Origin of the sequence: Streptomyces klenkii (genome assembly GCF_003626645.1) — a bacterium.
Taxonomy (GTDB): domain Bacteria; phylum Actinomycetota; class Actinomycetes; order Streptomycetales; family Streptomycetaceae; genus Streptomyces; species Streptomyces klenkii.
In genome coordinates this window covers 56,390-111,874 of sequence record NZ_RBAM01000014.1, presented here as the reverse complement: position 1 = coordinate 111,874, position 55,485 = coordinate 56,390, and the positions used below count along the sequence as shown (strand labels likewise).

At 73.4% G+C, this 55,485-nt stretch carries 52 protein-coding genes and 3 pseudogenes (2 of these 55 only partly in view); 28 read left to right on the top strand and 27 right to left on the bottom strand.

Annotation, left to right across the window (positions count from 1 at the left end):
• A protein-coding gene (locus tag D7231_RS28400; RefSeq protein WP_120758419.1) for a hypothetical protein crosses the window boundary here: on the bottom strand, positions 1-364 show its 5' portion. It extends 224 nt beyond the left edge of the window; the window shows 364 of its 588 coding nt (coding positions 1-364); its start codon is at positions 362-364; its stop codon lies off the left edge, out of view.
• A gap of 505 nt (positions 365-869) precedes the next feature.
• Between D7231_RS28400 and D7231_RS28395 the strand changes: the two genes are divergently transcribed.
• Both D7231_RS28395 and D7231_RS28390 read left to right on the top strand, forming a co-directional pair.
• The gene (locus D7231_RS28395) at positions 870-2,375 is read left to right on the top strand and encodes a glutamate-cysteine ligase family protein (RefSeq protein ID WP_120758418.1); all 1,506 of its coding nucleotides are present in this window, start codon (positions 870-872) and stop codon (positions 2,373-2,375) included.
• 196 nt (positions 2,376-2,571) lie between these two features.
• The gene (locus D7231_RS28390) at positions 2,572-3,381 is read left to right on the top strand and encodes a CPBP family intramembrane glutamic endopeptidase (RefSeq protein ID WP_120758435.1); all 810 of its coding nucleotides are present in this window, start codon (positions 2,572-2,574) and stop codon (positions 3,379-3,381) included.
• Between the two features lie 35 nt (positions 3,382-3,416).
• On the opposite strand, the gene D7231_RS28385 is transcribed toward D7231_RS28390, so the two are convergent.
• The 4 genes from D7231_RS28385 to D7231_RS28370 all read right to left on the bottom strand — a co-directional run bounded on the left by D7231_RS28385 (position 3,417) and on the right by D7231_RS28370 (position 5,594).
• Entirely contained in the window at positions 3,417-4,232 is an 816-nt protein-coding gene (locus tag D7231_RS28385; RefSeq protein ID WP_120758417.1) for a PhzF family phenazine biosynthesis protein, read from the bottom strand.
• A gap of 225 nt (positions 4,233-4,457) precedes the next feature.
• Complete coding sequence (locus D7231_RS28380; protein WP_120758416.1) at positions 4,458-4,859, bottom strand: hypothetical protein; 402 nt, start codon at positions 4,857-4,859, stop codon at positions 4,458-4,460.
• The gene (locus tag D7231_RS28375; protein ID WP_120758415.1) at positions 4,834-5,046 is read right to left on the bottom strand and encodes a helix-turn-helix transcriptional regulator; all 213 of its coding nucleotides are present in this window, start codon (positions 5,044-5,046) and stop codon (positions 4,834-4,836) included. The genes D7231_RS28380 and D7231_RS28375 overlap by 26 nt, the downstream gene beginning before the upstream one ends.
• A 113-nt stretch (positions 5,047-5,159) precedes the next feature.
• Positions 5,160-5,594: a DUF6790 family protein gene (locus D7231_RS28370; RefSeq protein WP_241999960.1), complete on the bottom strand. Its 435-nt coding sequence runs from the start codon at positions 5,592-5,594 to the stop codon at positions 5,160-5,162.
• On the opposite strand from D7231_RS28370, the gene D7231_RS28365 reads away from it, so the two are divergent.
• Entirely contained in the window at positions 5,556-5,711 is a 156-nt protein-coding gene (locus D7231_RS28365) for a hypothetical protein (protein WP_199739478.1), read from the top strand. The genes D7231_RS28370 and D7231_RS28365 overlap by 39 nt on opposite strands.
• A 55-nt stretch (positions 5,712-5,766) precedes the next feature.
• Here D7231_RS28365 and D7231_RS28360 read toward each other — a convergent pair.
• Positions 5,767-6,371: pseudogene (locus D7231_RS28360) on the bottom strand (NADP-dependent oxidoreductase); the annotation flags it as partial.
• Between D7231_RS28360 and D7231_RS37845 the strand changes: the two are divergent.
• The 5 genes and pseudogenes from D7231_RS37845 to D7231_RS28335 form a co-directional block, all read left to right on the top strand.
• Positions 6,372-6,521, top strand: a pseudogene (locus D7231_RS37845) (winged helix-turn-helix transcriptional regulator); the annotation flags it as partial.
• A 313-nt stretch (positions 6,522-6,834) separates the two neighbouring features.
• Positions 6,835-7,596 carry a hemopexin repeat-containing protein gene (locus D7231_RS28350; RefSeq protein ID WP_120758414.1) on the top strand — a complete coding sequence of 254 codons (762 nt, stop codon included), beginning with the start codon at positions 6,835-6,837 and terminating at the stop codon, positions 7,594-7,596.
• Positions 7,597-8,045: 449 nt separating this feature from the next.
• Entirely contained in the window at positions 8,046-8,648 is a 603-nt protein-coding gene (locus D7231_RS28345) for a PadR family transcriptional regulator (protein ID WP_120758413.1), read from the top strand.
• Positions 8,649-8,828: 180 nt separating this feature from the next.
• The gene (locus D7231_RS28340; RefSeq protein WP_120758412.1) at positions 8,829-9,356 is read left to right on the top strand and encodes a Clp protease N-terminal domain-containing protein; all 528 of its coding nucleotides are present in this window, start codon (positions 8,829-8,831) and stop codon (positions 9,354-9,356) included.
• A 98-nt stretch (positions 9,357-9,454) separates the two neighbouring features.
• Positions 9,455-10,453, top strand: coding sequence for an EamA family transporter (locus tag D7231_RS28335; RefSeq protein WP_120758411.1), 999 nt, complete (start codon positions 9,455-9,457; stop codon positions 10,451-10,453).
• 77 nt (positions 10,454-10,530) lie between these two features.
• On the opposite strand, the gene D7231_RS28330 is transcribed toward D7231_RS28335, so the two are convergent.
• Entirely contained in the window at positions 10,531-11,241 is a 711-nt protein-coding gene (locus D7231_RS28330; protein ID WP_120758410.1) for a pyridoxamine 5'-phosphate oxidase family protein, read from the bottom strand.
• 35 nt (positions 11,242-11,276) lie between these two features.
• Between D7231_RS28330 and D7231_RS28325 the strand changes: the two genes are divergently transcribed.
• Positions 11,277-12,608, top strand: coding sequence for an aminotransferase class I/II-fold pyridoxal phosphate-dependent enzyme (locus D7231_RS28325; protein ID WP_120758409.1), 1,332 nt, complete (start codon positions 11,277-11,279; stop codon positions 12,606-12,608).
• A gap of 40 nt (positions 12,609-12,648) precedes the next feature.
• Here D7231_RS28325 and D7231_RS28320 read toward each other — a convergent pair whose 3' ends face one another.
• Positions 12,649-13,665 carry a DMT family transporter gene (locus D7231_RS28320; protein WP_120758408.1) on the bottom strand — a complete coding sequence of 339 codons (1,017 nt, stop codon included), beginning with the start codon at positions 13,663-13,665 and terminating at the stop codon, positions 12,649-12,651.
• A gap of 75 nt (positions 13,666-13,740) precedes the next feature.
• On the opposite strand from D7231_RS28320, the gene D7231_RS28315 reads away from it, so the two are divergent.
• On the top strand, positions 13,741-14,646 hold the full coding sequence (locus D7231_RS28315; RefSeq protein ID WP_120758407.1) for a LysR family transcriptional regulator: 906 nt from the start codon (positions 13,741-13,743) through the stop codon (positions 14,644-14,646).
• 38 nt (positions 14,647-14,684) lie between these two features.
• Here the strand turns inward: D7231_RS28315 and D7231_RS28310 are convergent, their stop codons facing one another.
• The gene (locus D7231_RS28310; protein ID WP_120758406.1) at positions 14,685-15,167 is read right to left on the bottom strand and encodes a pyridoxamine 5'-phosphate oxidase family protein; all 483 of its coding nucleotides are present in this window, start codon (positions 15,165-15,167) and stop codon (positions 14,685-14,687) included.
• A 124-nt stretch (positions 15,168-15,291) separates the two neighbouring features.
• On the opposite strand from D7231_RS28310, the gene D7231_RS28305 reads away from it, so the two are divergent.
• Positions 15,292-15,957, top strand: coding sequence for a cysteine hydrolase family protein (locus D7231_RS28305; protein ID WP_120758405.1), 666 nt, complete (start codon positions 15,292-15,294; stop codon positions 15,955-15,957).
• A 9-nt stretch (positions 15,958-15,966) separates the two neighbouring features.
• Here the strand turns inward: D7231_RS28305 and D7231_RS28300 are convergent, their stop codons facing one another.
• A complete protein-coding gene (locus D7231_RS28300) occupies positions 15,967-16,524 on the bottom strand; it encodes a Rieske (2Fe-2S) protein (RefSeq protein WP_120758404.1) in 558 nt (185 codons plus the stop codon).
• Between the two features lie 136 nt (positions 16,525-16,660).
• Here D7231_RS28300 and D7231_RS28295 point away from each other — a divergent pair, with 136 nt between their 5' ends.
• From D7231_RS28295 to D7231_RS28275, 5 genes are all read left to right on the top strand, one after another.
• A complete protein-coding gene (locus D7231_RS28295; RefSeq protein ID WP_120758403.1) occupies positions 16,661-17,485 on the top strand; it encodes a HipA family kinase in 825 nt (274 codons plus the stop codon).
• Positions 17,482-17,877: a DUF3037 domain-containing protein gene (locus tag D7231_RS28290; protein ID WP_120758402.1), complete on the top strand. Its 396-nt coding sequence runs from the start codon at positions 17,482-17,484 to the stop codon at positions 17,875-17,877. Before D7231_RS28295 ends, D7231_RS28290 begins: the two co-directional genes overlap by 4 nt.
• A gap of 140 nt (positions 17,878-18,017) precedes the next feature.
• The gene (gene fabG, locus D7231_RS28285; RefSeq protein WP_120758401.1) at positions 18,018-18,779 is read left to right on the top strand and encodes a 3-oxoacyl-ACP reductase FabG; all 762 of its coding nucleotides are present in this window, start codon (positions 18,018-18,020) and stop codon (positions 18,777-18,779) included.
• Between the two features lie 14 nt (positions 18,780-18,793).
• Positions 18,794-19,570, top strand: a complete 777-nt coding sequence (locus D7231_RS28280) for an SDR family oxidoreductase (RefSeq protein WP_120758400.1) — start codon at positions 18,794-18,796, stop codon at positions 19,568-19,570.
• A 132-nt stretch (positions 19,571-19,702) separates the two neighbouring features.
• Entirely contained in the window at positions 19,703-20,401 is a 699-nt protein-coding gene (locus D7231_RS28275) for a uracil-DNA glycosylase (RefSeq protein WP_120758399.1), read from the top strand.
• A 67-nt stretch (positions 20,402-20,468) separates the two neighbouring features.
• Here the strand turns inward: D7231_RS28275 and D7231_RS28270 are convergent, their stop codons facing one another.
• Complete coding sequence (locus D7231_RS28270) at positions 20,469-21,170, bottom strand: hypothetical protein (protein WP_120758398.1); 702 nt, start codon at positions 21,168-21,170, stop codon at positions 20,469-20,471.
• Positions 21,171-21,323: 153 nt separating this feature from the next.
• Complete coding sequence (locus D7231_RS28265) at positions 21,324-21,830, bottom strand: DinB family protein (RefSeq protein WP_120758434.1); 507 nt, start codon at positions 21,828-21,830, stop codon at positions 21,324-21,326.
• Positions 21,831-21,994: 164 nt separating this feature from the next.
• Here D7231_RS28265 and D7231_RS28260 point away from each other — a divergent pair, with 164 nt between their 5' ends.
• Positions 21,995-22,900: a Gfo/Idh/MocA family protein gene (locus D7231_RS28260; RefSeq protein WP_120758397.1), complete on the top strand. Its 906-nt coding sequence runs from the start codon at positions 21,995-21,997 to the stop codon at positions 22,898-22,900.
• Here the strand turns inward: D7231_RS28260 and lnt are convergent.
• The gene (gene lnt, locus D7231_RS28255; protein WP_120758433.1) at positions 22,872-24,434 is read right to left on the bottom strand and encodes an apolipoprotein N-acyltransferase; all 1,563 of its coding nucleotides are present in this window, start codon (positions 24,432-24,434) and stop codon (positions 22,872-22,874) included. The genes D7231_RS28260 and lnt overlap by 29 nt on opposite strands.
• A gap of 254 nt (positions 24,435-24,688) precedes the next feature.
• On the opposite strand from lnt, the pseudogene D7231_RS37840 reads away from it, so the two are divergent.
• A pseudogene (locus D7231_RS37840) lies at positions 24,689-25,588 on the top strand (terpene synthase family protein); the annotation flags it as partial.
• Positions 25,589-25,851: 263 nt separating this feature from the next.
• Here the strand turns inward: D7231_RS37840 and D7231_RS28250 are convergent.
• Genes D7231_RS28250 through D7231_RS28230 form a run of 5 tightly spaced genes read right to left on the bottom strand, consistent with a single transcriptional unit; the run spans position 25,852 to position 30,207 of the window.
• A complete protein-coding gene (locus tag D7231_RS28250) occupies positions 25,852-27,303 on the bottom strand; it encodes a cytochrome P450 (RefSeq protein WP_120758396.1) in 1,452 nt (483 codons plus the stop codon).
• Positions 27,300-27,938 (bottom strand): GTP-binding protein, encoded by a 639-nt coding sequence (locus D7231_RS28245; protein WP_120758395.1) that lies wholly within the window; start codon positions 27,936-27,938, stop codon positions 27,300-27,302. Before D7231_RS28245 ends, D7231_RS28250 begins: the two co-directional genes overlap by 4 nt.
• On the bottom strand, positions 27,919-28,284 hold the full coding sequence (locus D7231_RS28240) for a DUF742 domain-containing protein (RefSeq protein ID WP_120758394.1): 366 nt from the start codon (positions 28,282-28,284) through the stop codon (positions 27,919-27,921). The genes D7231_RS28245 and D7231_RS28240 overlap by 20 nt, the downstream gene beginning before the upstream one ends.
• Entirely contained in the window at positions 28,281-28,667 is a 387-nt protein-coding gene (locus D7231_RS28235) for a roadblock/LC7 domain-containing protein (RefSeq protein ID WP_206329087.1), read from the bottom strand. Before D7231_RS28235 ends, D7231_RS28240 begins: the two co-directional genes overlap by 4 nt.
• A gap of 25 nt (positions 28,668-28,692) precedes the next feature.
• Entirely contained in the window at positions 28,693-30,207 is a 1,515-nt protein-coding gene (locus D7231_RS28230; protein WP_120758393.1) for an ATP-binding protein, read from the bottom strand.
• A 448-nt stretch (positions 30,208-30,655) separates the two neighbouring features.
• Between D7231_RS28230 and D7231_RS28225 the strand changes: the two genes are divergently transcribed.
• The gene (locus D7231_RS28225) at positions 30,656-33,370 is read left to right on the top strand and encodes an ATP-binding protein (RefSeq protein ID WP_120758392.1); all 2,715 of its coding nucleotides are present in this window, start codon (positions 30,656-30,658) and stop codon (positions 33,368-33,370) included.
• 51 nt (positions 33,371-33,421) lie between these two features.
• Here the strand turns inward: D7231_RS28225 and ku are convergent, their stop codons facing one another.
• Positions 33,422-34,423 (bottom strand): non-homologous end joining protein Ku, encoded by a 1,002-nt coding sequence (ku, locus tag D7231_RS28220; protein ID WP_228775488.1) that lies wholly within the window; start codon positions 34,421-34,423, stop codon positions 33,422-33,424.
• A 41-nt stretch (positions 34,424-34,464) separates the two neighbouring features.
• On the opposite strand from ku, the gene ligD (D7231_RS28215) reads away from it, so the two are divergent.
• Positions 34,465-35,370 (top strand): non-homologous end-joining DNA ligase, encoded by a 906-nt coding sequence (gene ligD / locus D7231_RS28215; protein WP_120758390.1) that lies wholly within the window; start codon positions 34,465-34,467, stop codon positions 35,368-35,370.
• A gap of 29 nt (positions 35,371-35,399) precedes the next feature.
• On the opposite strand, the gene ligD (D7231_RS28210) is transcribed toward ligD (D7231_RS28215), so the two are convergent.
• Complete coding sequence (ligD, locus tag D7231_RS28210) at positions 35,400-36,374, bottom strand: non-homologous end-joining DNA ligase (protein ID WP_120758389.1); 975 nt, start codon at positions 36,372-36,374, stop codon at positions 35,400-35,402.
• A gap of 10 nt (positions 36,375-36,384) precedes the next feature.
• Positions 36,385-37,404 carry a PHP domain-containing protein gene (locus D7231_RS28205; RefSeq protein WP_120758388.1) on the bottom strand — a complete coding sequence of 340 codons (1,020 nt, stop codon included), beginning with the start codon at positions 37,402-37,404 and terminating at the stop codon, positions 36,385-36,387.
• 145 nt (positions 37,405-37,549) lie between these two features.
• Between D7231_RS28205 and D7231_RS28200 the strand changes: the two genes are divergently transcribed.
• A complete protein-coding gene (locus tag D7231_RS28200) occupies positions 37,550-39,022 on the top strand; it encodes an FAD-dependent monooxygenase (RefSeq protein ID WP_120758387.1) in 1,473 nt (490 codons plus the stop codon).
• A gap of 39 nt (positions 39,023-39,061) precedes the next feature.
• On the opposite strand, the gene D7231_RS28195 is transcribed toward D7231_RS28200, so the two are convergent.
• Positions 39,062-40,498: a lipase maturation factor family protein gene (locus D7231_RS28195; RefSeq protein ID WP_120758432.1), complete on the bottom strand. Its 1,437-nt coding sequence runs from the start codon at positions 40,496-40,498 to the stop codon at positions 39,062-39,064.
• Positions 40,499-40,568: 70 nt separating this feature from the next.
• On the opposite strand from D7231_RS28195, the gene D7231_RS28190 reads away from it, so the two are divergent.
• The 5 genes from D7231_RS28190 (at position 40,569) to D7231_RS28170 (ending at position 49,414) form a co-directional block, all read left to right on the top strand.
• The gene (locus D7231_RS28190; protein ID WP_120758386.1) at positions 40,569-42,671 is read left to right on the top strand and encodes a SpoIIE family protein phosphatase; all 2,103 of its coding nucleotides are present in this window, start codon (positions 40,569-40,571) and stop codon (positions 42,669-42,671) included.
• 158 nt (positions 42,672-42,829) lie between these two features.
• Positions 42,830-44,728 carry a methylmalonyl-CoA mutase small subunit gene (mutA, locus tag D7231_RS28185; RefSeq protein ID WP_120758385.1) on the top strand — a complete coding sequence of 633 codons (1,899 nt, stop codon included), beginning with the start codon at positions 42,830-42,832 and terminating at the stop codon, positions 44,726-44,728.
• Positions 44,728-46,929: a methylmalonyl-CoA mutase gene (gene scpA, locus D7231_RS28180; RefSeq protein WP_120758384.1), complete on the top strand. Its 2,202-nt coding sequence runs from the start codon at positions 44,728-44,730 to the stop codon at positions 46,927-46,929. The genes mutA and scpA overlap by 1 nt, the downstream gene beginning before the upstream one ends.
• Before the next feature lie 15 nt (positions 46,930-46,944).
• Complete coding sequence (meaB, locus tag D7231_RS28175) at positions 46,945-47,934, top strand: methylmalonyl Co-A mutase-associated GTPase MeaB (protein ID WP_120758383.1); 990 nt, start codon at positions 46,945-46,947, stop codon at positions 47,932-47,934.
• Positions 47,935-48,058: 124 nt separating this feature from the next.
• Positions 48,059-49,414, top strand: coding sequence for a CAP domain-containing protein (locus tag D7231_RS28170; protein WP_120758382.1), 1,356 nt, complete (start codon positions 48,059-48,061; stop codon positions 49,412-49,414).
• A gap of 85 nt (positions 49,415-49,499) precedes the next feature.
• On the opposite strand, the gene D7231_RS28165 is transcribed toward D7231_RS28170, so the two are convergent.
• From D7231_RS28165 to D7231_RS28145, 5 genes are all read right to left on the bottom strand, one after another.
• The gene (locus D7231_RS28165; protein WP_241999963.1) at positions 49,500-49,919 is read right to left on the bottom strand and encodes a type II toxin-antitoxin system VapC family toxin; all 420 of its coding nucleotides are present in this window, start codon (positions 49,917-49,919) and stop codon (positions 49,500-49,502) included.
• A 134-nt stretch (positions 49,920-50,053) separates the two neighbouring features.
• The gene (locus D7231_RS28160; RefSeq protein ID WP_120758380.1) at positions 50,054-50,608 is read right to left on the bottom strand and encodes a hypothetical protein; all 555 of its coding nucleotides are present in this window, start codon (positions 50,606-50,608) and stop codon (positions 50,054-50,056) included.
• A 49-nt stretch (positions 50,609-50,657) separates the two neighbouring features.
• Positions 50,658-51,254 carry a hypothetical protein gene (locus D7231_RS28155; RefSeq protein WP_120758379.1) on the bottom strand — a complete coding sequence of 199 codons (597 nt, stop codon included), beginning with the start codon at positions 51,252-51,254 and terminating at the stop codon, positions 50,658-50,660.
• A gap of 195 nt (positions 51,255-51,449) precedes the next feature.
• Positions 51,450-52,340, bottom strand: a complete 891-nt coding sequence (locus tag D7231_RS28150; protein ID WP_120758378.1) for an undecaprenyl-diphosphate phosphatase — start codon at positions 52,338-52,340, stop codon at positions 51,450-51,452.
• 186 nt (positions 52,341-52,526) lie between these two features.
• Positions 52,527-53,273, bottom strand: coding sequence for a TVP38/TMEM64 family protein (locus D7231_RS28145; protein WP_120758377.1), 747 nt, complete (start codon positions 53,271-53,273; stop codon positions 52,527-52,529).
• Positions 53,274-53,453: 180 nt separating this feature from the next.
• Here D7231_RS28145 and D7231_RS28140 point away from each other — a divergent pair, with 180 nt between their 5' ends.
• Both D7231_RS28140 and D7231_RS28135 read left to right on the top strand, forming a co-directional pair.
• A complete protein-coding gene (locus D7231_RS28140) occupies positions 53,454-54,647 on the top strand; it encodes a GTP-binding protein (protein WP_120758376.1) in 1,194 nt (397 codons plus the stop codon).
• Positions 54,648-54,723: 76 nt separating this feature from the next.
• On the top strand, positions 54,724-55,485 hold the 5' portion of the coding sequence (locus D7231_RS28135) for a spermidine synthase (protein WP_120758431.1). It continues 63 nt past the right edge of the window; only the first 762 of its 825 coding nucleotides appear in the window; it begins with the start codon at positions 54,724-54,726; its stop codon lies beyond the right edge, outside the window.

The following is a 55,485-nucleotide window of genomic DNA, read 5'->3' as shown; positions in this document are numbered from 1 at the left end:
GCTGGTACGGGGTCGCCATCGCCTCCGCCTGCCGCAGTGCGCGCTCCGTCGAGGCGAGATAGGGGCCTTCGCAGAAGTGCGCGAACTTCCAGCCGTCCGCGGTCCGCACCGTCTCGCCCGCGGCCACCACCCGCTCCGCGCCGCGGATCAGGAACCGCCAGCCGGTGAGCCGGCTGCGCGGCGCGCCCCCGCGGCCCGTGACCTGCTCCAGCACGTGTACGGGCAGGGGGAGTTCGGGGGTCAGCGGCCCTTGCGCGGCCTTCAGCGACGGGGTGCGGGCCTCGCGCACGGCGGAGGGGGAGCCGAGGGCGCTCAGAACACTGCGCAGGGCGGGCGCAGGGGCCGGGGGGACATGCAGCGGCATGGTGGGTCGCCTCTCACTTCGGAGACACGTGGTGCTGGGCAGGGTGCGGACGACGCTGTCGGCGTGCGGGGTCAGAGGGGGGCCGGGACCTTACCGGCAGCCGGGGCCGGGCGCCTACTCTCCGCCTCGTCCCCGAAGTTTATACGACACGTGTTCACATGGTGTTTCGGCTAGCTGTCGCCAGTATTTCCGGCAAGGGGATATCAGGGCCCCGTCAGGGGGTGATTTCGGTGATTCTGTGCCATGGCCGGGCACGCCACCTCGTATTCTTCCCCGGGCAGGGTAGGCCGAATCTCGTCGGTGTTTATCACCAGCGTCGTCACCGGTGCTATAGGGATTGCCCGGGCGACCCTTCATGCCCACGGAATGTGCCACCGGATGCGTTGCCGAGAGCCTAGCGGGTATGCGGTCCCGGCGGGGCGTTATCGATCACATTGGCTGGGCATCATCGACCGTGACGCGAGCCGCCGGCGCCGCGGCGACCCATGTGAGGAGGGACCCTGCAATGGGGGACAAGGTCGTGGCCGGGGGCATCGGCCTCGCCGACCGGCAGCGCCACCGGGCAAAGCTCCGGCAGTGCCTGGAAGCACTGGCGAGACTGCTGGAAGAGAAGCGTTTCGACCGTCCCAGGAATCTCATGGGCCTGGAGATCGAGCTGAATCTCGCGGGGGCCGACGGGATGCCGAGCATGGTGAACGCCGAAGTGCTGGAGCGTATCGCCAGCGGTGATTTCCAGACTGAACTCGGCCGGTTCAACCTGGAAGTGAATATTGTTCCGCACCGGCTCTCCGGAAGCGTCCTCGACCAGCTTGCCGAGGAGTTGCGCACCACCCTCCACTATGCCGACCGCAAAGCCATGGAAGTCGATTCCGGGGTCGTGATGATCGGTATTCTGCCGACCCTGGAGGACCGTCATCTGGTCTCGGCGAACCTCTCCGCCGACGAGCGCTACGCGATGCTGAACGCGCAGGTCGTGGCCGCCCGGGGCGAGCACTTCACGATCGACATCGAGGGCGTCGAACGGCTGACCTGCACCGCCGAGTCGATCGCCCCCGAAGCCGCCTGCACGTCGGTGCAGTTGCATTTGCAGGTGACGCCGGGGCGGTTCGCCGCCGTGTGGAACGCCGCGCAGGCCGTCGCGGCCGCGCAGATCGCCGTGGGCGCCAATTCGCCCTTCCTCTTCGGCCGGGAGCTGTGGCGCGAGTCCCGCCCGCCGCTGTTCGTGCAGTCCACCGACACCCGCCAGCCCGAGCTCACGGCCCAGGGGGTGCGGCCGCGCACGTGGTTCGGCGAGCGCTGGATCGATTCCGCGTACGAGCTGTTCGAGGAGAACCTGCGCTTCTTCCCGCCGGTGCTGCCCATCTCCGACGACGAGGACCCGGTGCGCGTGCTCGACGAGGGCGGCGTGCCGATGCTGCACGAGCTGACCCTGCACAACGGGACGATCTACCGCTGGAACCGGCCCGTCTACGGGGTCGCCGACGGCGTGCCCCACTTACGGGTGGAGAACCGCGTGCTGCCCGCGGGCCCCACCGTCACCGATGTCATCGCCAACACCGCCTTCTACTACGGGCTGGTCAGGGCGCTCGCCGAGGAGCCGCGGCCGGTGTGGAGCAGGATGCCGTTCGCCGTCGCCGCCGAGAACTTCGACGCGGCCTGCCGGCACGGCATCGACGCCTGGCTGCGCTGGCCCAAGCCGGGCGGGCGCGCCGGCGCCCTGGAGCGGATGCCCGCCGTCCGGCTCGTCCAGGAGGAGCTGCTGCCGCTCGCCGCGGCCGGGCTGGACGCCTGGGGCGTGGAGCCCGCCGACCGGGACCGCTACCTCGGCGTCGTCGAGGGCCGCTGCCGCAGCCGTACCAACGGCGCCACGTGGCAGGCCGCCGCGTACCACCGGGCCCTGGAGCGCGGCCTGGACCGGCACAAGGCGCTGGCCGCCACCACCAGGCGCTACTGCGAGCTGATGCGGACGGGGGCGCCGGTGCACACGTGGCCGGCGGGTCTTGGGGACTGAGCCCATCGCCCGGTGACGGTCCGCCGGCGGACACGTCCCCCTCACCCGTACCCCCTGCCCCACGCACACCGGCGCGTCGGGCAAGCTGTGACGGCGGCCGCCGCCTCGGGCGGCCCGGCACGGCGCCTCTCCGCTGGTGGGGCGGGAGGAAGGGGAGGCACGGGTGGGGCAGAACGCACAGGGTGAGGACGGCATCGTGCCGGGCACCAGGCCCGGCCCGCCGCCCGGCCCGCCGCCCGGCGCGGCCGTCGTCGGGCGGCGCACGCTGCGCAGCGAGACGCTGCTCGTCCTGGCGCTGTCCCTGGGGGCCAGCGCGGTCTCGTCGCTGATCAGCTTCACCGGCGCGCTCACCAGGCCGGGCGGGCTCAAGGACCAGGCCGCCAACCTCAACGCCTCGCACGCCCCCGGCCGCCCCTGGCTCGACCTGTCCTGGCAGGTCTTCGGCATCGCAACCGCGCTCGTGCCGGTCCTCCTGGTGGCGCACCTGCTGCTGCGCGAGGGCGCGCCGGGCCTGCGCGCGGTCGGGCTCGACCGGGACCGCCCGGGCTTCGACCTGACGCGCGGCACCGGTCTGGCGGCGGCCATCGGCGGCACGGGCCTGCTGTTCTACCTCGGCGTACGGGCAGCGGGCTTCAACCTGACCGTGGTGCCGGAGTCGCTGCCCGACGTGTGGTGGAAGATCCCCGTCCTCGTGGCGTCCGCGGTGCAGAACGCGGTGCTGGAGGAGGTCGTGGTCGTCGGGTACCTGCTGCGCCGGCTGGGGCAGCTGGGGTGGACCCCGGCGGCGGCACTCGCGGCGAGTGCGGTGCTGCGCGGTTCGTACCACCTGTACCAAGGCGTCGGCGGGTTCCTCGGGAACATGGTGATGGGCGCGGTCTTCGTCCTGCTCTACCGGCGCTGGGGGCGGGTCGGGCCGCTGGTGGCCGCGCACGCGCTGATCGACACCGTGGCGTTCGTGGGGTACGCGCTGCTCGCGGGCAAGGTGGGCTGGCTGCCGACGGCCTGACGGCACGTCCGCGCCGTCGGGCCGCCGGCCACGGCCTACGCCAGGAGCTCGCCGTCGATGACCGTCACGGCGGAGCCGGTCAGCAGCGTGCGGTCGGCGCGCAGCCCGGTCCGCACCAGCCCCGTACGGGCGGACGCCTGGAGCCCGGTCAGGTCGTCGCGGCCGAGCCGCCCGGACCAGAACGGGGCGAGCGCGGTGTGCGCGCTGCCCGTGACGGGGTCCTCGTCGATGCCGACGTTCGGGAAGAAGCAGCGCGAGACGTAGTCGTAGCCGCGGGACGGGTCCTCGGCCGGGGCGGTGGCGATGACGCCGCGGCGGGAGAGCCGGCCGAGGGCCCGGACGTCGGGGGTCAGGGCCCGTACGGTCTTCTCGTCGGCCAGCTCGACCAGCAGGTCGCCGATGTGCGGGCCGGTGTCCTGGACGCTGCGCACTTCGGTGCCCAGCGCTTCGGCCGCGCCGTCGGGGAGAGCGGCGGGGGTGAGCGGTGCGGTGGGGAAGTCCAGGGTGATCGACCCGTCCTCGTGCGCCGTCGCGGAGAGGATGCCGCAGCGCGCGGCGAAGCGGACCGTGCCGGTCGCGGTGCCCGTGGAGTGCAGGACGTGCGCCGTGGCGAGCGTGGCGTGGCCGCACATGTCGACCTCGGTCAGGGGCGTGAACCAGCGCAGCGCCCAGTCGGCGCCCTGCGGGGAGCCGGTGAGGGGGCGGGCGAAGGCCGTCTCGGAGAGGTTCACCTCGGCGGCGATCTTCTGGAGCCGGTCGTCCTCGGGGAAGGCCCCGTCGAAGAGGACGACCCCGGCCGGGTTGCCGGCGAAGGGGCGGTCGGTGAAGGCGTCGACGATTCGAATACGCATGGCCGGACGCTACGGTCCCGAAGAACCGGCAGGCCAGGGCCAATTAACAAAATGTGGCCCGCGCCAACTCCTCTTTGGCAGCCCGCCGCTTCGGGCGCCTGAAGCGCCCGGGTCACCCTTCCTGCTCGATGAGTCCCAGGACGCGGCCCCCTCCGCTCATCGATCGGCGCCGGCACCGCCCGGCACCGGCCTCCGGTGACCAGGTTCGAGGCGATGGCCGGCGTCTTAGGTACGCCGAGACCAGAAGGCGACGAACGCGATGTAAGTGATGGCGGCGGTGGCCACGAACCAGAAGTACGGATCGCCGCTTCGTCCGGATGCCAGGTCACCGATGAAGGCGTAGAGATTCCCCACCGTAAGCACCACGCCCGTGCCGGCCCAGGCTCGCCCTGATATCCGGGCGAAGCGCTCGTCGGGTTCCCTCTCGGTGAGGCCCTGATAGGTCTCGCTCCGGCGTCCCAGCAGCACTAAGGCAAGACTGCAGACCGCCAGGATCCCGAACGTCACCAGGCCGAGAGCGAGACGCCCGCCGAAAGCCGAGGCCACGAGGCAGGCGCCTCCGAGGGCGAGGAAGAAGCCGGGGACGGACCGCCTGGCTGTGTTACTGGTCATCTGCTGGGCTCTCATCGGCGTGGAACATCTCCTCAACGCTGACCTCGAAGAACTTGGCCATGGACAGGGCGAGCGGCAGGGAAGGCGTGTACCGCTCGGTCTCGATGGCATTGATCGTTTGTCTTGAGACCCCGAGGGCTGTGCCCAGCTGGCCCTGGGAGAGCCCTCGCGACGACCGCAGTTTCCTGACGCTGTTTCGCACGTGTAAAGCCTACTTGTCACCTCTCGACGGCTGTCAAGCTCGCTTTACAGCCGGAGCTGGATGGTGAACCCTCATCGCGGGGTGCTCCAGCACGGCGAGTGCCCGGCAGGGCGTCAGGCGAGGGCTGCGGCGGCAGGCTGCTCGGCGGTGGGCAGGCGACGCGAGCGACGGGCGAGGATGATCATGACTGCGGGGAAGAGCAGGTCGCAGACCAGGACTCCACCGGTGTTGCCCGGAGCGTGGTCGCCGTTGGCGAACCACTGGTAGACGTGGCCGATCGCCGCGCCCCAGAGGAACATGCCGGCGCCCAGGCCGACGGTGATGCGCTCGCGGGCCGTGGCCGAGGGCGAGGCGGCGCGGAAGCCCATGACGGCGAGCCCGAGGTTGGCGAAAGCGATCTCGAACTCGAACGGGGTCCGGTTGAAGCCGATCGCGGTGGCCATCACGTCCGGGACGGTGACGAACGCGACCGTCAGCCACAGGCTCCCGCAGCCGAGCGCGGCGACGGCTTGGTCGGCGTCACCGACGCCGGCCGCAAGGCCTTCCACGGCAACGGGAAACCGCTCTACGGCGAGCTGCGCAACACCCTGCTCGAAGCCGGCTTCCCGTACGAGCGGTATCTGCGCGACACCGCCCTGCCGGCGCAGCTCCTTGAGCGGTCCTGAATCCGCATTCCGGATCCGGCCGATCGTCGCGAAGGCCGCTAAGCCTTCGACGGAATCAGACGAGGGCGAGCTTGCCCTGGAGGTGACCGCCGTCGAGTAACCGGTGCGCTTCGGCGGCGCGTTCGAACGGGAACGTCTCCTGGACATGGACTCGGAGCCTGCCCTGTTCGACGAGTGCGACGAGGCCTCGTAGGGCGACCGGATCGGGGCCGACCGCGATGCCGCTGAAGCGCATGCCGGCCGCTTCGAACGGGGCAACCAGCTCCGCATCCTCCTCGGCGGCCGCTGTCACCAGGTGGCCGCCTGGGCGGAGCACGTCGAGGGACCGTTCGGCGGTGTTGCCGCCGATCGTGTCGAGCGCGACGTCGATGTCGCGGACCGCCTCGGTGAAGTCGACGGCCGAGTAGTCGATTACCTCGTCGGCGCCGAACCCCTCGACGAACCCCCGCTTGCTCCCGCCGGCGGTCGCGATCACGTGCGCGCCGAGCGCCTTCGCGATCTGGATGGCGACCTGGCCGACCCCGCCACCACCGCCGTGGAGCAGACGCGGTCGCCCTCGCTCACGCGGCCGAGGCCGACGAGGCCCTGCCACGCCGTCAGACCGGCGACCGGCACGGACACCTCGTCGCCGGGCCTGAACCGCCATGTCTGCGGCGCCTGCCCCGCGTCGAGTGCGAGCGCGCCCCGCTCGGGGCGACGCTGATCGGACCGATCCGCACGCTGACCGAGTGGGCGAGGGCGAACGGCGACGCGGTGCTGGACGTGCTCGACGCGTTCGACGCCGACCCCGAGCCGGTCGCCTATGAGTGAGGCGGAACACCGTTGTCCTGCGCCGGCGAACCTTGACCGCTTGCCACTGAAGGTTGACCGCCGTTCACGTCCCCGGCTTCACCAGCAATGCCTGACCGGCGCCGCGCCGCAGGGGCTAGGGCGTTTCATTCGGATCACCGGTTTCTCGATCCCGGTGCCCGTCCGACTGGCATGCGGGACGGGTGGACGGTCGCCCTCGTGCGCCCCGCAGCGGGCTGCCAGCCCTGACCGGTACGGGTGATTCGGATGGCGCGGCGTGCCGGATACACCGGAGGCATGCGCTAGCTGTGGGCTGCGTACGGTCGGCCCGTCCGTGGTCGACGCCGACAGTAAGCCCATGGAGGGGCTGATGGCCGAATATGACCTGAAGCACTGCTGCTATGTCGTTGAGCAGCTCAACGGGGAGAAGGCCCTGTTCGTCGTGGGCTCCAAGAATGACGACAAGCCGGTGGGCAGCCGCCCCTTCGCGAAGGCGTGGAAGGGATCCGCGGAAGCACTGGACTGGCTCTCACGAGCGGCGTCGTCCGGCAAGAGCATCCCTTCCATCTTCCTGGAGTCGACCGACAAGATCTACTTCATGTCCGGCAGCAGCTACGTGCGCTGCACGCTGTCGACCCTGACTGTCGACGAGGGCTACCCCAAACAGACCGCCGATGGCTGGCCCGGCACGAAGGCTCCGGGCTTCGACCGCGACATTGATGCCGCCCTGCTGTGGAACTCGGACTACGTCTACTTCTTCAAAGGCGACCAGTGCCTCCGGTACAACCTGAAGCTCAACAAAGTCGACGACGGCTTCCCTCTGAAGATCGGCCGGCACTGGGAAGGGTTCGAACCGGCCGGCTTCGGCAGCGGCATCGACGCGATCATTCGCTGGGACAAGAACCGGGTGTACGCGTTCAAGGGCGACCTCTACATCCGCTTCGACATCCCCACCGACAAGGTCGACCAGCAACCCAAGCCCGTCAAGCCCCCCAATTGGGAAACCCTCACCAGCATTCGCACACTCCGCCTCTGGGGCGGGTGCTCGGTCACGATCATCGACAAGGTCCTGCTGGAATTCGCGAAAAAAGCCTGAGCGCGTGGCAACAGCACCCCAATGGGCCCGCGATCAAGAGGCGACGGTAGTCGTGGGCAGGGACGGTGCTGCCCTGGTCACCACTTCCGGCTGCACTCGCGTTCGCCGCACGTGACACCGACGATCCCGCCTCGCCCCTCGATGAGCGTCGGGCATCGGGGGCGGAGAGGTTGGGGTGGCCCGCGGGGTTGAGGAGCGGTTGGCCCTCGTGGTGCGCCGTTGCGCGGGGGGCCGGCCGGGCCTTCGGGCTGCTGTACCGAAGGGGTCCTTAACGCGTTGACCTGCGCGGTCGATCTTCAGTGGCAAGCGGCCAAGGTTCGCTGACACAGGGCGAGCGTCGGCTGCGGGAGGGCATTGTCAGGCGATCGGTTCCGATATATCGTTGAAGTGTCGCGACAGATCAGCGACAGTGTTGATCGGCGACAGTGATCAACGATTGGAGGAACGTCATGCGACGTTCACGTGGATACGAGCACCATGGACCCGGCCCGCGCGGTGCGGGTGACTTCGACGGGCGGCGGGCCGCCTTCGGGGGTTTCGGGCCCGGTTTCGGGGGGCCGCCGTTCGGTGGCGGGCCCTGGGGGCGTGGCCGGGGAGGGCACGGCGGTGGCCGGGCCAGGAGGGGCGACGTGCGCGCCTCGATCCTGTCCCTGCTGAAGGACCGGCCCATGCACGGCTACGAGATGATCCGGGAGATCGCCGAGCGCAGTGGCGGTGCCTGGAAGCCCAGCCCGGGGTCGGTCTACCCGACCTTGCAGATGCTGGAGGACGAGGGTCTGATCGAGAGCGCGAGCGAGGGCGGCAAGAAGCTGTTCAGCCTCACCGCGGAGGGCCGCACCGAGGCCGAGGCCGGCCCCGACGCCCCCTGGGAGGACGTCGGCCGCGGCGTCGACTGGGAGGCGGCGCAGGAGATACGGCAGGCCGGCTTCGGGCTGCTGGAGGCCTTCGGGCAGGTGTGGAAGACCGGCACCCCCGAGCAGCGCCAGAAGGCCCTCGACGTCATCAACGAATCGCGCAAGAAGCTCTACCTCATCCTCGCCGACGAGGGATGAGCCGATTGTGCGGCCGCGAAGGGGTGTTCCCGCGTTCTGTCCGGGAACACCCCTGAGAACGACGGCGCGCCCGTCCTCCTCAAGGAGGAGGAATCCGCGGCGCGCACCCAACCGCCGTGGGATGCGTGAATGCTTCCCTACGGGGATGACCCGGCGGTTCGTGACTGATGGGGTGGGAGGGTGCAGAGCCGCATAGGAGACAAGGGGGCGACGGGCGTCGTCCGGGAAGGCCTGTTCAGCCCCGAGCTGGCGGCCGCGGTCACGGGCGCCCGCAGGCGCGCCGTTCGGGACGGGGACGGGCAGGTCGACACCGCCCACCTGCTCCACACCCTGATGGAGGCGGACCCCGCCGTGTGCCGGGCCGTGAACGGCCGGGGCAAGGACCGGTCCGTACGGCTGCTCGGCTATCTCGTCCAGCGCACCATCGGCTACGGGTTGCGCTGGAGAGGCACCGTCGAGGACTCCGGCTCGCTGCCCGTCCTCCTCGGCTGCCGGGCGCCCCGCTGGTCGCCCGCGGCGGCCACCGCCATGGAGGGTGCGTACGCCCGGGCCTGCGCGCGGGGCGGCGACCGTGCGGAAGGGGTGGACCTCCTGGCGGCGCTCGCCCAGGACCACCGCTGCCGCGCGGCCGAGGTCATGCGCCGCGCGGGCGTGGACACGGCGGCGCTCGCGGCCGATCTCGACCTGATGGGCCATGAGGTGCCGTGACGTCGTCGTCATGTGTCGCCGGCGCCTGGGATCCGGTGATCGGTACGTCATGACCATTGAGGGGTGACGGTCATGTCATCGGCTGGCATGATGTGCCGATGCAAGCCTCTCAAGGGAGAAGTGCGGGCCTGGGCCTCGCCCTGGTCTCCGCCCTCGCGTTCGGTGGTTCCGGTGTCGCGGCCAAGCCGCTGATCCAGGCGGGTCTCGACCCGCTGCACGTGGTGTGGCTACGGGCGGCCGGCGCCGCCCTGGTGCTGCTGCCGGTCGCGTGGCGCCACCGCGCCCTCGTCACCCGCCGCCCCGCACTCCTCGCCGGATTCGGCCTGCTGGCCGTGGCCGGCGTCCAGGCCTGCTACTTCGCCGCGATATCCCGGATCCCGGTCGGTGTGGCGCTGCTCGTCGAATACCTCGGGCCGGCGCTCCTGCTGGGGTGGGTGCGCTTCGTCCAGCGCCGCCCGGTCAGCCGCGCCGCGGCCGTGGGCGTGGTGCTCGCCGTCGCCGGGCTCGCCTGCGTGGTGGAGGTGTGGTCGGGCATGAGCTTCGACGCGGTGGGCCTGCTGCTCGCCCTCGGCGCCGCGTGCTGCCAGGTGGGCTACTTCGTGCTGTGCGACCACGGCAGCGACGGCGAGGAGCCCGCCGACCCCTTCGGTGTGATCGCCTACGGGCTCCTCGTCGGCGCCCTCGTCCTCACTGCCGTCGCCCGTCCCTGGGGCATGGACTGGTCCGTGCTCGCCGGGAGCGCCGGAATGAACGGCACGGACGTGCCGGCCGCGCTGCTCCTCGGCTGGGTCGTGCTCGTGGCCACCGTGGCCGCGTACCTCACCGGCGTGCTGGCCGTACGCAGGCTGTCGCCGCAGGTCGCGGGCGTGGTCGCCTGCCTGGAGGCGGTGGTCGCGACCGTGCTGGCCTGGGTGCTGCTCGGGGAGCACCTCTCCGCGCCCCAGACCCTCGGCGGCGCCGTGGTGCTGGCGGGCGCCTTCATCGCCCAGTCCTCCACGCCCAGGAAGCCCGCGGCGGCGCCGGTGGCCCAGGGCGGCGGCGCGGCGGCCGACGCTCAGGAGGACGTGCCCGCCGAGCCGAGCCGGGCCCGGCCCTGACGGGCCTGCCCTGACCGCCCCGGCGCCGAACTGCCCCGGCGCCGGACCGCTCAGGCCGGCCGCTCGCGCCGGACCGCTCAGAGAGCAGCGACGTAAGCCGGGAGCGGAGTGCCCGGGGCGAGGTCCTTGTCGGGTATGGGCGTGCCGTACGCGGGGGCCACGGGCACGACGCCGCTCCAGTGGGGGAGGGCGAGGTCTTCGGGCTCGTCGTTCACGCCGCCGGTGCGCACCTTGGCGGACACCTCGGCGAGGTCGAGGCGGAGCACGGCCGTCGCGGCGAGCTCCTTGGCCGAGGCCGGGCGGCAGTCCGCCGCCCGGCCCGGCGTGGCCTGCTCGACCAGGGCGTCGAGGGCCGCGCGCTTCTCGGCCTCCTCGGTCACCTGGTGGGCGGAGCCGTGCACCACGACCGACCGGTAGTTGAGGGAGTGGTGGAAGGCGGAGCGCGCGAGGACGAGGCCGTCGACGTGGGTGACGGTCAGGCAGACGGGCATGCCCGCGTCCCCCGCCCGGCCCGCGGTGCGCAGCGGGCGCGAGCCCGTCGAGCCGTGGACGTAGAGCCGGTCGCCGACGCGTCCGTAGAGCGTGGGCAGGACGACCGGCGCCCCGTCGCGCACGAAGCCGAGGTGGCAGACGTAGCCCGCGTCGAGGATCGCGTGCACGACCTCGCGGTCGTACGAGGCGCGCTCGCGGGCGCGGGTCGGCGTGGTCCGCTCGGTCTGCTCGTACGCGGCGGACTGCTCGTGCGGGACAGGCTGCTCGTGCGGGACGGGCGGCGCAGCAGCAGTCATTGCGAACTCCATTGCACTAGTGCATAATCTTCTTTGTGCTAGGAGAGTATCGGATCGAGGGTCGCCGCGCAGCTGAGATCTCCGCGAGCGTGGAAAGTGCCGTGGGCGCCGGCAGGCTGGCTCCCGGCGAACTGCTGCCGCCCATGCGGGAGTTGGCGGTCGAGTTGGGCGTCAATCCCAATACGGTCGCCGCCGCCTACCGCACGCTGCGCGAGCGCGGGGTGATCGAGACGGCCGGCCGCCGGGGGAGCCGTGTGCGCCACCGCCCGGCCAGCACGGCCCGCGAGCTCATCCACGTCGAGGTCCCCGACGGCGTGCGGGACGTCTCGGCGGGCAATCCCGACACCGCCCTGCTGCCCCCGCTCGGCGCTGCGCTCGCCGCCGCCGCGGCCCGCGCCGCGGAGGCCCCCGCGCTCTACGGAGCGCCCGCCGTCGACACGGAGCTGGAGCGGTTCGCCCGGGCCGCCTTCACCGCGGACGGGGTGCCCGGCGGGCCGCTCGCCGTCACCTCCGGCGCCCTCGACGCCATCGAGCGCGTCCTCGCCGTGCACCTGCGGCCGGGCGACTCCGTCGCGGTCGAGGACCCGGGCTGGGGCGCTGTCCTCGACCTCGTCCCGGCCCTCGGGCTGCGGGCCGTCCCCGTGCCCGTCGACGACGACGGCCCGCTGCCCGAGGCCGCGGACCGCGTGCTGCGGCAGGGCGCCCGGGCCATGATCGTCACCGCGCGGGCGCAGAACCCCACGGGGGCGGTGGTGAGCGCGGCCCGGGCGCGCGAGCTGCGCACCGTGCTCTCCGGCCACCCCGGGGCGCTGCTCGTCGAGGACGACCACGGCCACGGAATCGTCGACCTCCCCCTGCGCACCCTCACGGGCTGCACCGACCACTGGGTCGTCGTCCGCTCCGTCGCCAAGGCGTACGGCCCCGACCTGCGGCTCGCGGTGCTCGCGGGCGACGCCGTCACCGTGGACCGGGTCCGCGGCCGGCAGCGCCTCGGCCCCGGCTGGGTCAGCCACATCCTGCAAGACGCCGTCGTCCATCTGTGGCGCAGCGGCGCGGTGGACGCGGCGGCGGTGGCTGCCGCGTACGGGCGGCGCCGCGACCCGCTCGTCGCGGCCCTGCGCGCGCGGGGGATCGAGGCCCACGGGCGCAGCGGGATGAACGTGTGGCTGCCCGTGCCCGACGAGACGGCGGCGGTGGCGCGGCTGCTGCACGCGGGCTGGGCGGTCGCGCCGGGGGCCCGGTTCCGGGTTTCGTCGCCTCCGGCGGTGCGGCTGACCGTCTCGGGCCTGGCCGCAGAGGAAATAGAAGAGGTCGCGGACGCCCTGGCGGCCGCGACCCGTCCCTCGGCTGCGGGGCGCTACGACTGACAGCCCCTCAACCGGCATGCCCCCCGCGGGGGAGACGCCGTCACTTCCGTCCGGCCCTGCTCTCGGCCTTGCTTCCGGCCTTGCTTCCCGTCTTGCTCTGGGTGAGGGCGGCGCCCGCCAGCACGATGACCGCGCCGACGGGGGTGTTCCAGGTGAGCTCCTCGCCCAGGAGGGCCACGCCGGCGACGGTCGCCACGACCGGTATGAGGTACGTGGTCATGGACGCCATCGTGGGCCCGACCTCGGCGACCAGTCCGTACTGCACGAGGAAGGCCAGGCCCGTGCCCAGCGCCCCGAGGGCGAAGACGGCCAGCAGCGGCACGGCGGGGAAGGAGGCCGGCACCGGCGCGAACAGCGGGGCGACCACCGCCAGCTGGACCGTGCCCAGCAGCAACTGCGCGCCGGACTTGGACAGGTTGGAGTCGCCCGAGTCGGTCAGCGTGCGCCGGACGTAGATCCAGCCGATCGCGTAGCTGGCGGAGGCGACGAGGGCCATCACCGTGCCCGCCGCGTCCTGGCCGGAGAAGCCCTGCCAGGCGCCGAGCACGGTCAGCACGCCGGCGAAGCCGATCGCCAGACCCGCGAACCGGCGCCGCGTCGGGCGGTCCTCGGAGAGGGCCACGAGCGAGAGGACCATGCCCCACAGCGGGGTCGTGGCATTGCAGATCCCGGCGAGCGTGGAGGGGATGCGCAGTTCGGCGTAGGCGAAGAGGGTGAACGGCAGGGCGTTGAGCAGGAAGGCCGCGACGGCCAGGTGGCCCCAGGTGCGGGCGGCGCGCGGCAGGCGCTCCCGCTTGACGGCCAGCGTCGCGACGAGCACCGCCGCGCCGAAGAACATGCGGCCGAAGGCGACGTACAGCGGCGGGAAACCGTCCGTGCCGAGCTTGATGAAGAGGAAGCTGCAGCCCCAGATGAGCGCGAGCGCACCGAAGCGGATCCTCCAGTCCACGGTGGGGCGGCCCTGCTGCGGCTGACGGTGCGAGGCGCCGGAGGAGGGGAGCGGGCGGACCGGGAGGCCCGGCGGGACGGAGGAGCTGGAGGTTGCCGTGGTGCGCATGGTCGTAAGAATGACCGCCCCGTACGCCTTAGTACAAGTAAATTTAAGTGGGGTTTATCGCGTAGAGTTGCTTATATGTTGAACCTGGAGCGCCTGCGTACCCTCAACGCCGTCGCCCGCCACGGCTCCGTCAGTGCCGCGGCGGACGGGCTGCACGTGACGACGTCCGCCGTCTCGCAGCAGCTCGCCAAGCTGGAGCGGGAGACCGGGCAGCAGCTCCTCGCCAAACAGGGGCGCGGCGTGCGGCTCACCGACGCCGGCCGGCTGCTCGCCGACCACGCCTCGCGGATCCTCTCGCAGGTCGAGCTGGCCCAGGCCGACCTGGAGGCGCAGCGCGGGCAGGCCGTCGGCGAGCTGCTCCTCGGCGCGTTCCCCACGGCCGCCCGCGGCCTCTTCCCGGCCGCCCTCGCCGAGCTGCGCGCGGCCCACCCCCAGCTGCGGGCCCGGCTGGAGGAGATGGAGCCGGACGAGGCCGTGCCCCGGGTCGTCCGCGGCGACATAGACGTGGCCGTCGTCCTCGACTGGTACAACAAGCCGCTGCCGATGCCGGACGGCCTGGCCAAGGCCCCGATCCTCGACGACATCGCCGACGTGGCCATGCCGGCGGACCATCCGCTGGCCGGCCGCGAGGGGGTCGACCTGGAAGAGTTCGCCGACGACGACTGGGTCTCCTGGCCCCGGGGCGAGTTCTGTCACGACTGGCTGATGCTCACCCTGCGCGGCAAGGGCATCGAGCCCCGCATCTCCCACATGGCCGAGGAGCACCACACCCAGCTCGCCCTGATCGCCGCCGGGCTCGGCGTCGCCGTCGCGCCGCGGCTGGGCCGCGGGCCGGTGCCGGAAGGGGTGCGCGTCGTGCCCGTACGGCACACCGTGCGCCGCCACGTCTACGCGATCTGGCGCGCGGATGCGGACCGGCGCCCCTCCATCCGCGCCGCGGTCGAGGCGCTGCGAACGGCCGGCGAAAAGGTGGCCGGCTGACCGCGGCCCCGCCCCCAATCGCCCCCCCCCGCAACCCCTCACCCCGGCGGGCGGCCGCCCCCCAGCTTGTGGAAGTCCCAGGTCGCGATCGCGTCCGGTGCCAGGCGGAGCCAGGCGTGGCGGCCGTCATGGGGCATTGCGGGAAGGCCGCCGAAGTACTTGGCGGTGAAGAGCGCCTCCGGCGCGGTGAGTTCCGGGCAGGGGGCGCCCGTGCGCGGGGACTCGCCGACGAAGGCGGCCGTGCCGGACAGTTCCGCGCCCCGCAGCTCCCCGTACTCGCGTCCGTCGTCCACCAGTACCGCGATGCGCGCGTCGTGCCGCAGCTCCGCCCAGCGGCGGCTGCGCACGATCGAGTACAGCCACACCGCCGACCCGTCCCAGACGAACCACAACGCGCTGAGGTGCGGCCGCCCGTCGCGCCCCACGGTCGCCACCCGGCAGGTGCGCTGCCCGGCGAGGAACGCGTCCAGCTCCCCCTCCGTCATCATGATCCGGCGGCCCCGCCGCTGGCCGGTGACCATGCCCGCGCCCTCCCCGCACCCCGCTATCTGACTGAGTGTCAGAAAGTGTGGGCCCCTTCCCCCGCCGGCGCAAGGCCCGCTACCCTCACGCGGCCCGGCCGCACCCCCAGCAGGGAGGACCGCCATGCCGCCGCCCGACCCGGCAGCCCCGCCCGCCGAGCGCCCCGACCCCGCGACGACCGTGCTGCTCACCGTCGAGTGCCAGCACGGGGTCGTCGGCCCCGACAGCGCCCTGCCCGAGCTCGCCGCCGCCGCACGCGCCTCCGGCGCCCTCATGAACATCGCCCGCCTGGTCGCGGGCGCGCACGACGCGGGCGTCCAGGTCGTGCACGCCGTCGCCGAGCGCCGCCCCGACGGCCGCGGCGCCGGCCGCAACGCCCGGCTCTTCCGCGCCGCCGAGCGGCTGCCCGTGCAGCAGCTGGCCGGCACCCGCGCGGTGCGCGTCGCCGACCCGATCCCGGTCGGCGACGGCGACCTCGTCGTCCGGCGGCTGCACGGGCTCTCGCCCCTGGCGGGCACCGGCCTGGACCCCCTGCTGCGCAACCTCGGCTGCCGCACCCTCGTCGTCACCGGCGTCTCGGCCAACGTGGCCGTCCCCAACACCGTCTTCGACGCGGTCAACCTCGGCTACACGGCCGTCGTCCCCGCCGACGCCATCGCCGGCGTGCCCGCGGATTACACCGCGGCCGTGGTCCGCCACACCCTGGCGCTCGTCGCCACCGTCACCACGGCCGAAGCCGTCCTGCGCGGCTGGCGGAGCGGGAGCGGAGGCGGGCCACGGCGCGGCTGACGCCCGGCATCACCCCAGGTGCAGGGACCCGTCGTGCACCGAGACCTGCTGCTCGGGGAGCCCCTTCTTCGCCGGGCCGCCCTTCACGCTCCCGTCCGCGACGGCGAATTTACTGCCGTGGCACGGGCAGTTGATGGTGCCGCCGGAGACCTCCCTGACGAGGCATCCCTGGTGGGTGCAGACCGCGGAGAAGGCCTTGAACTCGCCCTTCGCCGGCTGGGTCACCACGACCTTCCGGTCGGGGAAGACCTTGCCGCCGCCCTCCGGGATGTCCGCGGCCTTGGCGATCTCCCCGCCCTTGCCCGCGTCCGCGCCCCCGGTCCTGCTCCCGTCGTCGTCCCCGTTCTTGCTCTTGTCGTCCTTCGCCTCGCCGCTCCCGCCGTCGTCCCCTCCGCCGCACGCGGCGAGCAGGGTGACGAGACCGGCGGTCCCGGCGGCCGCGACGACGCTGCGGCGGGTCGAGCCGCGCGGGGCCCGGGATGCGGTGGATACGGCAGGCGCAGTAGATGCGTCGGATACGGCGGATGCAGCAGACGCGCAGGACGCGGCCCGTGACACGTGGTTCATGTGCGCTCCTCTGGTCGTGCAGATACAGGTCGGATCGTGCCGGTTCAGAGAGACGTACGGGGCCGGAGCCGCCCGCGTTCACACCACGGCGACCCGCGTTCGAAGGCGCGCCGGAGCCCCGCAGTAGCCTGGGGCAATGCTCCCCGAAGTCACAGCCGTCCGATACGTCACGCCGTTGCGTGAGGGCGGCTCGCTCCCCGGCATCGTCGAGGCCGACGACCTGGGCACGTACGTCATGAAGTTCACCGGTGCCGGCCAGGGCCGCAAGACGCTGGTCGCCGAGGTCATCTGCGGGCAGCTGGGCCGTGCGCTCGGCCTGCGCGTGCCGGACCTGGCCCGCATCCAGCTCGACCCGGTGATCGGCCGCTGCGAGCCGGACCAGGAGGTGCAGGGGCTGCTGAAGGCCAGCGGCGGGCTCAACCTCGCCATGGACTTCCTGCCCGGCGCCCTCGGCTTCGACCCGCTCGCCTTTGAGGTCTCCGCGGCCGAGGCCGGCCGCGTGATCTGGTTCGACGCGCTCATCAACAACGTCGACCGCTCCTGGCGCAACCCGAACCTGCTCGTGTGGCACGGCGAGCTGTGGCTCATCGACCACGGCGCCACCATGATCTGGCACCACAACTGGCCGGGCGCGGCCGCCGCCGCGGGCAGGCCCTACGACGCCTCCGACCACGTCCTCGCGACCTTCGGCCCGGACCTCGCCGCGGCCGCGGCCGAGCTCGCGCCGCGCGTCACCGAGGACCTGCTCACCGCGGTCGCCGCCGACGTGCCCGACGAGTGGCTCGCGGATGAGCCGGGCTTCGACGGCCCCGACGCGGTGCGCCGGGCCTACGTCGAGGTGCTGCTGGAGCGGGCGAAGAGCATCGGCGACCGGATCACGGTCGGCGAACGCAGCAAGGACAAGCCCTCGCAGGCGCCGGAGTGGGTGCGTGTCAGGCTCGACGGAAGGGCCGGGAAGTGACCGGGCGCCACAACGGACGCGATGTCTTCGAGTACGCACTGCTGCGGGTCGTCCCCCGCGTCGAGCGCGGTGAGCAGATCAACGCCGGGGTCGTCGTCTACTGCCAGGCGAAGGGGTACGTGGCCGCCCGCGTCCACCTCGACGAGGCGCGGCTGCTCGCCCTCGACCCGGCAGCGGACGTGGCGGGCGTACGGGCCGCGCTCGGCGCCGTCGAAGGCGTGTGCCTCGGCGGGGAGCGGGCCGGCCAGGCCGCCGGGGACGATCCGGGGCGCCGCTTCCGCTGGCTGATCGCCCCCCGCAGCACGATCGTCCAGCCCGGCCCCGTGCACGCCGGCCTGACGGCCGACCCGGCGGCCGAGCCGGAGCGGCTGCTGGACCTGCTGGTGAGGTGAGCTCCGGGGCGGCGCGGGAAGGCGTTGACAGCGGGTGGCGGGGCTTCTAGCGTCTGATCCGCCGAAGCTACTAAGCGGTTGCTCACCTGTCCGGCCGTAGGCGGACGGGCGAGCCGCCTTCGAGGTGAGGAGATCCCCGTATGCCCAAGCCCGAGCAGCGCGTGGCCGTCGTCACGGGCGCGGCCCGCGGCATCGGCGCCGCGACCGCCGTGCGCCTCGCGCAGGAAGGCCGCGCCGTCGCCGTCCTCGACCTCGACGAGGCGGCCTGCGCGGGCACCGTCGAGCAGATCACCGCGGCGGGCGGCACGGCGCTCGCCGTCGGCTGCGACGTCACCGACGCCGCGCAGGTGGACGCCGCCGTCACCCGGATCGCCGCCGGGCTGGGCGCGCCGCTCATCCTCGTCAACAACGCGGGCGTCACCCGTGACAATCTGCTGTTCAAGATGGACGAGAGCGACTGGGACACCGTCATGAACGTGCACCTGCGGGGCGCGTTCCTGATGTCGCGCGCCTGCCAGAAGCACATGGTGGACGCGGGCTTCGGCCGCATCGTCAACCTCTCCAGCAGCTCCGCCCTCGGCAACCGCGGCCAGGCCAACTACGCCGCCGCCAAGGCCGGCGTGCAGGGCTTCACGAAGTCCCTCGCCAAGGAGCTCGGCAAGTTCGGCATCACGGCCAACTCCGTCGCCCCGGGGTTCATCGCCACCGACATGACGGCCGCCACCGCGGAGCGCCTCGGCATGGGCTTCGAGGACTTCAAGGCGGCCGCGGCGACCCAGATCCCGGTGCAGCGCGTGGGCGAGCCCGAGGACATCGCCAACGCCGTCGCCTTCTTCACCGGCGAGCAGGCGGGCTTCGTCTCGGGCCAGGTCCTGTACGTGGCCGGCGGACCGCTCAACTGACAGGAAGCACGGAGATGACTGCACAGCAGCAGGAGCAGGCCGGTCAGCAGGACACCGGCAAGGTCGCCCTCGTCACCGGCGCCAGCCGCGGCATCGGCTACGGCATCGCGCGGGCGCTGGTCGACCGCGGCGACCGCGTCGTGATCACCGGGCGCAACGAGGACACCCTCAAGGACGCCGTCGCGTCGCTCGGCGCGGGCCGGGCGATCGGCATCGCGGGCAAGGCCCACGACGAGGCCCACCAGGCCGCCGCCGTCGAGCACGCGATGGAGGAGTTCGGCCGGATCGACTACCTGGTCAACAACGCCGGGACGAACCCCGTCTTCGGCCCCATGGCCGAGCTCGACCTGGGCGTCGCCCGCAAGGTCTTCGAGACCAACGTGATCTCCGCCCTCGGCTTCGCCCAGCAGACGTGGCGGGCCTGGCAGAAGGGCAACGGCGGGGCGGTGGTCAACATCGCGTCGGTCGCCGGGATCTCCGCCTCCCCGTTCGTCGGGGCGTACGGCATGAGCAAGGCGGCGATGGTCAACCTCACGCTCCAGCTCGCTCACGAGTTCGCCCCGGGGGTGCGCGTCAACTCCATCGCCCCGGCCGTCGTCAAGACCAGGTTCGCCGCCGCCCTCTACGAGGGACGCGAGGAGGAGGTCGTGGCCTCGTACCCGCTCGGCCGCCTCGGGGTCCCCGAGGACATCGGGGGAGCGGCCGCGTTCCTGCTCTCGGACGCCGCCGCGTGGATCACCGGGCAGACCCTCGTCGTGGACGGCGGGATCTTCCTCAACGCGGGCTTCTGAGCGCTCCCGGGCCCGCGCGGGCGGCCCCGGGGGCCGCAGCCGGGGCCGGGGCCGAGGGCTCGGATCGGCCGTTGTCAGTGGTCACCGGTAAGTTCTCCGACGAGAACGGAACGAACCCCGGAGGTTGTTGACGTGACCGTCACCGACGTGCTGCCCCAGTCCTGGCACGGTGTCCTCGCCGAGGAGCTGGACAAGCCCTACTTCAAGGAGCTCACCGACTTCGTGGAGGAGGAGCGCACGAAGGCACCGGTGTACCCGCCGCGCGGGGAGGTCTTCGCAGCCCTGGAGGCGACCCCGTACGAGCAGGTGAAGGTCCTCATCCTCGGCCAGGACCCGTACCACGGCGCGGGCCAGGGTCACGGCCTGTGCTTCTCGGTCCGGCCGGGCGTGAAGACCCCGCCCTCCCTGCGGAACATCTACAAGGAGATGCGCGAGGAGCTCGGCTACGACGTCCCGGACAACGGCTACCTCCAGCCGTGGGCCGAGCAGGGCGTCCTGCTGCTCAACGCCGTGCTGACGGTCCGCGGCGGGGAGCCCAACTCCCACAAGGGCAAGGGCTGGGAGAAGTTCACCGACGCCGTCATCCGCGCCGTGGCCTCCCGGCCCGACCCGGCCGTCTTCGTGCTCTGGGGCAACTACGCCCAGAAGAAGCTGCCGCTGATCGACGAGTCCCGGCACGTCGTCGTCAAGGGCGCCCACCCCTCGCCGCTGTCGGCGAAGAAGTTCTTCGGCAGCCGCCCGTTCACCCGGATCAACGAGGCCGTCGCGGCCCAGGGCCACGAGCCGATCGACTGGCGGATCCCGGACCTGGCGGACGTGCCGGCCGTCTGACCGGGTCCCGGCCGGGGCCCGCGGGCGGGCTGCGCGCCCGCCCGCCCCGGCCGCACCGCGGCGGCGCTCAGTGCCCGTACACCGAGTCGCAGATCCGTGAGGCGTCGCCGCCCTGCTGCCAGCGCCCGTGCTCCCGGCCCATGGCGCAGACGTTGTTGTTACGGGGGTTGGTACGGGCACGGGGTGCGGGCGCCGGTGCCGGCGGTGGCGCCTGCGCGGGCGGCGGGGCTTCCTGCCGGGATTCGGACGCGGGCGGGGAATCGGCGGTGTGCTGCTGCTCCGGCGGCGGGGCGGGCACCTCGCTCTGCGGCAACGGCGGGCTGAAGTCCGGCGACGCGGGCCGGTCCGGCGAGGCCCAGGAGCGGCCCGCCCTCCGGGGCGGGTGCGGGAGCCACGGGGAGCCGGCGGAGCGCGACGGCTCCGCGCCGTCGTGGGACGGCCCGGGGGGATCGCCGAAGCCGTAGGTCCCCGGCGGGCCCCCGTCGTCGCGGAGCCGGAAGCGGCCGGAGGGGGCGATCGCGCCGTCGGGCCCCGGGGCGCTCCCGGCCGGGCCGTCGCCGGCCGTGGCGGCTCCCGCGTCCTGCCCGGGGCTCTGCGGGCCGCCCGCGCCGTCCGGGCCGATGGTGATCAGGCCCTCGCGGGCCCGGCCCGGCGCGGGATCGCCCGGCCGGGCGTGGCCCGGCAGGCGGGGCGGTGCGTGGGAGGAGGGCGGCTGAGAGACGGACACGCACCCGGCGGCCGCCATCGCCACCGCCGCCATGACCGTCATTACGGGCAGTCGATGCACTCGCTCAACTCTGCTCTGCGGCCGTCCGCGTTGGGAATTCCCCGCACGGGTGATGTGCGATCAGGCGTGCGGCGCGCTCAGGCCTTCGCGGCGCCGCTCAAGCCCATGTTCCGGCTCAGGCTCCCATGGCGCCGCTCACGCCCCCGTGGCCCCGTCGATCCGCTCCCGGATGAGGTCGGCGTGGCCGTTGTGGCGCGCGTACTCCTCGATCATGTGGATGTAGATCCACCGGAGGTCGAACTCCTTGTTGCGGTGGGGCGCGAAGCCGAGGTCGTCCAGCGACCGCCCGCGCACGATGTCCCGGGCCGCGGCGATCTCCGCCTGCCACGTGGCGTACGCCTCCTCCCAGCTGTCCTCCGCGGTGACGTTGTGGTCCCCGTCCGGGTCCGCGTCGGTGTAATAGATCGGCGGGGCGTCCTCGCGGGCGAGGCAGCGGCGGAACCAACTGCGCTCGACGTCGGCCATGTGCCGGACGAGGCCCATGAGGCTCAGCGTCGACGGGGGCACGGAGGCTTCGCGCAGTTGCGCCTCGTCCAGGCCGGCGACTTTGTGGGCCAGCGTGGCGCGGTGGAAGTCGAGCCAGCCCTCCAGGGCGGTGCGCTCGTCGGCGATCGTGGGGGGCTCGGGGCGTTCAGTGCTGATCATGGCGGTCATCCTCCCGCCCGGCCGCCCGCCCCGCCAAGGGTTTTCCCGTCCCCGGCGCTCCCCGCGAGCACGCCGCGCAACAGCCCGCGGACGCTCGCCCTCAGCCCCGCTCTCGTACGCCCGTATGCTTCACAAACGAAGGCACGCACCAGGGAGGCGCTGTGAAGGTCGGCTGCATCGGGCTCGGGGACATCGCGCAGAAGGCGTACCTTCCGGTACTCGCCGCACAGCCCGGGCTCGAACTCCACCTCCACACCCGTACCGCCGCCACCGTCCGGCGCGTCGCCGGCACCCACCGCATCCCGGACGCGCAGTGCCACACCGAGCTGGACTCCCTGCTCGACGCCGGCCTCGACGCGGCCTTCGTCCACGCGGCGACCGCCGCCCACCCCGGGCTCGTCACCCGCCTCCTCGAAGCGGACGTCCCGGTCTACGTCGACAAGCCCCTGGCCTACGACCTCGCCACGAGCGAGCGGCTCGTCGGGCTCGCCCGCGACCGGGGGGTGAGCCTGGCGGTCGGCTTCAACCGCCGCTACGCCCCCTGCTACACCCAGTGCCTCGACCACCCGCGCGACCTGATCCTGATGCAGAAGAACCGCATCGGGCTCCCCGAGGACCCGCGCACGCTGGTGCTCGACGACTTCATCCACGTCGTCGACACCCTCCGCTTCCTCGTCCCCGGCGCCGTCGACCACGTGGACGTCCGCGCCCGGGTCCGCGAGGGCCTCCTGCACCACGTCGTGCTCCAGCTCTCCGGCGACGGCTTCACGGCCATCGGCACCATGAACCGGATGAGCGGCTCCGCCGAGGAGGTCCTGGAGGTCTCCGGGCAGGACACCAAGCGGCAGGTGGTCAACCTCGCCGAGGTGATCGACCACAAGGGGCAGCCCAGCATCCGCCGCCGCGGCGACTGGGTGCCCGTCTCCCGCCAGCGCGGCATCGAGCAGGCCGTCCTCGCCTTCCTCGACGCCGTACGGGCGGGCAAGCACCTCGACGCCGAGGACGCGCTGCGCACCCACGAGCTGTGCGAACGCGTCGTCAGGGACGCCCTGGACCAGGCTTCCTGACCCGCCGTCGGAAGGCTGTGGCGCCTCCGGCGGCGCACGTGCCGGCCAGGACCGCCACGGAGGCCAGGATGACCCAGTCGCCGTACTGCACGTAGGGGCTGGTGCCGCCGGCCAGCGGCACGTCGCGGACGACGGCCGCGCTGCGGTCCGTGCCGAGCGGCGGGCCGACCGCCCGGCCGCGCGGGTCGGCCACCGTGCTCACTCCGGTCAGCGTCGCGTGCACCACCGGCCGCCAGGTCTCGGCGGCCCGCAGCGCGGCGAGCGAGGCGTGCTGCCACGGGGCCCAGCCGTTCTGGAACGTCGAGGTGGAGGACTGCGCGACGATCACCTGGGCTCCGTCGCGCGCCAGTTGCCGGCTCATGTCGGGGAACGCCGACTCGAAGCACACCAGCGGGCCGACGCGCAGGCCCCGCGGCGCGGCGGGGGACGCCGGCAGCCGCATCACCACCTGGTGGTCGCCGCGCTTGCGGTCCTCGCCGGCCGCCTTGCCCACAGAGGTGGCCCAGCCCAGCAGCGAGCGCGCCGGCACGTACTCCCCGAAGGGCACGAGCCGCATCTTGTCGTAGCGGTCCCCGGTCGGCCCGCCGGGGCCGACGAGCACCGAACTCTTGAAGATGCCGGGCCGGTCCGAGCGGCGCGCGTCCACGTTGACCAGCAGGTCCGCGCCCACCGTGCGGGACAGCGCCGTGAGCCGGTCGCGGAGGTCCGGGTGCTCCGTGAGGTCGCCGCCGACGCTGCTCTCGCCCCACACCACGAGGTCCACCCGCTGCCCGGCCAGCCCCCGGGTGAGCTCCTCCTCGCGCTCGAACCGGCGCTGGACGCTGCCCGTCCCGTCGACGACCCCCGGCTGCACGAGCGCGATCCGGACAGTGCCCGCGGTGCGCGGCGAAGGCGCCCACATCCACACCCCGGCGACGACCGCTGTAACGGCCACCAGACCGACTAGTCCGGTGATACGCCCGCGAGAACCCCAAATGACCGTGGAAATGGCGGTGTTGAGGGCCACGAGGAGGAAACTAACCAGCCAGATCCCGCCTACAGAAGCGAGCTTCAGGGCGGGTGCCACCTGCCACTGGCTCGCCCCGAACAGCCCCCACGGACCGCCCAAATACTCCCATGAACGGGCAAGTTCGACCATCAACCAGCCGGAAGGAATGGCGAGAAGGGCCACCGCGGCGCGCGCGGGGCCGGGGGAACCGCTCAGCAGTCGCTGCACCAGCACGCCCCACGGCGCCCACAGCAGCCCCAGCAGCGCCGCCAGCACGAGGATGAAGACGTGCAGACTCGGCAGCAGCCAGTGGTGCACCGCCAGCAGGAATCCGCCACCGCCGAGCCAGCCGTCGAGCGCCGCACGCCGCGCGCCCGGCGCCGTACGGATCAGCGACAGCCAGGGCACGAGGGCCACGTAGGCCAGCCACCACAGCGACGGCGTGGGAAAAGTGAGCGCGGGCAGCGCTCCCGCCACCACCGCCGCAGCCGCTCGCGGCCAGGGCCGGGCCGGCAGCCGGGCGTACGGGCCTTCCGGCGGTCGCATCGTCATGGCGTGCCTCCCTGGGCCCGAACCGTCACCGGTGCCGTAGATCATCGATCATCAGTCCGCCCAACGTATGAGCGGGATCCGGCCAACCCTTGCGTTTTCGAACATCGGAGGATCATGGGGAAAAAACTCCGACATCGGGGTGCAATATTCCACCGCCGCCACTCATCGGAAAAGCTCCTTTGGCCGGGTCCGATCAGAAACGATCCGAAGTGAGCCTTGCATCCCGCGCTGGAAAGGTGTGACCGGGTATGCGCCGCGGGTTATCCCCGGTCCACCATGGGCAGGTACCGCGCAAAAGTGGACAGGAACGCTGCGAGCCGGCCTGGGGAGGCGCCGTGACGGGCGTGCGAGAGCGCATTGCAGTACAGCCCTTGGAGATCGTGCCCTTCTACTGCCCGATACCACCGGCGGTTCACCCGTGCGTCCGGGAGATCGACCGCACCTCGATCGACTGGATGCTCCAGCAGCAGCTCGACTCCTCCGCCCACCAGCGGCAGCGCCTCGCACGCTGCGACTTCGGCGGCCTCACGGCCCGGACCATGCCCTACGGGCAGCCCGGACCGCTCACCGTCGTGGCCAAGCTCCACGCCGTGCTGTTCTCCCTCGACGACGCCCTGTGCGACGAGTCGACCGCCACCGCCCACGGCCTGGCGCACACGACCTCCCGCATCATGCGCGTCCTGGAAGCACCGCTGCCGACGTGGCCGGATGACTCGCCCCACGCCGCGGCGCTGCGGACCGTCCGCCTGGAGCTGGCCGGGTACGCGACTCCGGCCCAGCTGCGCCGCTGGACCGAAGGCATGCGCACCTACCTGACCGGGCTGGTGTGGGAGGCCGCCTGCCGCCGCGACCGGGCCCTGCCGTCCGTGAACGACTACGCCGCCATGTGGATGCGCGCCATCGGCATGGCGCCCTCCACGGCCCTGATGGACATCGCCGGAGGCTACGAGCTCGACGACCGCGACCTGGACCGGCCCGAGGTCCGGGCCCTCACCGAGATGACCTGGACGCTCGTCGCCTGGGACAACGACTTCTACTCACGGAACAAGGAGATCCAGCGTGCCGGCGACAACCTCAACCTGATCGACGTCCTCGCCCAGGAGCGGGGCTGGGAGCCCGCCCGCGCCCAGGAAGAGGCCATGGCGATGCGCGACCGCGTCATGACGCTCTTCCTGCGCTTACGCGAACAGATCTGGCCCCGGGCCGGAGTGGAGCTGCGCTGCTATCTCGTGGCGCTGGGCCACTTCGTCCGCGGGCACCTGGACTGGGCCTCGGGCTGCGCCCGCTACCAGGATCCGTACGGGACCGCCGCCGACGCGGAGTGGTGGAAGCCGGCCCCGTCGGACGACAGCCCGGACCCGCTGCCCGTCCCCGCCATCGCCTGGTGGTGGGACCAGCTCGACTCCGGCCGCTACCGGCGCAGCAGCAGCCGCCGCAGCGACCTCCACCACGAGCGCCGCGAACCGGAGGCCTCCGGGCCGTCGGTGCGGGCCGGAGGAGCCGGGGGGATGGCCGGCTGCTCGGCCCGCTCCGGCTGAGCCGGGGCGGGCGGCTCCGGCACGGGCGCCACCGTCTCCTCGGGAGGCAGTGGCGCCCGCGCCGTGAACCGGACCGGCAGCCCGGTCAGGTGACGGGACATCAGGGTGGAGCGGTAGGCCAGGTCCGGCTCCTCCACGGCGAGGGTGAGGTCCGGCAGCCGCAGCATCAGGGCGTCGATGCCCTCGCCCGCGATCGCCCGGCCCACGTCCTGCCCCGGGCACTCGTGCTGCCCCCCGCTGAAGGCCAGGTGCGAGCGGTTGCCGTGGACGGGGGCGTCGGGGTCGGGGCGGATCACCGTGTCCATGTTGGCGGCGGCCAGCCCCAGGACCAGGGCGTCCCCTTCCTTGATCTGCTGGCCCGCCAGCTCCGTGTCCTGCGTCGCCCAGCGGCCCAGGATCGTGATGAACGGCGGCTCGTCCCACAGGACCTGCTCGACCGCGTCCGGCAGCGTCATGTGCCCGCCTGCCAGGGAGGCCTGGAAGCGGTGGTCGGTGAGCACCATCTTCAGGGTGTTCGCGATGAGGTTCGCCGTGGTCTCGAAGGCGGCGATCAGCACCAGCCGCAGGTGCTGCTGCACCTCGTCGTCCGACAGGCCGGCGGGGTGCTCCAGCAGCCAGCTGGTGAAGTCGGCGCCCGGCTCGACGCGCTTGCGCGCCACCAGCTTGCGCAGCGTCTCCTGGACGAACTCGTTGCTCGCGATCGCCGTCTCGGTGCCCTTGATCATGTCGCGGGCGGCGTTGACCAGCTGGGGGCTGTACGCCTCCGGCATGCCCAGCAGCTGTGTCATCGCCATCATGGGCAGCTGCTCGGCGAACTCGTGCACCAGATCGGCCCGGCCCGAGGCGCAGAAGCGGTCCACGAGCTGGTTCGCGTACTGCGTGACGTGGCGGCGGATGCCGCGCTTGTCGAAGCGGGCGATGCTGTCGTTGACGGCGCCGCGCCAGCGCTCGTGCTGCCGCCCGTCGGCGAAGACGCAGATCGGCTGCCAGGTGGTGATCGGGGCCAGCGGATGGGTCGGGGCCACGCGGCCCTCGCGCGCCTCGATCCACCGCCGGGAGTCGCGGGAGAAGCGCGAGGGGGTGCGCGCCACGTCGAGGTTCTCGCGGTAGCCGAGGACGAGCCAGGCCGGGACGTCGTCGTGCAGCAGGACGGGCGCCACCTGGCCGTGCTTCTGGCGCAGCCGCTCGTACAGCGCCATCGGGTCGGCCTCGGCCTCCGGGCCGTAGAGCCGGGTGACGCCCCCGGGGCCGGTGGCGTGCGCGGGGCACTGCGGGGGAGGAGCGGCCGGGGAGGTGGTGCGGGGACGTTCGTAAGGCAAGGTCACTGGTGCTCCGTGGAGGCGGTGGTGAGCGTGTAGAGGTAGCGCATGAGGGTGAGCAGGGTGTCGCGGCAGGACGCGCGGTCGCGGGCGTCGCAGTCGACCATGGGCACCGATTCGTCGAGGTCCATGGCCGCGCGGAGCTGCTCCATCGGGTATCTGGGGGCCTGGGGGAAGCGGTTGACGCCGACGACGAACGGCACTCCCTTCTCCTCCAGGCGCCCGATGACGTCGTAGCTGACGTCCATGCGGCGGGTGTCGAGGAGGACGACCGCACCGAGGGCGCCCTCGAACAGGCCGTTCCACAGGAACCAGAAGCGCTCCTGGCCGGGGGTGCCGAACAGATACAGCACCAGCTGGTCGTTGATGCTGATCCGGCCGAAGTCCATGGCCACGGTCGTCTCGGTCTTGTGCTCGATCCCGGCGATGTCGTCCACGCCGACACCGGCCTGGGTCATCGTCTCCTCGGTGGTCAGCGGCCGGATCTCGCTGACGGAGCCCACCAGGGTCGTCTTGCCGACCCCGAACCCGCCGACGATGACCACCTTGACGGCCGCGGTGGCCGAGGCCGGCAGCACGTCCTCGCTGCGCGGCCCCGCATGGGTCTCCAGCCCCGGGGAGTCAGAGCTTCTGTAGTCCATTCATCACCGCCTCCAGAAGTTGTACGTCGGGCAGCGCCGCCGCCGGGACCGGTGGGCGGGCCTCCACGTGCCGGCCCGCGACCAGCTCCGTGAGCAGCAGGGTCAGGGTGCTGACCGGCAGCTCCAGATAGGCCGATATCTCGGCGACGGAGAGCGGGTAGTCGCACATCCTGACGATGGCGGCGTGCTCGGGCTGGAGGCCGGGGTCGGCCTCGGACCGGGAGACGATCAGCGTCACCAGGTCGAGCTCCGTCTTCCGCTCCGCGCGGGCCTGGCCTCCGGTGAGGATGTACAGCCGGTCGGGGCTGCCGGGCGCCGTCGGGGAGCCGGGTCCCTCCGTGCTCATGTCACCGACCCGCCGACCCGCGGCGGGCTGGTGAGGTGCGAACCGATGCGGGCCACCAGATCCCGCATCCGCATGCCCATCAGCTCGGCGTCCACGTCGTCGTCGGCCAGCACCGCCAGGAAGGCCCCGGCCCCGGCGGCCATCAGATAGAAGAACCCGCCGTCGACCTCGATCACGACCAGGCGCATCTGCCCGTCCCCGTGCGGGAATTCACCGGCGATCGCCGTCGAGAGGCTCTGCAGTCCGGCACAGGCGGCGGCCAGGCGGTCGGCGGCGTCCGGATCGGTGCCGTGCTGAGCCATGCGCAGGCCGTCCGAGGACAGCACGATCACGTGGCGGGTCTGCGGAACACTGGTTGCCAGGTCCTTGAGCATCCAGTCCATGTTGAACCGCGGCTGCGTCACTTGGCTACTCTTCCTTGTCCGACGGGATATCACTGTTCACCCGGCCGGGGTCCGGCTCCAGGGACTCCCCGTTGATGCCGCGGTTGAAGGCGGCCAGCCACATCCCGGGCTGCTTGGGGGCCTCTTCCGGAGCGGCCGGCGCGGCGGGCGGGGCCGGCGGCCGGTCCCGCCGTTCGGCCGCGCCCCGGCCGAACGGGAGCGGCGCGGGGCCGCGGCGGCGCCGCCGCTGCGGCAGCCCGCTGTCGCCGAGCGGCGGCGGGATGGGGTGCTCCATCATCGGCGGGGGCGTCTGCGGAGCGGGCGGGGGGATCTTCTGGCCCGGGCGGCGCTTGGACTTGATGGGCGGGAGCTTGGCCGCGCGGGCGATGTCGCCGCCGGGGTGCTTGCTGGCGGTGATCAGGTCCATGGGGATGACGAGCACGGCCCGGACCCCGCCGTAGGCGGAGGGGCGCAGCGACACCAGGAAGTTGTACGTACGGGCGAGCCGGCTGACCACCGCGAGGCCGAGCCGCGGCGCCTCGCCCAGGTCGTCGAGGTCGAGGTCGCCCTCGCGGGAGAGGACGCGGTCGGTGCGGCGGCGCGCCTCGTCGGTCAGGCCGACGCCGGCGTCCTCGATCTCGACCGCGATGCCGGACTGGATGTCCACGGCGGTCAGGTGCACCCGGGTCTGCGGGGGGGAGTAGCGGGTGGCGTTGTCCAGCAGCTCGGCCAGGGCGTGGATGACCGGCTCGACGGCGGGCCCGACGACGGCGACGTCGGCCACCGAGTGGAGGTCGACGCGGCGGTACTCCAGGATCCGCGACATGGCGCCGCGCAGCACGTTGTAGAGGGGGATCTCGTTCTTCCACTGGCGGCCGGGGCGGGAGCCGCCGAGGACGGCGATGCTGTCGGCGAGGCGGCCGGTCAGGGCGTTGCCGTGGTCGAGGTGGAGGAGGTCGCCGAAGACGTCCGGATCGTTGCCGTGCTTGTGCTCCATCTCCCGGACGTCGTAGGCCTGTTGGTGGACGATGGCCTGCATGCGGCGGGCGATGTTGACGAAGGCGCGCTGCGCGGCGTCGCGCAGCCCCTCCTCCGCCTGCACGGCCTCGATGACGGACTTCAGCACGGACCGGTGGGCGGCCGCGTAGCCGGGTTCGAGTTCGTGGACGGGGAGGGTGTGGCGGAGCACGACCTCGGTGGGGGCGCCGCGCTGGAGGAGGTGGACGGCCCGGGGCAGCAGCTCCTTGGCCAGCCGCCGGGTCTCCGCCTCGTGCTGGTCGAGCTGGTACCGCAGGGCGGCCTCCTGCTCGGTGCAGCGGCGCCGCAGGGCCGCGATGACCCGTCCCCGCCGGGCGGCCTCGGAGCTTGCCAGCGCCACCGCGACCGTGGCGGACGCTCCGCACCAGGCCACGGGGACGCGGGCGTCGGGAGCCGCGGCGAGGACGGCCGCTCCCGTGCACACGGCCAGGACCAGGGGGGAGATCAGCCATATCAGAGCGGAGACGGGCCGCCGTTGAACTGACGAGCCGGTACCAACCATCGGGATCCTCGGAACTCTTTAAGAGGGCGTATCTGCATCGGGGCCCGGCGCGCGGTATTCCCCGGATGTCTGCCGCGGGGAACGGCGCGGGCGCAGCACTTGTGCGCACCGTGAAGTAGTCGCCACAACCCGCTGCGCGACATGGAGCGTAGCCGGTCGCGCGGGGCTCCGGCGCGAAGTTGTCATATTCCCGGATCGGCCTGACGTGGGAATTCGAAAGGCTCCATAATGGCCTCACGCTTCGAATTCCGAATGTGCTTGCGAAACGTATGAATATCTGTTCGGCACGCGTGGGGCGTGTTTCCCGTGGGGTCCCCGTGGTGCGCGGGGGCGCCGGAGACGGCCGGGGCGAGGTCACGCTCCCGGGTGGTCCGTCCGCCGAACCCTGCCCCTGGCCTCACGGACGGGGCTAGGCTCGCTCCACCACATCTTCCGGGGAGACAACGCCATGTCAGGGCATCAGCGTGAACAGAACGCATCCGCCGCCCTGTTCGAGCGGAAGCTCGAGCTGCAAGCCGCCGATGAAGCGGTGCAAAGGCTGTGCGGGACTGCGACCGAAGGGCGGTCCCGGCTCGGCGGCCTGCTGCTCTACAGGGGCGAAGCGGGCCTGGGGAAAACGGCGTTGCTCGCCGAGACGCGCAGGAAGGCCATGGGGGAGGGCAAGTGCACCGTCCTCTTCGCCCGCGGCAGCGAGTCCACGCAGCCCGTCCCCTTCCACGTCGTCCGCCAGCTGTTCCAGCCGGTGCTGGCGCCGATCTCCGAGCCCGAGCGCAGGGAGCTGCTCGCCGGCTGGTACGAGATCGCCGGCCCCGCCCTGGGCATCGTCCCGCCGGTCGGCCAGCAGGACCCGCAGGGCGTCCGTGACGGCATCGACTTCCTCGTGACCAAGCTCGCCCGGCGCCCCGAGCCTCTGGTGATGCTGATCGACGACGCGCACTGGGCCGACGCCGAATCCCTCACCTGGCTCGGGTACTTCGCCGCGCGGCTGCGCGAGACGCCCCTGCTCGCGGTCATCTCCTACCGTCCCGAGGAGCTGTCCGACGTCCCACCCGTCTTCCACGACCTGGTCGCCACGCGCGGCGCCCGCCCTGTGGAGCTGCGCCCCCTCACGCCGGAATCGGTCAACCGGCTGGTGTGCAACGCCTTCCCGGATCATTCCGACGCCCCCTTCTGCCGTGAGGTCTGGGCCGTCACCGGCGGAAACCCCTACGAAACCGTCGAGTTGATCGCCAAGGCCAAGGACCGGGGCCTCAAACCGGTCGAGGAGTCGGCCCCTCTCCTGCGCGATCTCGGCGCCGCCTCCCGCGGCAGCGGACTGGTGGCCCGCCTGGAGCGGCTCGGCCCCGCCGTCACCCGCTTCGCCTGGGCGTCGGCCGTCCTCGGCACCGAGATCCAGCCGTCCCTGGCCGCCAACCTCGCGGGCATGGGCCCGGCCCAGGCGGCCGAGTGCGCGGACAAGCTGCGGCACGCCCGTATCCTCGCCGGCGCCATCGACCTCGAATTCGTCCACCCGCTGATCGCGACCGCCATCTACGCCTCGATCCCGCCCGCCACCCGCACCGCCATGCACGGGCAGGCGGCCTGGTCCGTCACCGAGGCGGGCCTGGGCGCCGCGGCGGCCTCGCGCCACCTGCTGGAGGTCCACCCCGACCACGACTCCGAGCTGGTAGAGCAGTTGCGCGTCGCCGCCCGCGAGCACCTGGCGGTCGGCGCGCCCGACGCGGCCCGCCGCTGTCTGGAGCGCGCCCTCCAGGAGCCGCCGCCCGAGGAGGAGCGGGCCGCGGTCCTCTACGAGCTGGGCTGCTCCGCGCTGCTCACCTCGCCGCCGACCACCGTCAACCACCTCAGGACGGCGCTCTCCCTGCCGCACCTCACCGAGGAGCTGCGGCTCGAAGCCACCTACCGGCTCTCCCAGGCCTACGCGCACAACAGCCAGCTGCGCGAGGCCGCCGCGGTCGTCAAGGAGCAGGCCGACCGCACCCCGCCCGGCCCCGGGCGGATGCGCCTGCAAGCGGCGCACTATCTGTGGCAGGGCATCCAGGTGGAGGAGCAGGACTCCCTGGCGCGTTCGCGCCGCATCGCGGAGCTCGCCGAGCCGCTCCCCGGCCGGGACAACACCGAGCGCACCCTGCTCGCGCTGCGCGGCTTCGACTGCATGATCCGCGGTGAGGACGCCGTGCAGGTCGTCGAGTACATGGAGCGCGCCCTCGTGGAGGGCCGGCTCGCCGACGGCATGGGCTGGACCAACACCGAGTGGGGCTTCGAGGTCCCCAGCATCATCGGCATCACCCTCGCCTACACCGACCGGCTCGACCAGTCCGAGGAGCTCTTCAAGGAAGCCGTGACGGCTTTCGAGGTCTCCGGCTGGAGCGGTGGGCACCTCGCCTTCGCGCACGACTTCCTGGGTCTGGTCTTCCGCCGCCGCGGCGAGCTGGACGAGGCCGAGGCGTTCCTGCGCGAAGGGCTGCGGCTGGGCAAGCGCCTCGGCCCGGGTCTGCCGATCCACTGGGACGGCGCGTGCCTGCTGATCGACACGCTGCTGGCCCGCGGCCGGGTCGACGAGGCCCAGGCCTTCGCCGAGGAGAACGGTTTCCGGGCGCCGTACACACCTGCCATCGTGCTGCCCGACGCCGCGTCCCTGGCCGGGCGGCTGCTGCTCGCCCAGGGTCGCAAGAAGGAGGCGGTCGCGGAGCTGGAGGCCGCCGGGCGCAAGCTGGAGGAGCGCGGCCGGCACAACACCATCTGGGCTCCGTGGGCGCTCGACCTGGCCGTCGCCGTGGCCGACGAGGACCCGGAGCGGGCCCGTACGCTCGCCGACAAGGCGGTCCGGCACGCGGCGGTGTTCGGTACGGACACGGCGGTCGGTGACGCCCTGCGCCGGGCGGCCCTCGTCGCCGAGCCGCACGAGGCCCTGGTGAAGCTGGAGAAGGCCGTGGTGCACCTGCGCCGCTCGCCGTGCAAGTACGAGCTCACGGAGGCCCTGGTCGCCCACGGCGTGGCGTTGCTGGAGGCGGGGAAGCTGCCCGAGGCGGCCGAGCGGCTGCGGGAGGGCCTGGAGGCGGCCGAGCAGTGCGCGGCGGACGGGCTGGTGGCGACTGCCCGCAAGGCTCTGGCCTCGGCGGTCTGCGAGGGCGTCGCACCGGCCGGTGACACGGTGCGGTGAGCGTGGCGGGTCCGCGCCGGTGCTGATCGGCGCGGACCGGCCGGTCCGGGGTCACGAGGCGGCGCGGCGGCCGCTCTTCCTGGTCGCCGCCGTCTTCTTGGCGGTCTTGGCCGTGGTGCTCTTGGCGGTGGTCTTCCTGCCCGTGGAGGCGGTGGAGGCCGCCGCCGTCTTTTTGGCGGCCGTGCGTTTTTGCGGCTCCGCCGCCTTCTTCGCGGTGCCGCGGGCCGTCTTCCCCGCCGCTGCCGTCTTCTTGGCGCCCCTTCCCGGCCGTTCCGTCTTGTCGCCGGGCTTGCGCGCCGCGCTGTCGATGGAGGCCTGGAGGGCGGCCATCAGGTCGATGACGTTGTCCGGCGCGGGTGCCGTCTCCTTCTTGGGGACCGGGCGGTCGGACAGGTGGGCGTTGATGAGCTCGCCCAGGGCGATCTCGTACTCGTCCTCCAGCCCCTCCAGGTCGAACTCCTCGGAGAGGGTGTCCATCAGGCTCGTGGCCATCTTCAGCTCCTGCGGCCGCACCGTGACCGAGGAGGGCGGGGCCAGGTCGCCGGCGTCGCGGATCTCGTCCGGCCAGTACATGGTGTGCAGCGTGAGCAGGTCGCCGTGGACCCGCAGCAGGGCCAGGGACTCCCGGGTGCGCAGTGCGATCTTGGTGACGGCGACGCGTTCGGTCTGCTTGAGGGTCTCGCGGAGCAGGACGTAGGGCTTCTGGGCCGCCGCGCTCTCGGGCGCCAGGTAGTAGCCGCTGGACAGCTGGAGGGGGTCGATCCTGCCGGCGTCGACGAAGGCGAGCACGTCGATGAGCTTCTTGCTGGGCAGCGGCAGTCCGGCCAGCTCGTCCTGGGTGACGACGGCGGTGTGCCCCTCGTCGTCCTGGTAGCCCTTGGCGATGTGCTCGTAGTCGACCTGCTCGTCGCAGACCTCGCAGACGCGCTTGAGGTGGATCCGGCCGCCGTCCTTGTCGTGGACCTGGTGCAGGCGGAGGCCGTGTTCCTGGACGGCGGCGTAGAGCCGTACCGGCACGGACACCAGTCCGAAGCCGATCGCACCTTTCCACATGGTCCGCATAGTTTTATCCCTCCGCGGGGAATTCCTACCTTATGTCTGTCTCTCCCGAGCGGCAGGCGGTGGAGATCGAGGGCCACCGGCTGGCCCTGACCCACCTCGACCGGGTGCTGTTCCCCGCGTCCGGCCACACCAAGGCGCAGGTCCTGCGGTACTACGCGCGGATCGCCCCGGTGATGGTGGCGCACACGGCCGACCGGCCCGCCTCGTTCGTCCGCGCCCCGGAGGGCCCCGGCGGGCAGAGCTGGATCGCCAAGAACCCGCCCGGCGGAGTTCCCCGGTGGGTGCGGGTGGTGCCCGTGGAGCACCGCGAGGGCGTCACCGAGCAGGTCGTGCTCGACACCACGGCCGCCCTGGTCGCGCTCGTCAACCTCGGCGCGTACGAGGTGCACGTCCCGCAGTGGACGGCGAGCGCGGGCCCCGACGGCCACGACCGGCTCGTCCTGGACCTGGACCCCGGCCCCGGCACCGACCTCGTGGTCTGCTGCCGGGTCGCCCAGCGGCTGCGCCAGCTCCTCGACGACGACGGCCTCACCGCCCACGCCGTCGTCTCCGGCTCCAAGGGCCTGCACCTGTACGCACCCGTGTACGCGGCGGCCGGGCGGGCGGCGGGCGGCTACGCCAAGGAGCTGGCGGCCCGCATGATGGGCGAGCACCCGGGCCTGGTCGTCGTGTCGATGGCGCGCGTCGAGCGCCGGGGGAAGGTGCTCATCGACTGGTCGCAGAACGCGAGCGCCAAGACCACGGCCGCCCCGTACACCGTGCGGCTGCGGGAGGGCGCACCCGGCGTCGCCGCCCCGGTCACCTGGGACGAGGTCGCCGCGTGCCGGGACCCTGCCGACCTCGCCTTCACCCCCGAGCAGGTGCTGGAGCGGGCGGAGACGTACGGCGACCTGCTGGCCCCGCTCACCGGCGACGCCACCCGCGCGCACCTCCCGTGACCGCCTCGCGTCAGCCGGGCCGGGGCTCTTCAGCCGAGCCGGGTCAGGTCGGGCCGCAGCCGGTGCCACACGGGATGGCGGAGGCGGCCCGCGGACGTCCAGCCGGAGAAGACGACCTCGGCGACGAGCCGGGGCTCGACCCAGTGCGCCCCCGGCACGTCGACGGGCCCCGAGAACGGCGGGTCCGCACGCGGGATCACCGACAGATACCGGGCGAGGTCCCGGCGTTCGCGCTCCGACAGCCCCGACCCCACGGACCCCGCGTACCGCAGCCCGCCCGGCTCCGCCACGCCCGCGAGGACCGCGCCGGGCAGCCCCGACAGCGCGCCGCGGCCCTCCGCCCAGCCCCCGATGACCACGTCGATCGTGACGACGTGCTTGGTCTTGCGCCATTCGGAGGACCGGATGCCGGGGGTGTAGACGGAGGTGAGCTTCTTCGCCACGACGCCCTCGAAGCCGCCTTCGAGCGTGGCGTGCCAGGCCTGCTGCGCGTGGCCCGCCACGTACGCGGGCACCGACCAGGCCGGGCCCGCGAGGCCGAGTCCGTCCAGGACGGCCCGCCGCTCGGCGTAGGGCAGGTCCAGCAGCGACCGGCCGCCGAGGTGCAGGACGTCGAAGAGCATGAGGCGGGCGGGGTACTCCGCCGCGAGGCGGGCCGCGCGGTGCGCGTCGGTGACGCCCATGCGGCGCTGGAGCAGGCCGAAGTCCGGCCGTCCGGCCTCGCCGAGGACGACGATCTCGCCGTCGAGGACCGCGGGCCGGCCGCGCAGGTGCCCGCCCAGGGCCCGCAGTTCGGGGTAGGTGACGCGGGCGTCGTTGCCGGCCCGGGTGACCGGCCGCACGGTGCCGTCGCCCGCGACGCCCACGACCAGGCGGATGCCGTCCCACTTGACCTCGAACGCCCAGGCCGCGTCCTCGCCCGCGGCCGGCAGCGGCCCCGGTGTCGCGAGCATCGGGCGGATCGCGGGCGGCGCGGCCGGGGCCCGCCCGGCGGTCGGGGTCATCGTCCGCCGCCTACCTCTTGCCCCGCGCCCATTCCAGCAGCTCGGGCGCCGTCCACGTGGTGATGATCCGGTCGGCGGGCACCCCGCACTCCTCGGCCCGGGCGCAGCCGTGGATCTGCCAGTCGAGCTGGCCCGGGGCGTGCGCGTCGCTGTCGATGGAGAACAGCACGCCCGCGTCGAGGGCCTGGCGGATCAGCCGGCGCGGCGGGTCCAGCCGCTCCGGCCGGCAGTTGATCTCCACGGCGGTGCCGAAGCGGGCGCACGCGGCGAAGACCATCGCCGCGTCGAACACCGACTCCGGCCGTCCCCGCCCGGCCGACAGCCGCCCGGTGCAGTGCCCGAGCACGTCCACGAGGGGGTTGGCGACGGCGCCGACCAGCCGGCGGGTCATGGCGTCCGCGTCCATGCGCAGCTTCGAGTGGACCGAGGCGACGACGACGTCGAGCTCGCCGAGCAGCCCCGGCTCCTGGTCGAGGGAGCCGTCGTCGAGGATGTCGCACTCGATGCCGCGCAGCAGCCGGAAGCCGTCGCCGAGGCGCTCGTTCACCTCGGCGACGACGCCGAGCTGGGCGCGCAGCCGCTCGGCCGTCAGGCCGCGGGCGATCGTCAGCCTGGGGGAGTGGTCGGTGAGCACCGCCCACTCGTGGCCGAGGTCCCGCGCCGCGCGCGCCATGGCCTCGATGGGGCTGCCGCCGTCGGACCAGTCCGAGTGCATGTGGCAGTCGCCGCGCAGGGCCGCGCGCAGTGCCTCGCCGCCTTCGGCCGGCGGCTCCCGCGCCGCTTCCTCTTCCAGGCCGGCCAGGTACGCGGGCACGCGCCCGGCCAGGGCCTCGGCCACGACGGCCGCGGTCTTGGGGCCGATGCCCTTCTCGGCGGTCAGTGTGCCGGCGGCCGCCCGCCGCCGCAGCTCCTCCTCCGGCAGCCCGGCGACCACCCCGGAGGCCGTGCGGAACGCCTTCACGCGGTACGTGGGCGCGTCCGCGCGCTCCAGCAGGAAGGCGATCCGGTCCAGCGCCTGCACCGGGTCCATCGCACCACCGCCTCCTCGCCCCGCGTCCTGCGGTGCGCGCTTCTCGTCCTACGGTGCGCGCTCCGCGGCGGGCGCGCATGCCGCGGGCCGCACACGCGGGTGAACTCGTGAGTAGGCGCCGGACGGGCTGGGGAGGGTCCGTGGCATGAGAGCCCCTTCCTCCGCCGTTCCCTTCCCCAGCGAGGCCTCCTCCGCCGGTTCCTCCGGGGCCTCCCGCAGAGCCGGCCGCGCCGTGGTCCTCGGCGCGGGGATGGCCGGCCTGCTGGCCGCGGCCGCGGTGGCCCGCCACGTCGGCGAGGTCGTGATCGTGGAGCGGGACCGGCTGCCGGAGGGGCTGGAGCCGCGCAAGGGCCTGCCGCAGGCCCGCCACGCGCACCTGATGATGTCGGGCGGCGCGCGGGCCGTGGAGTCCCTGCTGCCGGGGACCATCGAGGCCTGGGTGGCCGCGGGCGCCCGCCGGATCCCGCTGGGGACCGGGCTGGTCGCGCTCGGCCCGCAGGGCTGGTATCCGCGCTGGCCCAGCACGCAGTTCCTGATGGCCTGCACCCGCGACCTGCTCGACTTCGTCGTCCGCGAGAAGGTCCTGGCCCTGCCCGGGGTCGTGCTCCGCCAGGAGACCGACGCGCTCGCGCTGCTCGGCGACGCGCAGCGGGTCACCGGAGTGAAGGTCCGCACCGACGGCAGCCACTCGGCCGAGGTGCTGGAGGCGGACCTGGTGATCGACGCCTCCGGGCGCGGCTCGCAGGCCGCGCGCCGCCTCAACGAGCTCGGGCTGCACCCCGCCCACGAGGAGACCGTCGACTCCGGCATGGTCTACGTGACCCGGATCTTCCGGGCGCCGCCGAGCAGCGAGCGCTTCCCCGTCGTCAGCGTGCAGGCGGACCCGTACGGCGCCGTGCCGGGGCAGGGCGCGACGATGCTGCCGATCGAGGGCGGCCGCTGGCTGCTCACGGCCTGCGGCACGCGCGGCGGCGAACCGTCGCGGGAGGCCGGGGAGTTCGAGCCGTTCGTCCGCAGCCTGCGCCACCCGCTGATCGCCGACCTGATCGCGGGCCTGGAGCCGCTGACCGACGTCCACCTCACCCGCAGCACGGTCAACCGCCGCCGCTACTTCGAGCGCCTGTCTTCCTGGCCGGAGGGCTTCGCCGTGACGGGGGACGCCGTCGCCACCTTCAACCCCGTCTACGGGCAGGGGATGTCCGTGGCCGCCCACAGCGCGACCGCGATCCGCGGCCTCCTGGCCGAGCACGGCGTGGACGCGCCGGGCCTGTCCCGGCGCATCCAGCGCGCGGTCGGCCGCGCCGCGAGCAGCCCGTGGGACCTCGCCACCGGCGAGGACATCAACTACCCCGGCAGCATCGGCGAGCGTCCCCCGGCCGCGGCGCGGCTGCTGCGCGGGTACGTCCAGCGGCTGATGCGCACCGCCACGGTGAACCCCGTCGTCATGCGCTCGCTCTACGACGTGATGACGCTGTCCGCGCCGATGACGGCCCTGGTCAGCCCGCTCGTGGTGTTCGGCGTGCTGCGCGGGCCCGGCGGCGAGGTGCCGAACGAGCCGTCGATCACGGCCGCCGAGCTGGCCCTGTGCGGACTGGGGCCGCGGGGTGGCGGCTCCTGACCCGTACGGGACGCGCTCCCACCGAGGCCGGGCACGGTGTCACACGTCCCCGGCCCGGAGGGCCACCGGTGGGAAGAATTCCCCCCGCAGCGTCCGGTGCCACCACGCGCCCGTCTCCCGCCGCTCCCGCCACGTCGTGAAGCGGTAGAGGTACAGCCGCGCCCGGACGTGGGTCGGGGGCGTGCCGGGGAAGGGGTTGTGCCGCAGCAGGCGCAGCGTGTCCGGGTCGCCCGTGAGCAGCCGCTCCACGAACGGGCCGAACCACGGCTCCGCGTACGCGGGTGAGATCCCCGCGAACCACATCATCCAGTCGAGCCGCAGGTGGTACGGGGCGTACTGGCGGGGCAGCCGGCGGAGGTCGCCGGGCTTGCCCTTGAACCCGTACTCCTGCCACATGGTGTCCGGCCCGACGCGCTCCTCGTCGGTGCCCTCGACCACCACCTCGTAGCGCCTGCGGTTGATGCTGCCGAAGGCGCCGTACGTGTTGACCAGGTGGAACGCGTTGAAGGACATGTTCATGCGCTGCTGCCGGGAGAGCATGTTGCGCACCGGCCACCAGCTCAGGACGGCCACGAGCGCGGTCGCGGCGATGACGAGGCCCTCGTACCAGCCCGGGGGAGGGGAGACCGGGGCGTGCCGGGCGAGGCCCAGGGCGTCCGCCGCGCCGTCGCCGTCGACGGCGGCGAAGGCCATGACGATGGTGAGCCAGTTGAGCCAGGCGAAGTTGCCGGAGGCGACGAGCCAGAGCTGGGTGCAGATGATCACTGCTGCGGCCGGGCTCGCGAAGGGCTGCGGGGTGAACAGCGCGAGCGGCACGACGAGCTGGGCGACGTGGTTGGCGCCCGTCTCGACCCGGTGCAGCGGCCGCGGCAGGCGGTGGAAGAACCAGCTCAGCGGGCCCGGCATGGGCTGGGTCTCGTGGTGGTAGTACAGGCAGGTCAGGTCGCGCCAGCAGGGGTCGCCGCGCATCTTGATCAGGCCCGCGCCGAACTCGACGCGGAAGACCAGCCAGCGCATCAGCCACAGCACGAGGACCGGCGGGTCCGTGCGCGCGTTGCCCAGGAACACGGCGAGGAATCCGGCCTCCAGCAGGAGCGACTCCCAGCCGAAGCCGTACCAGGTCTGGCCCACGTTGACGATCGACAGGTACATCGCCCAGAGGGCGGCCCACATCGCCATCGCCGCCCACAGGGGCACCGCGTCCGCCGCGCCCGCTGCCACCGCGGCCGCCAGCGCGGCGCCCGACCACGCCCACGCCGCGAAGAACCGGTCCGAGTAGTGCAGCTGGAAGACCCCCGGGGCGCGGGCGAAGGGCACGTGGCGCACGAAGCGCGGGACCGGCAGCATGCCGCGCTCGCCGATCAGCGCACGGAACTGGAGGGCGGCCGCCAGGAAGGCCACGAGGTAGAGGCCGGCGAGCCCGCGCTGCACCACCAGCCGGCTCAGCCAGTACCCCGGGGCCGTGAACCACTCCATGGCGTATCCGTACCACTCCGGAGCGCGCAGCCACATCGAAGAAACGGGCAAAAGGTGTCAGAGTAGCTCTATGGTTGATCGGGGAGCGACGCCTGCCACCGCACCGGCAGGTTCCGTGCCGGACGACTGGCCCGCTCGCCCGGAGGTCGTGCTCGCCCTCAACCGGATGGGCGGCATCGACTGGGACCTCGACACCGGCGTGCTGCACATGGACGCCTCCGCCCTGGAGCTCTTCGACCTGACCCCCGAAGAGTTCAACGGCCGCCTCTCGGGCCTGGCCGGCAAGGTGCTCCGCTCCGACTCCGCCGACCTCGACGCGCAGGTCACCCGCGCCCTGAAGGAGGGCCGCGAGACCTACAGCGCCTACTACCGCATCCGCGCCGCCGACGGCACGCTGCACTGGACCTACACCCAGGGCCGGATCCTGCGCGACGAGGAGGGCCACCCGCACCGCATCATCGGCATCGTCCGTGACGCCACCGAGGAGCTCGGCCACTCCATCGGCAGGCGCGACGAGAACCGCCTGACGCACACCACCATCGTGGAGACCCTCACCGCCGCCCTCGCCCACGCCCGCACCGTCCAGGACGTCATCGACTTCTTCCGTGACGACCGGGCCGTCACACACCTCGGCTCCGACCTGCTCGTTCTCGGCGTCGTCGAGGCCGGCCGCATCCACATGGTCGCCGAGGGCCCGGGCGAGCACTACATCCCCGGCACCCGCTGGACCCGCATCGACGACAACTTCCCCATGAGCGAGGTCATCCGCACGATGGCCCCGCGCTTCATCGAGTCCCGCGAGGAGTTCGCCCGCTCCTACCCCTGGCTGTGGGAGCGCATCAGGGACGTCGGGATCTCCTCGGCCGCCTACCTCCCGCTCATCGCCCAGGCCCGCCCGGTCGGCGCCATCGGGTTGCTCTACCGGGAGACCCGCGGCTTCACCCAGCAGGAGCGCAACCTCCTGATCGCCCTCTCCAGCAGCCTCTCGCAGGCCATCGCCCGCGCCATGCTCTACGACCAGGAGCACGACCTCGCCGAGAGCCTCCAGCAGTCCATGCTGCCGCGCCGCATCCCCGAGATCCCCGGCGCGCAGATCGCCGTCCGCTACCGCTCGGCCCGCATGGGCCGCGACATCGGCGGCGACTGGTACGACGTGATCCCGCTGCCCGGCGGGCGGGTCGGCGCCGTCATCGGCGACGTCCAGGGGCACGACACCCAGGCCGCCGCCGTCATGGGCCAGCTGCGCATCGTCCTGCGGGCGTACGCCACCGAGGGCCACGCCCCGGCCACCGTCATGGCCCGCGCCTCCTCCTTCCTCCACGAGCTCGACACCGACCGCTTCGCCACCTGCGCCTACGCCGAGGCCGACCTGTCCACCGGCGTCGTCCAGCTCGTCCGCGCCGGCCACATCGACCCGCTGCTGCGGCACACCGACGGCACCTGCCGCCGGCTGCCCGTCTCCGGCGGCCTGCCGCTCGGCCTCTCCGCCCAGTTCGGCCGCCTCGACTACCCCGTCACCACCGTCGAGATCGACCCGGGCGAGACGCTGCTGATGTTCACCGACGGCCTCGTCGAACAGCCCGGCTCCGACCTCGACGAGGGCATGCAGCGCCTCGCCTCGGTCGTCCGCGCCGGCCCCTACGACCTCCACCAGCTCGCCGACCGGCTGTGCGACATCATCGGGGAGCGCGTGGGCGAGGACGACATGGCGGTGCTGCTGCTGCGCCGCGAGGGCGCGCCCACCCGGGGCGGCGGGCGGCTCCAGCAGCACATCGCCCCGGCCGACCCGGAGGCGCTCTCCGCGGCCCGGCACATGATCCGCGCGGCCGTACGGGCCTGGGGCGCGCGCGAGCGGTCCGACGAGATCGAGCTGGTCGCCGACGAACTGGTGACCAACGCCCTGATCCACACCGACAGCGCGGCCGTCGTGACCATCCGCATCATCACCGGGCCCGAACGGCGCGTGCGCGTCGACGTCGAGGACCGCTCCAGCACGCTGCCCCGGCGCCGCGAGCCGGGCGAGTCCGGGGTCTCGGGCCGCGGGCTGCTGCTGGTCGACCGGCTCGCCGACGTCTGGGGCGTCGAGTCGCGCGGGACGGGCAAGAGCGTCTGGTGCGAATTCGTGGTGCCGGGGCGGCACGAGGTGTACGACGAGGCGGACGGGGCGGTCTGACGGGGCGGCGAATCCGCCACCGTGGCGGAATGATTGCCTCCGCAGCGCGGGGAGTTCCGGGGCGACGGGGTCCGCCGGCGCGGCCACCGGCCGAAGAGGCCAAGGTCACAGCGGTTGCCACTGCTGGAAGGTGCCCCGGCTCCCCTAGCCTTCCCCCCATGACGGTCCTGCCTGACGAAGGCTTCCCCCTGGCCGCCGAGTTCCCGGACCCCACCCGCGAGCAGTGGCAGCGCCTGGTGGAGGGCGTACTGCGCAAAGCGGGCGCGGCTGACGCAACCGGCCCGGCCGCCGAGGCGGCCCTCGCCACCGAACTCCAGGACGGGCTCGCAACCGGCCCGCTCTACACCGCCGACGACGCCCCCGGCGCGGCCGGCGCCGCCGGATATCCGGGCTTCGCCCCGTTCGTCCGCGGCGGCCGGCCCGAGGGGACGGCCGCGGCCGGCTGGGACGTGCGCCAGCGCCACGCCCACCCGGACCCCCGGCAGGCCAACGAGGCCGTGCTCGCCGACCTGGAGAACGGCGTCACCTCCCTCTGGCTGACCGCCGGCCCCGCGGGCATCCCCGTCGACGGCATCGCCGCCGCCCTCGACGGCGTCTACCTCGACCTCGCCCCCGTCGTCCTCGACGCGGGCGCGGACTTCGAGCCCGCCGCCCGGGAACTGCTGCGCCTGTACGACGAGCGCGGCCTCGCCCCCCGCGCCGCCCTCGGCAACCTCGGCGCCGACCCGCTCGGCACCCTGGCCCGCACCGGCGGCGACACCGGCCCCGACGGCGCTCTGGCCGCCGCGGCGGACCTCGCCGCGCTGTGCGCCGACGGCCGCCCGGGCCTGCGCGCCCTGACCGTCGACGCCCTGCCCTACCACGAGGCCGGCGGGTCCGCGGCCGAGGAGCTCGGCTGCTCGCTCGCCACCGGCGTCGCCTACCTCCGTACGCTCACCGCCGCCGGACTGACGGTCAATCAGGCCTGCAAGCAGCTGGAGTTCCGCTACGCGGCCACCGCCGACCAGTTCCTCACCATCGCCAAACTGCGCGCCGCCCGCAGGCTGTGGGCCCGCGTCGCCGAAGTCAGCGGCGCCGGCGCCGAGGGCGCCGCCCAGCGCCAGCACGCGGTCACCTCCACGGTGATGATGACCCGCCGGGACCCGTGGGTGAACATGCTCCGCACCACGGTCGCCTGCCTCGGCGCGGGCGTGGGCGGCGCCGACGCCGTCACCGTCCTGCCCTTCGACGAGGCCGCCGGCCTGCCCGACGCCTTCGCCCGCCGCGTCGCCCGCAACACCTCTTCGGTGCTGCTGGAGGAGTCCCACCTGGCCCGGGTCATCGACCCCGCCGGCGGCTCCTGGTACGTCGAGCGCCTGACCGACGAGCTCGCGCACGCCGCCTGGGCCTGGTTCCAGGAGCTGGAGCGCGCCGGCGGCCAGGCCGCGGCGCTGCGCTCCGGCCTGGTGGCCGAGCGGCTCGCCGCCACCTGGGCCCGCCGCTCCGCCGACCTGGCCACCCGCCGCGAACCCGTCACCGGCGTCAGCGAGTTCCCGAACCTCGGCGAGCAGCCGCTGCGGCGCGAGCCCGCGCCCGCCGCTCCCGGCGGCGGCCTGCCCCGGGTCCGGCGCGACGAGGCCTACGAGGCCCTGCGCGCCCGCTCCGACGCCCACCTCGCCAGGGCCGGTGCCCGCCCGCGCGTCTTCCTCGCCGCGCTCGGCCCCGCCGCCGCCCACACCGGCCGCGCCACCTTCGCGGCCAACCTCTTCCAGGCCGGCGGCATCGAGCCCGTGCACGACCCCGCCACCGTCGACGCGGCCTCCGCCGCCGAAGCGTTCGTACGCAGCGGCGCCGCCGTGGCCTGCCTGTGCTCCAGCGACAAGCTCTACGCCGAGCAGGCCGAAGCCGTCGCCGCCGCCCTCAAGTCCGCGGGCGCGCAGCGGGTGTTCCTCGCCGGCAAGCCCGCCGGCGAGCAGCGCGAGGCCTATCTGCGGGCCGGGGTCGACGCGTTCGTCTTCGCCGGCGGCGACGCCGTCGCCGTCCTGTCCTCCGTCCTCGACAGCATGGGAGTCGCGTGATGCCGATCCCCGACTTCTCCGGCATCGGCCTGGGCCCCGCGCACGCCGCCCCGGCCGACCCGGGCCAGTGGCGGGCCGCCCTGAAGGAGGCCACCGGCAAGAGCGCCGAGGACCTCGTCTGGGAGACCCCCGAGGGCATCGGCGTCAAGCCCCTCTACACCGCCGACGACCTGCACGGGCTCGACTTCCTCGGCACGTACCCCGGCATCGCCCCGTACCTGCGCGGCCCGTACCCGACGATGTACGTCAACCAGCCTTGGACGATCCGGCAGTACGCGGGCTTCTCCACCGCCGAGGAGTCCAACGCCTTCTACCGCCGCAACCTGGCGGCCGGTCAGAAGGGCCTGTCCGTCGCCTTCGACCTGCCGACCCACCGCGGCTACGACAGCGACCACCCGCGCGTCACCGGCGACGTCGGCATGGCGGGCGTCGCCATCGACTCCATCTACGACATGCGGCAGCTCTTCGACGGCATCCCGCTGGACAGGATGAGCGTGTCGATGACGATGAACGGCGCCGTGCTGCCCGTCCTCGCGCTCTACATCGTCGCCGCCGAGGAACAGGGCGTCGCGCCCGAGAAGCTGGCCGGGACCATCCAGAACGACATCCTCAAGGAGTTCATGGTCCGCAACACCTACATCTATCCGCCCGGGCCCTCGATGCGGATCATCTCCGACATCTTCGCGTACACCTCGCAGAAGATGCCGCGCTACAACTCCATCTCCATCTCCGGCTACCACATCCAGGAGGCCGGTGCCACGGCCGACCTGGAGCTCGCCTACACCCTCGCCGACGGCGTGGAGTACCTCAAGGCGGGCATCGGGGCCGGCCTGGACGTCGACGCGTTCGCGCCCCGGCTCTCCTTCTTCTGGGCGATCGGCATGAACTTCTTCATGGAGATCGCCAAGCTGCGCGCCGCCCGCCTGCTGTGGGCCCGGCTCGTCAAGCGCTTCGAGCCGCAGAACACCAAGTCGCTGTCGCTGCGCACCCACTCGCAGACCTCGGGCTGGTCGCTGACCGCGCAGGACGTCTTCAACAACGTCGCCCGCACCTGCGTCGAGGCCATGGCCGCGACCCAGGGCCACACCCAGTCCCTGCACACCAACGCCCTGGACGAGGCCCTCGCCCTGCCGACCGACTTCTCCGCCCGCATCGCCCGCAACACCCAGCTGCTGTTGCAGCAGGAGTCCGGGACCTGCCGGGTCATCGACCCGTGGGGCGGCAGCGCCTACGTCGAGCGGCTCACCCACGACCTCGCGCGCCGCGCATGGCAGCACATCGAGGAGGTCGAGGCCGCGGGCGGCATGGCCAAGGCCATCGACGCGGGCATCCCCAAGCTGCGCGTCGAGGAGGCCGCGGCCCGCACTCAGGCCCGCATCGACTCCGGCCGGCAGCCCGTCATCGGCGTCAACAAGTACCGGGTCGACAGCGACGAGCAGATCGACGTCCTCAAGGTCGACAACTCCTCCGTGCGCACCCAGCAGATCGAGAAGCTGCGCCGCCTGCGGGAGGAGCGCGACGAAGCCGTCTGCCAGGACGCCCTGCACGCCCTGACCCGCGCGGCCGGGGCCGGCACCGGGCAGGGCCTCGACGGCAACCTCCTGGCCCTCGCCGTGAACGCCGCCCGCGCCAAGGCCACCGTCGGTGAGATCTCCGACGCACTGGAGAAGGTCTACGGACGGCACGCCGGGCAGATCCGTACGATCTCCGGTGTGTACCGCGAAGAGGCAGGCCCGTCGTCCGGCGTGGAGCGCACCCGCACCCTGGTCGAGGCGTTCGAGCGGGAGGACGGCCGCCGCCCCCGCATCCTCGTCGCCAAGATGGGCCAGGACGGCCACGACCGCGGCCAGAAGGTCATCGCCACCGCCTTCGCCGACCTCGGCTTCGACGTCGACGTCGGCCCGCTCTTCCAGACGCCCGAGGAGGTCGCCCGGCAGGCCGTCGAGGCCGACGTGCACATCGTCGGCGTCTCCTCGCTCGCGGCCGGCCACCTCACGCTCGTCCCGGCGCTGCGTGAGCAACTCGCCGAGCAGGGACGCGAGGACATCATGATCGTCGTCGGGGGCGTCATCCCGCCGCAGGACGTCCCCACGCTCCTGGAGATGGGCGCCGCCGCGGTCTTCCCGCCCGGCACGGTCATCCCCGATGCCGCCCACGACCTGCTGAAGACCCTCGCAGGGGTCCTCGGCCACGAGCTGTGAGCAAGGGCCCCTGACATGGCGCGGACGATCGACATCGACGCCTACGTGAAGGGCGTGCTCGACGGCAAGCGCGCGGTCGTCGCCCGCGCCATCACGCTCGTCGAGTCCACCCGGGCCGACCACCGGGCCCTCGCCCAGCGGATGCTGACCGAGCTGCTCCCGCACGCGGGGGCGGCCCGGCGGATCGGCATCACCGGCGTGCCCGGCGTCGGCAAGTCCACCTTCATCGACGCCTTCGGCACTATGCTGACCGGCCTCGGCCACCGCGTCGCGGTGCTGGCCGTCGACCCGTCCTCCAGCAGGACCGGCGGCAGCATCCTGGGCGACAAGACCCGCATGGAGCGGCTCGCCGTCGACCCCGCCGCGTTCGTGCGGCCCTCGCCCACCGCCGGCACCCTCGGCGGCGTGGCCCGGGCCACCCGCGAGACCATCGTCGTCATGGAGGCCGCGGGCTACGACGTGGTGCTCGTGGAGACCGTCGGCGTCGGCCAGTCCGAGACCGCCGTCGCCGACATGGTCGACAGCTTCCTCATGCTCACCCTCGCCCGCACCGGCGACCAGCTCCAGGGCATCAAGAAGGGCGTCCTGGAGCTGGCCGACCTCGTCGCCGTCAACAAGGCCGACGGCCCGCACGAGCGCGACGCCAAGGCCGCCGCCCGCGAACTCGCCGGCGCGCTGCGCCTGTTGCAGCCTCCGGACGCCGCCTGGAACCCGCCCGTCCTCACGTGCAGCGCCCGCGAGGGCGCGGGCCTGGACACGGTGTGGGAGCGGCTGGAGCAGCACCGGCGCGTCATGGAGACCACGGGCGCGCTGGCCGCCCGGCGGCGCGAGCAGCAGGTCGACTGGGTCTGGACGATGGTCCGCGAGCAGCTCATGGACGAACTGCGCGACCACCCGGCCGTACGGGCCGCGGGCCCGGGCATCGAACAGCGGGTGCGCGAGGGCACGCTGCCGGCGGGGCTGGCGGCGCAGCGCTTGCTGGAGGCGTTCCGCGACAAGAAGTGAGAGCCCGTCCGGCGATTGAGGACAAGGGGGCGCCGGCGGGGCTCGGCTCCCGGGAACCTCCCGGACGTACGGCACGTTTCCCCCGGCACCGGCCGAAACGCGGCCGGCGTTCGGAGGAACCGCCATGTACGACCTCGTCGCCGGAGGCAACGTCACTCTGCCCGACGGCGCGCTCGCCCTCCGCGTGCCCGGCCCCTTCGACCTGTCGGTCATCGTCACCGGCGAGAACGGAAAGGTCGCCGGGGACGCCGACTTCGTCTTCTACAACCAGCCGGCCGTCCCCGGCGCCCGGCTCGCCGGTGACACCGTCACGGTCGACCCGCGGGGCCTGCGCGCGGGCGCCGCGCGGGTCACCGTCGTCGTGAGCCCCGCGACCCCCGGCACGCGGCTCGAGGCGCTGCCCGTGCCCGTCCTGACCGTCGCCGGAAGCGGCGGCGGAGTCCTGGCCCGGTTCGTGCCGCCGCGCCCCGGGCCGGAGACCGTGCTGCTGCTCGCCGAGCTCTACCGGCGCGGCACCGGCTGGAAGATACGCGCCCTGGGACAGGGGTACGCGGACGGACTCGCGGGCGTGGCCAGGGACTTCGGCGTGGACGTGGCCGACGACGGCGCGGGCTCCGGGACGTCCGGCGCGCGACCCGGGCCGGTGGCGGCCGTGCCGGCGGCCCGCGCGCCGTACGCGAACGCCACGCCCCACGCGGGCCCGGGCGCCGCCGATGCCTTCACCGCCCTCGTGAACGCGGAGAGGACCCCGGCCGGGCTGCCGCCCGTGACCGCCGACCACCGGCTCGTCGCCGCGGCCCGCGCGCACGCCGCCGCCATGGCCGCGCAGGGCCGGCTCGCCGCCGAAGGCCCGGACGGGACCTCGCTCCACCACCGCGTCGCCGCGTCCGGCTACCGCTGCCTGACCGTGGCCGAGCACCTCGTGTCCGGGCCGCGCACCCCCGCCGCGTTCGTGGCGTACTGCCTCGCGGACCCCGAGCGCGCCCGGCCCTTCCGCGACCCGGCCGTCGTCCACGCCGCCGCGGCCCACGTCAGCGGCCCCGGCGGTGACCTCTACTGGACGGCTCTGTGGGCCGCCCCCATGACACCCGGCGGCCTGGCCCGGCTGACCGCCGAGGTCACCGCGCTCACCAACGCCGAGCGTGCCGCGGCCGGGCTGCGCCCGCTGGCCGGAGACCACCGGCTGGCCGCCGCCGCGCAGGCCCACAGCGACGACATGGTCGCCCGCGACTTCTACGCCCACACCTCGCCCGAAGGGAGCGAGCCGTGGGACCGGGCGCGGGCCGCGGGAGCCCCGCACCCGGGGATCGGCGAGAACATCGCCTGCGGGCAGCGCAGCGCGGCGGAGGTCGTCCAGGGCTGGATGAACAGCCCCGGCCACCGCGCCAACATCCTCAAACCGGACTTCGCGTACATCGGCATCGGCTACGCCACCGGCAGCAGCGCGGGCACGTACTGGACGCAGCTGTTCGGCACGTGAGCGCTTCGCCGGAAGCGCGGCACTCCCTCTGCGGGTGGGTCGTGGCTGGTCGCGCAGTTTCCCGCGCCCCTTCGGAGCGCCCCGCTTACTGGGCGGCGGTGCGGGCGGTGCCGGCCGTGTCGGTGATGCCCCGGATCGGGCAGCGCGGCCCGGTGGCGCGCAGCAGCCGCAGGTCGGCCGTCACGAGGGTCGCGCCCAGCTCCTCGGCGACGGCGACGTAGGCCGCGTCGTCGGGCGTGAGGTTGTCCTTGAGCTGCCACATCCGGCCCAGGAGCGGCTCCACGGGGACCTTGCGCAGTGTCAGGCCCGGCAGGCGCCCGGCGACTTCGGCGACCCGCTCGGCGGTGACCTGCCCCGCCAGGTATATGCCGCGCAGCGACTGCATGACCTCCACCAGGATGTGCTCCGGGGCGGCCCAGTCGGCGTCCGCCGCGAGCGCGGCGCGGGCGCTCTCGCCCCGCGGCCCGTCGTCGGCGAGGGCCAGGACGAGGGCGGAGGCGTCCACGACGATCAAGGTTTCTCCCAAGCATGTGCCTCGCGGCGGGCCTTGCGAACGCGCCGCGGCCACCACCCTAGCCGCGCGGGCGCGCCGGGTGGCGGCGGGGTGGATCGCCGGGGCCGGGCCGGCTTGAGGCGGCGTCAGCGGGCGGGACCGGTCCAGTGGACCGTTTCGCGTTCCTGGCCGAAGCCCGGCCGTACGGCGACGTTCAGCCGGCCGAGGCCGCCCGGCGGGACGTCGAAGGCGAACGTCGCCTTGCCCGACGCCTTCGGCTCCAGGGTCCCGGTGAACGGCGTGCCGACCCCGCTCGCGCTGTCGAAGACCTGCTGGGCCCGGTCGGCCTTGGCGCCGGACTCCAGGGTGACGAGGACGCCCGCCGTGTCGAGGGGGTCCTTGCCGCCGTTGCTGAGGGCGACCGTGAACCTGACGGGCTGGTTGGCCGCCTCGTGGCCGAGGGCGGTGCTGCTCGGCGTGAACTTCGCCGGCTGCGTCACCGTCACCTTCAGGCCGTCGCGGTACGCGTAGGTGTCCCCGAAGGAGGCCGTGCGGGACTGCGGGGAGGCCGACGGGCCGCCCGAGAGCGTGATCGTGGTGCCGGCCTTGCCGGAGGAGCCCCCGCAGGCCGCACCCGCCGTCACCACGGCGGCCGCGGCCGCGAAGGCCACGGCCGCCCGCAGCGGCAGTCTCGTGCCCATGTGCACAGCCTGCGCCGAGCCGCGGCGCCGCGCATCCGGAGCGCCGGTGTCAGCTCCCCAGGGCCTTCTTCACCTTCGTCACCTGCGGCCCGGAGTCCTGGGCCGGGATCTGCCAGCGGAAGGTCTTGCCCTCGCCGTCCGTGTAGGTGAGGGTGCCGCCGCGCTGCGCGCTGCTGATGTCGAAGGTGCGCGCCCGCAGCTGGGTGGCGCCGGCCCGGATGGGGCCGCCCGCGTCGAGGCCCGGCAGGAAGATGTTCGGCTCGCTGCTGACGGCCTGGCCGTCCTCGGCTATCCACTGCCAGCCGCCCTTCTCGGTCGGCGTGGTCTCCGCGGCGGCCACCTCCGTCATGGGGCGCTCCTGTACGGCGATCACCGCGTACAGGCCGTGCGAGGGCTTGTCGGTCGCGGTCTTGGCCGCGTAGACGACGCTGACGGGCATGATATCGAGCTTGCCGCCGCCGCCCGCTCCGACGGTCTCCGTGCCCTTGCCCATCGCCAGGGGCTCCGCCGACGGCCCGGCGGGCGCGGCCGAGGGTGATGAGCCGGCTGACTTCACGGTCTCGGCCTTGGTCTCGCTGCTGCACGCGGCGAGCGACAGGGCCGCGGCGAGGCTGAGGGCGGTGACGGTGACGGCAGTGGTGCGCATGCATCCCCCGGAGGTTCGGGTTACGTGAGGTACGAACGGACCGGGGAACCGTACCCTCGGTAACAATCCCTCAAGCGCCGATCTGCATCAATCGTGACCAGCCCGCTACCTTCCCGGTATTGCCGTGGGGGACCTCATCCCACTAAGGCCCCCTGAAACGGTACGAGCCGGACTTGTGGGGCCCCCGCCCGCTTGTCAGCTCACGTCCCCGGCCGCGTGCGGGCTCAGCACCCCGGCCGCCACCAGCGCGAACAGCAGCAGCCCGAGCAGGATGCGGTAGACGACGAACGGCATGAAGCTCTTGCTGGAGATGAAGCGCATGAACCAGGCGATGACGGCATAACCCACCACGAAGGCGATGGCCGTGGCGAACAGCGTCGGCCCCCACGCCGTGTGCCCCCCGGCCGCATTCCCGGAGTCTCCCGCGTCCTTGAGCTCGAAGACGCCCGAGGCGAGCACGGCGGGGACGGCGAGCAGGAAGGAGTAGCGGGCCGCGCTCTCCCGCGTGTAGCCGATGAACAGGCCGCCGCTGATCGTCGCGCCCGACCGGGACACGCCGGGGACCAGTGCCATGGCCTGGCAGAGGCCGAAGACGAGCCCGTCCCGTACCGTCAGGTCCCGCAGCTCCTTGCGCTGCTTCGCGGCGCGGTGCCGCCCGCCGCGCTCGTCGCGCGCCGCCAGCCGGTCCGCGTACCCGAGCACGACGCCCATCACGACGAGCGTCGTGGCGATCAGCCGCAGGTCGCGGAACGGCCCCTCGATCGCGTCCTTGAGCAGCAGCCCGAGCACCCCGATCGGGATCGAGCCCACGATGACCAGCCAGCCCGTCCGGGCGTCGGCGTCGTGCCGCGTCCCGCGGTCGTACAGCGACCGGAACCAGGCCGTGACTATTCGGGCGATGTCCTTGCGGAAGTAGATGAGGACGGCGGCCTCGGTGCCGATCTGGGTGACCGCGGTGAACGCCGCGCCCGGGTCCTGCCAGTGCGCGAACGCGGCCGTCAGCCGCAGGTGCGCGCTGGAGGAGACGGGGAGGAACTCGGTCAGTCCCTGGGCGAGCCCGAGGACGAACGATTCGAACCAAGACATGTGGGCCTGTGCCATCCAAGTCGTCGCAGCCGCGCCGGCGCTGCGGCACCGGCCGCCCGATCATGCACAGGAGGAAAGGCACCCCGGCGTCGTCCGGGTGAACCGCTCCTTAAGCCCGGGTAGCGGACGGTGCGTCAGGCCTGTCCCGTCCCGGACCGGGTCGCCTTTCCGCCGTCGGCTGCGACGCTACGGACGCGAAAGCCGCCGCGCCGGGCCCTTCTTGCGCCAGGCCACGATCACCGCCGCCAGCCCGGTCACCGCGATGAACGCCGTCGCCCCGAGGAACGCGGGCGACGTCGGCGCCGTGGCGTGGCTGCCGGCGATCACGTAGGCGGCGGTGGCGGGCGCGCTCCCCAGCGCGGTCGCCAGCAGGAACGGCGTCCACCGCATCCGCGACACGGCGGCGCAGTAGTTCGCGGCGGCGAAGGGCACGCCCGGGAAGAGCCGGACGGCCATCATCGAACGGAAGGCGTGCCGGCTCAGCTGCCGGTCCGCCGCCCGCAGCCACTTCCCGCGCAGCAGCGGCCGCAGCGCGTCCTGCCCCAGCAGCCTGCCCAGCCCGAACGACGCGGCCGAGCCCAGCACCGTGCCCACCACGGCCGCCGCCGTCCCCGCGGGGGCGCCGAACAGCGCGCCGGCCGCGATGTTGAGGATCGGCCGCGGCACGAACGCCGCCGTGCACACCCCGTACGCCGCGGAGAACAGCACAAGGGCCGCGCCGCCCGACAGCTGCGGCCAGTCCGAGGTGAGCAGCCGCTCCGGGTGCAGGGCGAGCACCGTGGCCGCGGCGGCGGCCAGCAGCGCCACGAGCAGGCCCAAGCGGAACCACGCGGACGGCCGGGCGCGCGGGCGGCGCTCGGCGGGACCGGGGCAGGTGCCGGCGCCGGGGCGGGGCGCGGCGGGGCCGGGGGAGGGCGCGGCGGGATCGGGCATCGCTGGAGCCTAACCGACAGGGATATAAAGCGGTCGTCATCCCGGAAAGACGGGGCGGGGGCGGAACGCTCCTTCCGTGTACGTTCACCCGAATGCCGTCCCCGCGCCCCTTCCGCGTGGCGGCCCGCGGCCTGCGAAAACCGTTCGACGCCCCGCACCCCGTGCGCGAGCATCGACCGCATGCACCGGCCACTATCAGGCCTTCCGCGCCACAAACCGCACCTCAACATCGGAATCCTCGGTCACTCGGGCCACGGCAAGACCACCCTCACCGCCGCCGTCACCAAGCTCCTCGCCGGCCGCGGCCGGGCCGTCTTCGTCCCGCCCGCCCGCCTCGACCGCGCCCCGGAGGACGCCGTGCGGGCCGGGCGGGCCCGCACCGTCACCTGCGCCCACGTCGCCTACGAGACCGACACCCGCCACTACGCCCACACCGACACACCCGGCGACCCCCGCTTCACCGGCAACCTGCTCGCCGGCACGGCACGGATCGACGGCGCCGTCCTCGCCGTCTCCGCCACCGACGGGCCCGCCGCACAGACCGCCGGGCACCTGCTGCTCGCCCGCAGCACGGGCGTGCGCCACCTCGTCGTCGCGCTCACCAAGGCCGACGCGAGCGACCCGGAACGCACCGACCTCGCCGAGCGCGACGTGCGCGCCCTGCTCACCGCCCACGGCTACGACGGCGAGCACACCGCGGTCGTCCGCGTCTCGGGCCTGCGCGCCCTCGGCGGCGACCCGCGCTGGACCGCCGCGATCGAGGCGCTGCTCGACGCCGTCGACACCTACGTACCGACGCCCCTGCGCTACGCGGACGCGCCGTTCCTGCTCTCTGTGGACAAGGTCCTCACCCTCGCCCGGAGCGGCACCGCCGTCACCGGCGTCGTCGAGCGCGGCACCGTCCTGCTCGACGACCGCGTCGAACTCCTGGGGCCCGAGGGCCCCCGTGACACCCTCGTCACCGGCCTGGAGAGCTTCGGCCGGCCGCTCGGCGCCGCGCAGGCGGGCGACCGCGTCGCCCTGCTGCTGCGCGGGCTCCACCGCCACGAGGCGCGCCGCGGCGACACCCTCGCCGCGCCCGGCAGCGTCGTGCCGCGCCGCCGCTTCGCCGCCGGCATACGCCTGCTCGGCGTGGAGGAGGGCGGCCGGCACACCCCCGTGTTCTCCGGCTACCGCCCGCAGTTCCACATCCGTACGGCCGGCGTCCCCGGCACTGTGCACCTCGGCGGGCCCGGCGTCGCGCTCCCCGGCGAGACCGTCACGGCGGCCGTCGCCCTCGACCGGGAGGTGCCGCTCGAACCCGGCCTCGCCTTCGTCGTCCGCGAAGGAGGCCGCACCATCGGCACCGGGACGGTCTCCGCACCGCACCCCTGAACGCCACAATGGGGGAGTGAACGAAGCAGGCCTGAACGAACCAGGCGTGAACGAACCGGCAGAGCCGATACCCGTGATGCGGGACGTGGACGGGGGCACCGCCAAGCTGCTGCCCGACGTGGACAGGCCGCGGGCCTGGCTGCTCACGGTGGAGGGCTCGCCCCAGTCGTACGTCGACCTGGACGACCCCACCCACCTCGAGTTCGAGTACGCCCGGCGGATCGCCCACGTCCTCGACGCCGCCGCCGAGCCGAACCGCCCGCTCGACGTGCTGCACCTCGGCGGCGGGGCGCTCACCCTGCCCCGCTACGTCGCCGCGACCCGCCCGGGCTCCCGGCAGCGCGTCGTCGAGGCGGACCGCGGGCTGCTCGAGCTGGTCGCCGAGCACCTGCCGCTGCGGCACGGCTCCGGCGTCGAGGTGATCGCCGGTGACGCGCGCAGCGAACTGGAGGCCGCGCCCGGCGCCTCCGCCGACGTGATCGTCGCGGACGTCTTCGGCGGCTCCCGGGTCCCGGCCCACCTGACCTCGCTGGAGTACGCGCGGGCCGCCGCCCGGGTGCTGCGGCCCCGGGGCCGCTACGCCGCGAACCTCGCCGACGGCGCGCCCTTCGCCTTCCTCCGCTCGCAGGTGGCCACGTTCGCGGAGGTCTTCGCGCACGTGTGCCTGATCGCGGAGCCGCAGGTGCTGCGCGGGCGGCGCTTCGGCAACGCGATCCTCGTCGCCTCGCACACCGAGCTCCCGGTCGCGGCGCTGGCCCGGCGCGCGGCCGCGGACGCGTTCCCGGCCCGGGTCGAGCACGGCCCGGCCCTGGAGCGGTTCGCCGCCGGGGCCGGGCCG

Coding starts and splice junctions, on each gene's coding strand:
- D7231_RS28395 (WP_120758418.1), top strand. CDS start 870: ATGGGGGACAAGGTCGTGGCCGGGGGCATCGGCCTCGCCGACCGGCAG.
- D7231_RS28335 (WP_120758411.1), top strand. CDS start 9,455: ATGCAAGCCTCTCAAGGGAGAAGTGCGGGCCTGGGCCTCGCCCTGGTC.
- D7231_RS28270 (WP_120758398.1), bottom strand. CDS start 21,170: ATGACGGTCATGGCGGCGGTGGCGATGGCGGCCGCCGGGTGCGTGTCC.
- D7231_RS28245 (WP_120758395.1), bottom strand. CDS start 27,938: ATGGACTACAGAAGCTCTGACTCCCCGGGGCTGGAGACCCATGCGGGG.
- scpA (WP_120758384.1), top strand. CDS start 44,728: ATGCCGATCCCCGACTTCTCCGGCATCGGCCTGGGCCCCGCGCACGCC.
- D7231_RS28160 (WP_120758380.1), bottom strand. CDS start 50,608: ATGGGCACGAGACTGCCGCTGCGGGCGGCCGTGGCCTTCGCGGCCGCG.
- D7231_RS28150 (WP_120758378.1), bottom strand. CDS start 52,340: ATGTCTTGGTTCGAATCGTTCGTCCTCGGGCTCGCCCAGGGACTGACC.
- D7231_RS28205 (WP_120758388.1), bottom strand. CDS start 37,404: ATGGACCCGGTGCAGGCGCTGGACCGGATCGCCTTCCTGCTGGAGCGC.
- meaB (WP_120758383.1), top strand. CDS start 46,945: ATGGCGCGGACGATCGACATCGACGCCTACGTGAAGGGCGTGCTCGAC.
- D7231_RS28190 (WP_120758386.1), top strand. CDS start 40,569: ATGGTTGATCGGGGAGCGACGCCTGCCACCGCACCGGCAGGTTCCGTG.
- D7231_RS28235 (WP_206329087.1), bottom strand. CDS start 28,667: ATGGACTGGATGCTCAAGGACCTGGCAACCAGTGTTCCGCAGACCCGC.
- D7231_RS28305 (WP_120758405.1), top strand. CDS start 15,292: ATGCCGCCGCCCGACCCGGCAGCCCCGCCCGCCGAGCGCCCCGACCCC.
- D7231_RS28145 (WP_120758377.1), bottom strand. CDS start 53,273: ATGCCCGATCCCGCCGCGCCCTCCCCCGGCCCCGCCGCGCCCCGCCCC.
- lnt (WP_120758433.1), bottom strand. CDS start 24,434: ATGCGACCGCCGGAAGGCCCGTACGCCCGGCTGCCGGCCCGGCCCTGG.
- D7231_RS28195 (WP_120758432.1), bottom strand. CDS start 40,498: ATGGAGTGGTTCACGGCCCCGGGGTACTGGCTGAGCCGGCTGGTGGTG.
- mutA (WP_120758385.1), top strand. CDS start 42,830: ATGACGGTCCTGCCTGACGAAGGCTTCCCCCTGGCCGCCGAGTTCCCG.
- D7231_RS28320 (WP_120758408.1), bottom strand. CDS start 13,665: ATGCGCACCACGGCAACCTCCAGCTCCTCCGTCCCGCCGGGCCTCCCG.
- D7231_RS28155 (WP_120758379.1), bottom strand. CDS start 51,254: ATGCGCACCACTGCCGTCACCGTCACCGCCCTCAGCCTCGCCGCGGCC.
- D7231_RS28240 (WP_120758394.1), bottom strand. CDS start 28,284: ATGAGCACGGAGGGACCCGGCTCCCCGACGGCGCCCGGCAGCCCCGAC.
- D7231_RS28280 (WP_120758400.1), top strand. CDS start 18,794: ATGACTGCACAGCAGCAGGAGCAGGCCGGTCAGCAGGACACCGGCAAG.
- D7231_RS28330 (WP_120758410.1), bottom strand. CDS start 11,241: ATGACTGCTGCTGCGCCGCCCGTCCCGCACGAGCAGCCTGTCCCGCAC.
- D7231_RS28315 (WP_120758407.1), top strand. CDS start 13,741: ATGTTGAACCTGGAGCGCCTGCGTACCCTCAACGCCGTCGCCCGCCAC.
- D7231_RS28295 (WP_120758403.1), top strand. CDS start 16,661: ATGCTCCCCGAAGTCACAGCCGTCCGATACGTCACGCCGTTGCGTGAG.
- fabG (WP_120758401.1), top strand. CDS start 18,018: ATGCCCAAGCCCGAGCAGCGCGTGGCCGTCGTCACGGGCGCGGCCCGC.
- D7231_RS28385 (WP_120758417.1), bottom strand. CDS start 4,232: ATGCGTATTCGAATCGTCGACGCCTTCACCGACCGCCCCTTCGCCGGC.
- D7231_RS28170 (WP_120758382.1), top strand. CDS start 48,059: ATGTACGACCTCGTCGCCGGAGGCAACGTCACTCTGCCCGACGGCGCG.
- ku (WP_228775488.1), bottom strand. CDS start 34,423: ATGTGGAAAGGTGCGATCGGCTTCGGACTGGTGTCCGTGCCGGTACGG.
- ligD (WP_120758389.1), bottom strand. CDS start 36,374: ATGACCCCGACCGCCGGGCGGGCCCCGGCCGCGCCGCCCGCGATCCGC.
- D7231_RS28380 (WP_120758416.1), bottom strand. CDS start 4,859: ATGAGAGCCCAGCAGATGACCAGTAACACAGCCAGGCGGTCCGTCCCC.
- ligD (WP_120758390.1), top strand. CDS start 34,465: ATGTCTGTCTCTCCCGAGCGGCAGGCGGTGGAGATCGAGGGCCACCGG.
- D7231_RS28225 (WP_120758392.1), top strand. CDS start 30,656: ATGTCAGGGCATCAGCGTGAACAGAACGCATCCGCCGCCCTGTTCGAG.
- D7231_RS28230 (WP_120758393.1), bottom strand. CDS start 30,207: ATGGTTGGTACCGGCTCGTCAGTTCAACGGCGGCCCGTCTCCGCTCTG.
- D7231_RS28345 (WP_120758413.1), top strand. CDS start 8,046: ATGCGACGTTCACGTGGATACGAGCACCATGGACCCGGCCCGCGCGGT.
- D7231_RS28310 (WP_120758406.1), bottom strand. CDS start 15,167: ATGGTCACCGGCCAGCGGCGGGGCCGCCGGATCATGATGACGGAGGGG.
- D7231_RS28200 (WP_120758387.1), top strand. CDS start 37,550: ATGAGAGCCCCTTCCTCCGCCGTTCCCTTCCCCAGCGAGGCCTCCTCC.
- D7231_RS28300 (WP_120758404.1), bottom strand. CDS start 16,524: ATGAACCACGTGTCACGGGCCGCGTCCTGCGCGTCTGCTGCATCCGCC.
- D7231_RS28140 (WP_120758376.1), top strand. CDS start 53,454: ATGCACCGGCCACTATCAGGCCTTCCGCGCCACAAACCGCACCTCAAC.